This window comes from Pseudomonas sp. WPR_5_2, assembly GCF_003634475.1.
GTDB classification, from domain to species: domain Bacteria; phylum Pseudomonadota; class Gammaproteobacteria; order Pseudomonadales; family Pseudomonadaceae; genus Aquipseudomonas; species Aquipseudomonas izuensis.
In genome coordinates, this window is record NZ_RBLA01000008.1 from 1 (window position 1) to 57,671 (window position 57,671).

50 protein-coding genes, 1 tRNA gene and 1 pseudogene (1 of these 52 running past the window's edge) are annotated in these 57,671 nt (G+C 61.3%); 28 read left to right on the plus strand and 24 right to left on the minus strand.

What is annotated here, in order from left to right:
- Nucleotides 1–1,271: 1,271 nt before the first annotated feature.
- Together BJ917_RS25455 and BJ917_RS25460 are read right to left on the minus strand one after the other, a co-directional pair.
- Entirely contained in the window at nt 1,272–2,450 is a 1,179-nt protein-coding gene (locus tag BJ917_RS25455; protein WP_121105143.1) for a GGDEF domain-containing protein, read from the minus strand.
- A 248-nt stretch (nt 2,451–2,698) separates the two neighbouring features.
- Entirely contained in the window at nt 2,699–3,373 is a 675-nt protein-coding gene (locus BJ917_RS25460) for a bifunctional 2-polyprenyl-6-hydroxyphenol methylase/3-demethylubiquinol 3-O-methyltransferase UbiG (protein ID WP_121105452.1), read from the minus strand.
- 111 nt (nt 3,374–3,484) lie between these two features.
- Between BJ917_RS25460 and BJ917_RS25465 the strand changes: the two genes are divergently transcribed.
- On the plus strand, nt 3,485–3,877 hold the full coding sequence (locus BJ917_RS25465; RefSeq protein ID WP_121105145.1) for a GFA family protein: 393 nt from the start codon (nt 3,485–3,487) through the stop codon (nt 3,875–3,877).
- Nucleotides 3,878–4,019: 142 nt separating this feature from the next.
- On the opposite strand, the gene BJ917_RS25470 is transcribed toward BJ917_RS25465, so the two are convergent.
- From BJ917_RS25470 to BJ917_RS25485, 4 genes are all read right to left on the minus strand, one after another.
- Nucleotides 4,020–5,198 (minus strand): PLP-dependent aspartate aminotransferase family protein, encoded by a 1,179-nt coding sequence (locus BJ917_RS25470; protein ID WP_121105147.1) that lies wholly within the window; start codon nt 5,196–5,198, stop codon nt 4,020–4,022.
- Entirely contained in the window at nt 5,195–6,571 is a 1,377-nt protein-coding gene (locus tag BJ917_RS25475) for a pyridoxal-phosphate dependent enzyme (protein WP_096515452.1), read from the minus strand. The genes BJ917_RS25470 and BJ917_RS25475 overlap by 4 nt, the downstream gene beginning before the upstream one ends.
- 201 nt (nt 6,572–6,772) lie before the next feature.
- Nucleotides 6,773–7,027, minus strand: coding sequence for a hypothetical protein (locus BJ917_RS25480; RefSeq protein ID WP_158602491.1), 255 nt, complete (start codon nt 7,025–7,027; stop codon nt 6,773–6,775).
- 125 nt (nt 7,028–7,152) lie between these two features.
- Nucleotides 7,153–7,815 carry a glutathione S-transferase family protein gene (locus BJ917_RS25485; protein ID WP_121105151.1) on the minus strand — a complete coding sequence of 221 codons (663 nt, stop codon included), beginning with the start codon at nt 7,813–7,815 and terminating at the stop codon, nt 7,153–7,155.
- A 471-nt stretch (nt 7,816–8,286) separates the two neighbouring features.
- Here BJ917_RS25485 and BJ917_RS25490 point away from each other — a divergent pair, with 471 nt between their 5' ends.
- Entirely contained in the window at nt 8,287–9,612 is a 1,326-nt protein-coding gene (locus BJ917_RS25490; protein ID WP_121105153.1) for an OprD family porin, read from the plus strand.
- Nucleotides 9,613–9,794: 182 nt separating this feature from the next.
- Here the strand turns inward: BJ917_RS25490 and BJ917_RS25495 are convergent, their stop codons facing one another.
- The gene (locus tag BJ917_RS25495; RefSeq protein WP_096512135.1) at nt 9,795–11,486 is read right to left on the minus strand and encodes a sigma-54-dependent Fis family transcriptional regulator; all 1,692 of its coding nucleotides are present in this window, start codon (nt 11,484–11,486) and stop codon (nt 9,795–9,797) included.
- Between the two features lie 383 nt (nt 11,487–11,869).
- Here BJ917_RS25495 and BJ917_RS25500 point away from each other — a divergent pair, with 383 nt between their 5' ends.
- The 7 genes from BJ917_RS25500 (at nt 11,870) to BJ917_RS25530 (ending at nt 17,641) form a co-directional block, all read left to right on the plus strand.
- Complete coding sequence (locus tag BJ917_RS25500; RefSeq protein ID WP_096512134.1) at nt 11,870–12,124, plus strand: phenol hydroxylase subunit; 255 nt, start codon at nt 11,870–11,872, stop codon at nt 12,122–12,124.
- A 54-nt stretch (nt 12,125–12,178) separates the two neighbouring features.
- Nucleotides 12,179–13,174 (plus strand): aromatic/alkene monooxygenase hydroxylase subunit beta, encoded by a 996-nt coding sequence (locus BJ917_RS25505; RefSeq protein ID WP_096512133.1) that lies wholly within the window; start codon nt 12,179–12,181, stop codon nt 13,172–13,174.
- Nucleotides 13,171–13,443 carry an MmoB/DmpM family protein gene (locus tag BJ917_RS25510; RefSeq protein WP_096512132.1) on the plus strand — a complete coding sequence of 91 codons (273 nt, stop codon included), beginning with the start codon at nt 13,171–13,173 and terminating at the stop codon, nt 13,441–13,443. Before BJ917_RS25505 ends, BJ917_RS25510 begins: the two co-directional genes overlap by 4 nt.
- A gap of 47 nt (nt 13,444–13,490) precedes the next feature.
- On the plus strand, nt 13,491–15,047 hold the full coding sequence (locus tag BJ917_RS25515; protein ID WP_121105155.1) for an aromatic/alkene/methane monooxygenase hydroxylase/oxygenase subunit alpha: 1,557 nt from the start codon (nt 13,491–13,493) through the stop codon (nt 15,045–15,047).
- A gap of 131 nt (nt 15,048–15,178) precedes the next feature.
- The gene (locus tag BJ917_RS25520; RefSeq protein WP_121105157.1) at nt 15,179–15,538 is read left to right on the plus strand and encodes a phenol hydroxylase subunit P4; all 360 of its coding nucleotides are present in this window, start codon (nt 15,179–15,181) and stop codon (nt 15,536–15,538) included.
- A 10-nt stretch (nt 15,539–15,548) separates the two neighbouring features.
- Nucleotides 15,549–16,610, plus strand: coding sequence for an NADH:ubiquinone reductase (Na(+)-transporting) subunit F (locus BJ917_RS25525; RefSeq protein ID WP_096512129.1), 1,062 nt, complete (start codon nt 15,549–15,551; stop codon nt 16,608–16,610).
- 140 nt (nt 16,611–16,750) lie between these two features.
- Nucleotides 16,751–17,641, plus strand: a complete 891-nt coding sequence (locus tag BJ917_RS25530) for a transporter (protein WP_121105158.1) — start codon at nt 16,751–16,753, stop codon at nt 17,639–17,641.
- A gap of 140 nt (nt 17,642–17,781) precedes the next feature.
- On the opposite strand, the gene BJ917_RS25535 is transcribed toward BJ917_RS25530, so the two are convergent.
- Nucleotides 17,782–19,494, minus strand: coding sequence for an amidase (locus tag BJ917_RS25535; RefSeq protein WP_121105160.1), 1,713 nt, complete (start codon nt 19,492–19,494; stop codon nt 17,782–17,784).
- A 377-nt stretch (nt 19,495–19,871) separates the two neighbouring features.
- On the opposite strand from BJ917_RS25535, the gene BJ917_RS25540 reads away from it, so the two are divergent.
- The 12 genes from BJ917_RS25540 to BJ917_RS25600 all read left to right on the plus strand — a co-directional run bounded on the left by BJ917_RS25540 (nt 19,872) and on the right by BJ917_RS25600 (nt 31,244).
- Entirely contained in the window at nt 19,872–20,714 is an 843-nt protein-coding gene (locus tag BJ917_RS25540; protein ID WP_096515450.1) for a transporter substrate-binding domain-containing protein, read from the plus strand.
- A 52-nt stretch (nt 20,715–20,766) separates the two neighbouring features.
- Nucleotides 20,767–21,588 (plus strand): amino acid ABC transporter ATP-binding protein, encoded by an 822-nt coding sequence (locus BJ917_RS25545; RefSeq protein ID WP_096512126.1) that lies wholly within the window; start codon nt 20,767–20,769, stop codon nt 21,586–21,588.
- A 10-nt stretch (nt 21,589–21,598) separates the two neighbouring features.
- Complete coding sequence (locus BJ917_RS25550; protein WP_096512125.1) at nt 21,599–22,270, plus strand: amino acid ABC transporter permease; 672 nt, start codon at nt 21,599–21,601, stop codon at nt 22,268–22,270.
- Between the two features lie 10 nt (nt 22,271–22,280).
- Nucleotides 22,281–22,946, plus strand: a complete 666-nt coding sequence (locus tag BJ917_RS25555; protein WP_121105162.1) for an amino acid ABC transporter permease — start codon at nt 22,281–22,283, stop codon at nt 22,944–22,946.
- A 37-nt stretch (nt 22,947–22,983) separates the two neighbouring features.
- The gene (locus tag BJ917_RS25560; RefSeq protein WP_121105164.1) at nt 22,984–23,865 is read left to right on the plus strand and encodes a dihydrodipicolinate synthase family protein; all 882 of its coding nucleotides are present in this window, start codon (nt 22,984–22,986) and stop codon (nt 23,863–23,865) included.
- Nucleotides 23,866–23,928: 63 nt separating this feature from the next.
- Complete coding sequence (locus tag BJ917_RS25565) at nt 23,929–24,972, plus strand: 4-hydroxyproline epimerase (RefSeq protein ID WP_121105166.1); 1,044 nt, start codon at nt 23,929–23,931, stop codon at nt 24,970–24,972.
- The gene (locus tag BJ917_RS25570) at nt 24,969–26,267 is read left to right on the plus strand and encodes an FAD-binding oxidoreductase (RefSeq protein WP_096512121.1); all 1,299 of its coding nucleotides are present in this window, start codon (nt 24,969–24,971) and stop codon (nt 26,265–26,267) included. Before BJ917_RS25565 ends, BJ917_RS25570 begins: the two co-directional genes overlap by 4 nt.
- Nucleotides 26,264–27,745, plus strand: a complete 1,482-nt coding sequence (locus tag BJ917_RS25575; protein WP_121105168.1) for an aldehyde dehydrogenase family protein — start codon at nt 26,264–26,266, stop codon at nt 27,743–27,745. The genes BJ917_RS25570 and BJ917_RS25575 overlap by 4 nt, the downstream gene beginning before the upstream one ends.
- A gap of 11 nt (nt 27,746–27,756) precedes the next feature.
- A complete protein-coding gene (locus BJ917_RS25580; RefSeq protein WP_121105170.1) occupies nt 27,757–28,779 on the plus strand; it encodes a proline racemase family protein in 1,023 nt (340 codons plus the stop codon).
- Nucleotides 28,780–28,862: 83 nt separating this feature from the next.
- On the plus strand, nt 28,863–29,564 hold the full coding sequence (locus tag BJ917_RS25585; RefSeq protein WP_246218998.1) for a GntR family transcriptional regulator: 702 nt from the start codon (nt 28,863–28,865) through the stop codon (nt 29,562–29,564).
- A gap of 201 nt (nt 29,565–29,765) precedes the next feature.
- Nucleotides 29,766–29,840: transfer RNA gene (locus BJ917_RS25590), tRNA-Gln, on the plus strand.
- Nucleotides 29,841–30,143: 303 nt separating this feature from the next.
- Entirely contained in the window at nt 30,144–31,244 is a 1,101-nt protein-coding gene (locus tag BJ917_RS25600; protein WP_121105174.1) for a polyamine ABC transporter substrate-binding protein, read from the plus strand.
- 123 nt (nt 31,245–31,367) lie between these two features.
- On the opposite strand, the gene BJ917_RS25610 is transcribed toward BJ917_RS25600, so the two are convergent.
- From BJ917_RS25610 to BJ917_RS25620, 3 genes are all read right to left on the minus strand, one after another.
- Entirely contained in the window at nt 31,368–31,826 is a 459-nt protein-coding gene (locus tag BJ917_RS25610) for a MarR family winged helix-turn-helix transcriptional regulator (RefSeq protein ID WP_096512115.1), read from the minus strand.
- 153 nt (nt 31,827–31,979) lie between these two features.
- Nucleotides 31,980–32,432, minus strand: a complete 453-nt coding sequence (locus tag BJ917_RS25615; RefSeq protein ID WP_096512114.1) for an Ohr family peroxiredoxin — start codon at nt 32,430–32,432, stop codon at nt 31,980–31,982.
- Between the two features lie 78 nt (nt 32,433–32,510).
- A complete protein-coding gene (locus BJ917_RS25620; RefSeq protein WP_096512113.1) occupies nt 32,511–32,963 on the minus strand; it encodes an Ohr family peroxiredoxin in 453 nt (150 codons plus the stop codon).
- Between the two features lie 280 nt (nt 32,964–33,243).
- Between BJ917_RS25620 and BJ917_RS25625 the strand changes: the two genes are divergently transcribed.
- Together BJ917_RS25625 and BJ917_RS25630 are read left to right on the plus strand one after the other, a co-directional pair.
- Nucleotides 33,244–34,464 (plus strand): helix-turn-helix domain-containing protein, encoded by a 1,221-nt coding sequence (locus BJ917_RS25625; protein ID WP_121105176.1) that lies wholly within the window; start codon nt 33,244–33,246, stop codon nt 34,462–34,464.
- A gap of 36 nt (nt 34,465–34,500) precedes the next feature.
- Nucleotides 34,501–35,142 carry a PQQ-binding-like beta-propeller repeat protein gene (locus tag BJ917_RS25630; protein ID WP_121105178.1) on the plus strand — a complete coding sequence of 214 codons (642 nt, stop codon included), beginning with the start codon at nt 34,501–34,503 and terminating at the stop codon, nt 35,140–35,142.
- A gap of 8 nt (nt 35,143–35,150) precedes the next feature.
- On the opposite strand, the pseudogene BJ917_RS25635 reads toward BJ917_RS25630, so the two are convergent.
- Nucleotides 35,151–35,588 (minus strand): annotated as a pseudogene (locus BJ917_RS25635) (GFA family protein).
- A 377-nt stretch (nt 35,589–35,965) separates the two neighbouring features.
- On the opposite strand from BJ917_RS25635, the gene BJ917_RS25640 reads away from it, so the two are divergent.
- Entirely contained in the window at nt 35,966–36,976 is a 1,011-nt protein-coding gene (locus BJ917_RS25640; RefSeq protein ID WP_172901616.1) for a GlxA family transcriptional regulator, read from the plus strand.
- A 196-nt stretch (nt 36,977–37,172) separates the two neighbouring features.
- Here BJ917_RS25640 and BJ917_RS25645 read toward each other — a convergent pair whose 3' ends face one another.
- The 5 genes from BJ917_RS25645 to BJ917_RS25665 form a co-directional block, all read right to left on the minus strand.
- Entirely contained in the window at nt 37,173–38,033 is an 861-nt protein-coding gene (locus BJ917_RS25645; protein WP_121105179.1) for a CAP domain-containing protein, read from the minus strand.
- Nucleotides 38,034–38,180: 147 nt separating this feature from the next.
- Nucleotides 38,181–38,819, minus strand: coding sequence for a metalloregulator ArsR/SmtB family transcription factor (locus BJ917_RS25650; protein ID WP_121105181.1), 639 nt, complete (start codon nt 38,817–38,819; stop codon nt 38,181–38,183).
- A gap of 22 nt (nt 38,820–38,841) precedes the next feature.
- The gene (locus tag BJ917_RS25655; RefSeq protein ID WP_121105183.1) at nt 38,842–39,468 is read right to left on the minus strand and encodes a hypothetical protein; all 627 of its coding nucleotides are present in this window, start codon (nt 39,466–39,468) and stop codon (nt 38,842–38,844) included.
- Nucleotides 39,469–39,627: 159 nt separating this feature from the next.
- Complete coding sequence (locus BJ917_RS25660; protein ID WP_121105185.1) at nt 39,628–43,725, minus strand: bifunctional nitrate reductase/sulfite reductase flavoprotein subunit alpha; 4,098 nt, start codon at nt 43,723–43,725, stop codon at nt 39,628–39,630.
- 450 nt (nt 43,726–44,175) lie between these two features.
- Nucleotides 44,176–45,078, minus strand: a complete 903-nt coding sequence (locus BJ917_RS25665; RefSeq protein WP_096512104.1) for a LysR family transcriptional regulator — start codon at nt 45,076–45,078, stop codon at nt 44,176–44,178.
- Between the two features lie 129 nt (nt 45,079–45,207).
- Here BJ917_RS25665 and BJ917_RS25670 point away from each other — a divergent pair, with 129 nt between their 5' ends.
- Nucleotides 45,208–46,563, plus strand: a complete 1,356-nt coding sequence (locus tag BJ917_RS25670; protein WP_121105187.1) for an MFS transporter — start codon at nt 45,208–45,210, stop codon at nt 46,561–46,563.
- Entirely contained in the window at nt 46,560–47,834 is a 1,275-nt protein-coding gene (locus BJ917_RS25675) for a glucarate dehydratase family protein (protein WP_121105189.1), read from the plus strand. Before BJ917_RS25670 ends, BJ917_RS25675 begins: the two co-directional genes overlap by 4 nt.
- Before the next feature lie 186 nt (nt 47,835–48,020).
- On the opposite strand, the gene BJ917_RS25680 is transcribed toward BJ917_RS25675, so the two are convergent.
- Entirely contained in the window at nt 48,021–48,809 is a 789-nt protein-coding gene (locus BJ917_RS25680; RefSeq protein WP_121105191.1) for an alpha/beta hydrolase, read from the minus strand.
- 138 nt (nt 48,810–48,947) lie between these two features.
- On the opposite strand from BJ917_RS25680, the gene BJ917_RS25685 reads away from it, so the two are divergent.
- Nucleotides 48,948–49,892 carry an aldo/keto reductase gene (locus tag BJ917_RS25685; RefSeq protein WP_177435612.1) on the plus strand — a complete coding sequence of 315 codons (945 nt, stop codon included), beginning with the start codon at nt 48,948–48,950 and terminating at the stop codon, nt 49,890–49,892.
- A 154-nt stretch (nt 49,893–50,046) separates the two neighbouring features.
- Nucleotides 50,047–50,700 carry a peroxiredoxin gene (locus BJ917_RS25690; RefSeq protein ID WP_096512099.1) on the plus strand — a complete coding sequence of 218 codons (654 nt, stop codon included), beginning with the start codon at nt 50,047–50,049 and terminating at the stop codon, nt 50,698–50,700.
- A 124-nt stretch (nt 50,701–50,824) separates the two neighbouring features.
- Here BJ917_RS25690 and yghX read toward each other — a convergent pair whose 3' ends face one another.
- From yghX to BJ917_RS25720, 6 genes are all read right to left on the minus strand, one after another.
- The gene (yghX, locus tag BJ917_RS25695) at nt 50,825–51,712 is read right to left on the minus strand and encodes a YghX family hydrolase (RefSeq protein ID WP_121105193.1); all 888 of its coding nucleotides are present in this window, start codon (nt 51,710–51,712) and stop codon (nt 50,825–50,827) included.
- Between the two features lie 168 nt (nt 51,713–51,880).
- The gene (locus BJ917_RS25700; protein ID WP_096512097.1) at nt 51,881–52,282 is read right to left on the minus strand and encodes a heme-binding protein; all 402 of its coding nucleotides are present in this window, start codon (nt 52,280–52,282) and stop codon (nt 51,881–51,883) included.
- 20 nt (nt 52,283–52,302) lie between these two features.
- Entirely contained in the window at nt 52,303–53,520 is a 1,218-nt protein-coding gene (gene glcF, locus BJ917_RS25705; RefSeq protein ID WP_121105195.1) for a glycolate oxidase subunit GlcF, read from the minus strand.
- Nucleotides 53,521–53,523: 3 nt separating this feature from the next.
- A complete protein-coding gene (glcE, locus tag BJ917_RS25710; protein ID WP_121105197.1) occupies nt 53,524–54,588 on the minus strand; it encodes a glycolate oxidase subunit GlcE in 1,065 nt (354 codons plus the stop codon).
- Nucleotides 54,588–56,087, minus strand: a complete 1,500-nt coding sequence (gene glcD / locus BJ917_RS25715; RefSeq protein WP_121105199.1) for a glycolate oxidase subunit GlcD — start codon at nt 56,085–56,087, stop codon at nt 54,588–54,590. Before glcD ends, glcE begins: the two co-directional genes overlap by 1 nt.
- 190 nt (nt 56,088–56,277) lie before the next feature.
- On the minus strand, nt 56,278–57,671 hold the 3' portion of the coding sequence (locus BJ917_RS25720) for an L-lactate permease (RefSeq protein WP_121105201.1). The gene runs 370 nt beyond the window's last position; the window shows 1,394 of its 1,764 coding nt (coding positions 371–1,764); its start codon lies off the right edge, out of view; its stop codon occupies nt 56,278–56,280.

The following is a 57,671-nucleotide window of genomic DNA, read 5'->3' on the forward strand; positions in this document are numbered from 1 at the left end:
AGGCTCGCTCCCACAGTGTTGCGCTTCAGTGAACGCCAATGTTGTGGTCGCCAGAAATCCCTTGTGGGAGCGAGCCTGCTCGCGAAGAGGGCGGCACATCCAATAGAGATGTCCTCAGACCCACCGCTTTCGCGAGCAGGCTCGCTCCCACAGTGTTGCGCTTCAGTGAACGCCAATGTTGTGGTCGCCAGAAATCCCTTGTGGGAGTGAGCCTGCTCGCGAATACGGTTTCTCATTCAACATTGAAGTCGACTGATCTACCGCTTTCGCGAGCAGGCTCGCTCCCACAGTGTTGAGCTTCAGCGAACGCCAATGTTGTGGTCGCCAGAAATCCCTTGTGGGAGCGAGCCTGCTCGCGAAGAGGGCGGCACATCCAATAGAAATGTCCTCAGACCCACCGCTTTCGCGAGCAGGCTCGCTCCCACAGTGTTGCGCTTCAGTGAAGGCCAATGTTGTGGTCGCCAGAAATCCCTTGTGGGAGCGAGCCTGCTCGCGAAGAGGGCGGCACCTCCAATAGAGATGTCCTCAGACCCACCGCTTTCGCGAGCAGGCTCGCTCCCACAGTGTTGAGCTTCAGTGAAGGCCAATGTTGTGGTCGCCAGAAATCCCTTGTGGGAGCGAGCCTGCTCGCGAAGAGGGCGGCACATCCAATAGAGATGTCCTCAGACCCACCGCTTTCGCGAGCAGGCTCGCTCCCACAGTTTTGCGCTTCAGTGAACGCCAATGTTGTGGTCGCCAGAAATCCCTTGTGGGAGTGAGCCTGCTCGCGAAGAGGGCGGCACATCCAAAAGAGATGTCCTCAGACCCACCGCTTTCGCGAGCAGGCTCGCTCCCACAGTGTTGAGCTTCAGTGAACGCCAATGTTGTGGTCGCCAGAAATCCCTTGTGGGAGCGAGCCTGCTCGCGAAGAGGGCGGCACATCCAAAAGAGATGTCCTCAGACCCTCCGCTTTCGCGAGCAGGCTCGCTCCCACAGTGTTGAGCTTCAGCGAACGCCAATGTTGTGGTCGCCAGAAATCCCTTGTGGGAGCGAGCCTGCTCGCGAAGAGGGCGGCACATCCAATAGAGATGTCCTCAGCCCCACCGCTTTCGCGAGCAGGCTCGCTCCCACAGTGTTGAGCTTCAGTGAACGCCAATGTTTCGGTCGCCAGAAATCCCTTGTGGGAGCGAGCCTGCTCGCGAAGAGGGCGGCACATCCAATAGAGATGTCCTCAGCCCCACCGCTTTCGCGAGCAAGCCCGCTCCCGCCCAACACCCACCACCAACAGCGAATCAACGGGCCCGCAAAGCTTCACCGCGCGCAAGGGTCCCATCGACCAGGCGGATACGGTTGCGTCCACCGCGTTTGGACTCGTAAAGCGCCACGTCGCCTTGCTCGATCAAGGCTGCCAGGCTGGCCGGCGGCTGGTCGAACAGGTTGGCGCCGATGCTCAGGGTCACTGCTTCGGGCGTGGCGAATGTCTGTGAGGCGGTGCTGTGAAACTGGTCACGCAGTGCGTTGCCCAGCGCCACGATTCGCTCGCTCGAAGCGTGACTGAGCAGGATGACAAACTCGTCACCGCCCAGCCGGGCGGCCAACGCGCCTTCGGGCACCACTGAACGAATCATCTCGCTCAGCGCCACCAGCAGCCGGTCGCCCGCAGTGTGGCCGTACAGGTCGTTGACCAGCTTGAAGTTGTCGATATCGATCAGCAGCAACGCACCCGGTCGAGCGGTCGAGACTTCACCCAACAAACGCACGGCCCGCTGCTCCAGGGCTCGGCGGTTGTACAGGGCGGTCAACGGATCACGTTCGGCCAGATGTGCGATGCGTCTCTCCCGCTGGTAGCGCTCGGTTCCGGTCATCGACAGGGCGATCAACATGATCGCCATCACGCCCTCGACCAGAGATATCTGAATGATCTCGCCACGCAGGGAGGCCAGATCGATCAGGGTGCCCGGAACCACTGCCGTGATCGCCTTGACGAGATAGAACAGACCGTGGACCAGCAGCACATAACGCAGTTGTACCGCCCCCACGCTCAACGACTTGCCATGGGGACGCAGGAGCAGGCTGGCCCTGAACGACAACAGGGCAATCAGCAACGAATTGGCCAGCAACATGATCTTCGACCATGACGGTTCGTCCGGCAGTAACAGCAAGGCAAGCCAGGCGACGAAAATCAGGTACCAGGCACGAGACAGACGCGCCTGGGTGAAGCGGGCGACACCGAGCAGGAAAAACCAGTGGGCCATGACCAGCAGGCCGTTGGCGAACCAGATGCCGATCAGCAACAGGCCGCTCATGCGCAGCAAGGCGAGTGTGGAACCCACGGTAATCGTTGCAAAACCCGCGCTCCAGATCAGAAGTGAGGATTCACGAATGCTGCGCCACTCGACCGCCAGATACAGCGCGGCGGCCGCGGCGAGGGCGGTCGAGATTGCCAACATCGTGGGAGGGTCAAGCGCCATGTCTTTACTGCCTGTCGGGTTCGCGATGAAAAGGCTGGATTGTAAGCGTTTAAGCGGATTTTTCGCAGACTGTGTCGACCCTTTGCAGGCGCTGGCTTGTCGGAACGCCGCACGGCAGCGAAGGACCCAGGAGCGACATGGTTTGCCAATCCATACGCGTTATCGTTAGCGACCGTCGCTGGCAAGCCGGCTCTTACAGTCGACTGTATTTGCTTAACGCTGTCGAGGCGTTAAAGGGATTGTAGTAATCATTCGTCGCAAGGCGTGGCCACCAGCAGCAGCGACTGCGGCACAGGGCTTTGCGGGTGCTGCGGCTCTCGCAGTTCGCTCAGCCGAAAGCCGCCCATGTCCAATGCATTGAGCCAACTGGACAAGGTACGGAAATACCACGGCATGGGTTGCCACTGCCCCTTGAACCCGGTGAAGGTCTCCTGGCGCCAGCCATCCTGATAGTCGCCCGCCGCCACGCTCCATGGATGCAGGGTCTGGATCACCAGCGCACCACCAGGGGAGAGCAGGGTTTTCATGGCAGCGAGCAACGGGATGATGTCCTGGTGCAGCAGGGCGAAGTTGGCACAGATCAGGTCGTAGTCACGGCCGATGTCCACTGTCGCGTCCACCAACGCTTCATAGCTCGCCAGATGCACCGGCGAAGCGCCCGACGCCCGCGCCGCCTCGACGAGCGTCGCATCGCCATCCACACCGACCGCCTCGATGGCCCGTTCCGCCAGCGCCCGCAACAGCCAGCCTTCGCCACAGCCCAGGTCGAGCACGCGCCGGGGCTGGCGACCCTGCACCGCCAGCAGGATGGCCTGGTCGGTGACCTTCAGGCGGCTTTCGATACTGCCCGTGCGGATGGCTTCGATCCAGGCGGGGGCATTGTGGTGCCAGCTTTGCAGGAGGGTGGATTCGGGGGCGGGCATGTCGGTGACCGGTGTTGTGGGTTGGATCAAAGCATAGGCCAATGGCCTGATGTGGGCCTTCATCGAACTGCTATTTTTAAACCGACCTTTTGTTTGCAGAGGAGACGCAGAATGGACCGATTCACCGGCGGCTGCCTGTGCGGCGATGTTCGAATAGTGGCGTCGGGACGTCCCTACCGGGTCGGCCTTTGTCACTGTCTCGATTGCCGCAAACACCATGGGGCACTGTTTCACGCCTCCGCGATTTTCCCGGGGGATGCGGTCACCATCGACGGTGAAACCAGGGACTACGCCGGACGGTTCTTCTGTCCGCGCTGCGGTTCCTCCGTATTTGCCCGCACCGGCGATGAAGTCGAAGTGAACCTCGGATCCCTGGATGCACCTGACCAACTGACGCCCACCTACGAAAGCTGGACGGTTCGTCGGGAGTCCTGGCTGCCGGCGTTTCCACTGGCCAGACGTTACGCGCATGACCGAGACGGCGTGGGGCGCTTTGAGGATTAGGGGGCGCCGTGGAGAACATGCGTACCTGTAGGAGCTGGCTTGTCGGGTCGCCGCATCGCAGCGAAGACGGCGGCACAGTCAACATCAATATCGACTGACAATACGCGTTCGCTGGCAAGCCAGCTCCTACAGTGCAGCCCCGTTAAATCCGCGCCAGTGCCTGAGCCAGGTCCGCCCGCAGGTCTTCGACATCCTCGACCCCCACGGACAACCGCACCAGCGCATCGCCGATACCCAGTTGTGCGCGGGTGGCGGCGGGCATGGTGGCGTGGGTCATGATGGCCGGGTGTTCGATCAGGCTTTCCACGCCGCCCAGGCTCTCGGCCAGGGCGAAGATCTGCACGTTTTCCAGGAAGCGTTTCGAGCCGGCCAGGTCAGTGTTCAGGTCCAGGGAGATCATCCCGCCGAAGCCGCGCATTTGCTTGCGCGCCAGTTCGTGCTGCGGGTGCGAGGGCAGGCCGGGGTAGTAGACCCGTGCCACCTGCGGTTGCCGTTCCAGCCATTGCGCCAGCTCCAGCGCGTTGCTGCAGTGACGTTCCATGCGCAGCGCCAGGGTCTTCACGCCCCGCAGGGTGAGAAAGGCATCGAACGGTCCGGCGATGGCCCCCACCGCGTTCTGCAGGAAGCCCAGGCGCTCGGCCAGTTCGGCGTTCTGCCCGACCACGGCGATGCCGCCGATCACGTCGGAGTGGCCATTGAGGTACTTGGTCGTCGAGTGCAGCACGATGTCGAAACCCAGCTCCAGCGGACGCTGGATCCAGGGGCTGGCAAAGGTGTTGTCGGCCACGCAGATGATGCCGCGGTCACGGCAGGTGCGGGCGATGGCGGCCAGGTCGGTGAGGCGCAGCAGGGGATTGCTCGGTGTCTCGACCATCACCATGCGCGTGTCGTCCTGCAACGCCGCTTCGAAGGCGCCCGGTACGGTCAGGTCGACATAACTGAAACGATGCCCGGCGCTGCGTTGGCGCACCTTGTCGAACAGGCGGAACGTCCCACCATACAAATCGTTGCCGGAGACAATGTGCGAGCCGGCATCGAGCAGTTCAAGTACGGCAGAGATCGTCGCCAGCCCGGAGGCGAAGGCGAAGCCTCGGGTGCCGCCTTCGAGATCCGCCACACAGCGTTCCAGTGCAAAACGTGTCGGGTTGTGCGACCGCCCGTAGTCGAAGCCTTTGTGCACGCCGGGACTGTCTTGCAGGTAGGTGGAGTTGGCATAGATCGGCGGCATCAGCGCCCCGGTGGTGGGGTCCGGCGTTTGTCCGGCGTGGATCACCCGGGTGGCGAAGCCACGTGGCGCGGCGTTTTTGTCGTGCTGAGTCATGCAAGGGTTCTCCGTAAGTGATTGAGCATGTCGACCCGGGTGATCAGGCCGTGGAAACCCGAGGCGTCGGCGATGATTGCCACCAGCCCGCGGTCGAGCACTTCTTGCAGTTGCGCCCGGCTGGCGTCGGGAGCCAGGGTTTGCAGTTTGTCGGTCATGGCGCTGGTCACGGTCATGCGAAAGTGCGCGTCACCGTTCTGAACGTTCAACAGAATGTCGGACTCATCGATCACCCCGACCAGTTGCTTGCCACCCACCAGCACCGGCAATTGCGAGACATCCGCCAGGCGCATGCGCTGGAACGCGGTGAGCAGGGTGTCATCCGGTCCCACGCTGATCACCCGGCCATCCTCGAAGCGCCGGGCGATAAGGTCGCGCAGGTCGCCGTAGTGTTTGCTCTGCAGCAGGCCCTGATCGGACATCCACTGATCGTTGTAGACCTTTGACAGGTAACGGGTGCCGGTGTCGCAGACGAAGCTGACCACCCGTTTCGGCTCGGTTTGTTCACGGCAATAACGCAGTGCCGCCGCGAGCAGGGTGCCGGTCGACGAACCGCCGAGGATGCCTTCGGCACGCAGGAGCTGACGGGCGTGATCGAAGCTTTCCTCGTCGCTGATCGAGTAGGCGTGGCGCACGCTCGACAGGTCGGCAATCGACGGAATGAAGTCTTCGCCAATGCCTTCCACGGCCCAGGAGCCGGGTGTGCCGAGGGTGCCGCTGCGGCTGTATTCGGCCATCACCGAACCGACGGGGTCGGCCAGAACCATTTCCAGGTCCGGCTGCACGCGATTAAAGAAGCGGGTCAGCCCGGTCAGGGTGCCGGCGGAACCGACGCCGACGACGATGGCATCAACATCATGTTGGGTCTGCGCCCAGATCTCGGGCGCCGTGCTGTATTCGTGGGCCAGCGGGTTGGCCGGGTTGTTGAACTGATCGGCGAAGAAGGCGTCGGGAATTTCCTCGGCCAGCCGCGCGGCAACGTCTTGATAGTAGTCGGGGTGACCCTTGCCGACATCGGAGCGGGTGATGTGCACTTCGGCGCCCATCGCCTTGAGGTGCAGCACCTTCTCGGTGGACATCTTGTCCGGCACCACCAGTACCACCCGGTAACCCTTGGCACGGCCGACCAGGGCCAGGCCCAGGCCAGTGTTGCCGGCGGTGGCTTCGACGATGGTGCCACCGGGCTTGAGACGGCCATCACGCTCGGCGGCATCGATCATCGCCAGGCCGATGCGGTCCTTGATCGAGCCGCCGGGATTTTGTGATTCGAGCTTGAGAAACAGGGTACAGGGACCGGTATCGAAACGGCTGACACGCACCAGCGGCGTGTTGCCGATGAGTTCGAGCACGGCAGGGCGGGAGTCGTTCGGCATGGCGTCACCTCGCTGCATGGATCCTCGATGGAAGGCCAGCGATCGGCGGCGAGTCATCGCGCCGATCGCGGCAATGCTTCGTCTGGACCATAGGCCCGGATCGTCATACGCGCAACCGGCCGGGCGAAGGTACCCCCGACATTGGGGAAATTCCCTGTGATTGGTTGGCTTTATGGGGAGTGTTGCCGGTGAACGACGTGCCTATAGCGTGGCCGTGATCATCAGCAGATTGACCTGTTGCATCAGCTCGGTGACCGTCGCCAGGCTCCCGGTTTGCAGGGTCGCCATGATCAATACCTGGTTCGACGTGAGGGCCAGCGCTGCGAGGGGCTGGATGGGCGGCATGTTCCTTTGCGCCAGGCCAATGGCCGTGAAAGCGGCCGCCAAGACCCGCGCCGCCGCGGCGGCCACGCAGACCGTCACCATGACGATCACGATGGCTGCGAGCGCAGCCATCCATACCGCCAGCGTTGTTTCCCCCGCCATGAGTACCTCCGCGATTGCGCCAGTGTGGGCGTTTACCCCTGGGCGGAATCAGCCAAAGCAAGGCGCGGGCCAGCTTTGATGACGGTGTACGACGGCTAGCGAAACTGTTCTGGCAGGGCCTCGGCAAACGGATAAAAAGAGAACCACGGCCTGGCTTCGTCAATGACCCGCTGGAACGAAGGTCGCTGGATCAAACGCTCGAAGTAAGCATTCAAGTGCGGGCAGTCGTCGGGAAGCGGCACGAGGGTGCTGGCATAGAACAGGGCCGGGGCGGCAGAGCAATCGGCCAGGCTGAAGTCAGGGCTGGCCACCCAGGTGTTTTGCGACAACTGGCGTTCGAGCATGCCGTAGGCGGTCCGCAGGGTGGCCCGTTGTTTCGTCAGGTCGCCGTGGGTGGCGTACAGGCGATCGGCGACGATCTGTTGCAGCGGCCCCTGGATGTATTGGTCGAAAAAACGATCCCACAGCCGCACTTGCAACGCGGTGTCAAAATCCTCGGGAATCAACGGATGTCGACCGGCATACAAACGGTCCAGGTACTCGATGATGACACTCGATTCCGGCACGACGCGCTGCCGGTCGTGGTCGCGGATCACCGGGAATTTAATGAGTGGCCACAGCGCTTCGAGCTCTGCCCGGTCGGCCGGGCTCGAGAGGTCGATGAGGCGCTTTTCGAATTCGACTTCATGTTCGTAGAGCGCGATCAGCACTTTGTGACAGAACGATGAAAGAGGGTGGTAGTACAGAGTCAGGGCCATCTTGCGTCTCCTCGGTACGGGGGTGAAAAAGCAGTATCGACCATCACTCGACAGGGCGCGAGGTTCGATGTGGGCCGGGGAAATCGATGAAAACCGGTGGGGTGGATTTTCAGATACGACGCCTGGCCGTGCCTGTGTACGACAGGCCTTATCCCTCCACGAAAACTACTTTCACCTTGTTTGATAATTGCGTCTCGAAATGTTTTAAGAGTTTCACCAACGCTTGACTTGTAGGAGCTGGCTTGCCAGCGAATGCAGTCTTTCAGGCGATAAATATGTCGTCTGAACCAGCGCATTCGCTGGCAAGCCAGCTCCTACACAGGGATGCGTGCGCCTAATCCATCAGTGTGTCAGCCGCCAAAAAACTCGAAAGCTTTAAGCCCATGCTCACCCATCGGGCGCGTCATCTTGCGCGCCGGAATTGATAACGAAACACCCCAATAACGATAAGAAAACACCCAGGAGCCCCGTATGTTCAACCGAGTAATCCCCACCGCCATACTCCTAGCCATCGGCTCGATGTGCGTCCAGGCCGCAGACACCAACGCCCACGGTTTTCTCGAAGACAGCAAGGCCACGCTGTCGATGCGAACCCTGTATTTCAACAGCGACAACCGCGACGGCAGTGCCGCCCCTTCGAAAACCGAAGAAGCCGCCCAGGGTTTCGTGCTGCGCTACGAGTCTGGTTTCACCCAGGGCACAGTCGGTTTCGGCCTCGATGCCCAGGCCCTGCTCGGCGTGACGCTCGACAGCGGAACGGGGCGACACATCGGCAGCGGCATGATCCCGACCGACGGTGACGGGGCTGCCGACACCTGGAGTAGCTTTGGCCCGACGGCAAAGATGCGCATCAGCAAAACCGAGTTGCGCTACGGCACGCTGCTGCCAAAACTGCCGATTCTGATCTCCAACGATGCCCGTGTATTGCCGCAGTCGTTCACCGGCACCCAGATCACCTCGAAAGACATCGATGGCCTGACCCTGACCGGCGGTGTGCTGGAGCACGCCGTGGGACGTGCCTCGACGGATCGCACCGGTCTGTCGGTCGCCGGCGCCACTCGGGACAGCAACAAATTCTCCTTCGCCGGTGGCGACTACGAGGTCACCAAAACCCTCAAGGCCCAGTATTACGTCGCACAGCTGGAGGATTTCTATAACCAGAACTTCTTCGGGCTGACCCATCTCCTGCCGTTCGACGACGGCAGTTCGATCACCACTGACCTGCGCTACTTCCGCACTACGTCGAGCGGTGCCAACAGCTCGGCCGCGGGCCGGGCGCAGGGCTATCGGGTGTCGGGTTACACCCGGGACAACGACGGTGAAATCGACAACAGCACCTGGGCCGCGATGATCACTTATGCCAATGGCGGCCACGCGGTGGCGTTGGGGTATCAGCGGGTAGGGGACGGCAGCAACTTCGTGCAGCCGAACCAGGGCAGCCTGCCGGACAAAGGCGCCGGTGGCGGCAGCGTCTACCTGCCCACCGACCGCATGATCCAGAGCTTTACCCGCGCAGGCGAGCAGACCGGTTTCGGTCAGTACACCTACGACTTCGTGGCGCTGGGCGTGCCGGGGCTGAAAGCATCGATCGTGTATCTGAAGGGGACCGGCATCAAGACGCAAGATGCCGGGGATCAATCGGAATGGGAACGCGACATGACCCTGGACTACGTGATTCAGTCGGGTACGTTCAAAAACGTCAGCTTCTCGTTGCGCAACGGCCAGTCGAACACTGACGCGGGCCGCGACGTCAATCAGAGTCGCTTCATCATCAACTACGCGATTCCGTTGTTGTAGTCCGTCCGCAAAGCGGCCCGGCTTGCGCGGGTGTACGCCCCCCCTGTAGGAGCTGGCTTGCCAGCGAAAGCGTATTGTCAGTCGATATTGATGTTGACTGTGCCGCCGTCTTCGCTGCGATGCGGCGACCCGACAAGCCAGCTCCTACAGGAGGTCTCGTATGTCCGGTTTTGCGCGACGGATCAACCCTTGTCCGCGGGTGTTTTTTTCAGGCGATAGGCCAGCGCCGGACGCGTCAGGCCCAGCAAACGTGCCGCTTCCGAGACGTTTTGCTGGCTGCGTTCCATGGCCGCGTGAATCAGTGCGTCCTCCACCGAGTCCAGCGCAATACCGCTGTCGATGATCTTGTCGATCCAGTCCTGGCCGGGGGGCGCAGTGGCCTTGACCAGCCGACCGTCACTGGCCAGGCCTATGCTTTCGGCCAGTTGCGGCGAGTGCGGGAAGAGGGCATCGACGGTGATGCTCTGGTTCTCATCGGTAATGATCACGCCCCGTTCCATCAGGTTTTCCAGCTCGCGGATGTTGCCGGGCCAGTCGTACTGAAGGCACATCTGCAAGGCCCGGTCGGACAGACCCAAGGTCTTTTTCTTGTAGCTGGCGTGGAGTTTTTCCAGGAAGTGTTCGATCAACAGCGGGATGTCTTCGCGACGGTCACGCAAGGCCGGGATACGCACCGGGAACACGTTCAGGCGGTAGAACAGGTCAGCCCGAAAACGCCCTTGCTTGACTGCACTTTCGAGGTCCTCATGGGTGGCGGTGATGACACGTACATCGACCTTGCGGGTCTGCGAGTCACCGACCCGTTCCAGTTCCTGCTCCTGCAACACCCGCAGCAAAGTGGCCTGCGCCCGTGGGCTCAATTCGACGATCTCATCGAGAAACAGCGTACCGCCATTGGCTCGTTCGAAGCGGCCCATGCGCGATTGCTGGGCGCCGGTGTAAGCGCCTTTCTCCACGCCGAACAGCTCGGCCTCGATCAGGTCCGGCGGGATCGCGGCGCAGTTCAGCGCGATGAACGGCCCGCCGGCGCGCTCGCTGCGCAAGTGCAGGCTGCGGGCGATGACTTCCTTGCCCACGCCGGTTTCGCCCAGCAGTAACACCGACGCCTTGCCCAGGGCCACCTTGTCGATCAGTGAACAGGTGCGGCGATAGATCGCCGATTGGCCGATGCCATAAAACTTGCCGGCCTCGATCTGCAAGCGCTGGCGCATGTTCGCCACTTGCACCTGCAACGCTTGCAGTTCATCGATGATCGGATCGCTCTGGAAGTAACGCATGATCTCCTCGGCATCGTCCCATTGCTCGGCCGGTTTGCCGATGATCCGGCACTGGGCGTCACCGCAACCGCGGCAGCTGACCTCCTTGTAGATGATCTGCCGACCGAGGAAAAACGAGCTGTAGCTGATGGCATAACCGAGCAGCATCCAGCACACCGGCTGCTCGGAGTGCAGGTTTTCGCTCTGGCAGTTTTCCACTTCGAAGGAGTCTTGCCATTCGATGTCCGCATAGAACTGGCCATTCTCCAGGTCGATGTCGATTGCCTGCGGACGGACGTTGACCATGCCCTTGAGCGAGTGCAATTGCGGGCCGGTAAAGAACATTTCGATATCGCTGCCCTGGGGCCGCAGCTTGCGCGCCAGCTCGGCGTCCTTGAGCCCGGATTGATAGCCCAGGCGCAGGAAAAATCCCTTGGCGCGTTCGACGCCGAGCATTTCAATCAGCTCGCGTCTGCACGACGCCATCATCGACACCTGGATCAACAACATGCGCTGTTCGTCCAGCCAGATTTTTCCCTCACGCCCGTGAAAGCGAACCTGATCGCTCAGGTCCTTGAGCGGTGGCGGGAGCTGGGAAGCCTTGTACGTGGTGATCATTCACTGCGCCCCTGGGGTTGTAGTTATTGGGGTGGTGACGCGTTCCGCTCAGGCCATGGCGGTTTTTTTACGCATCGATAGCGACCGGTATTTTTCAGGCAAGGCAGGTCGGTTTCTCTTTTTCTAAGCGGCCTGAAAGCGAGTGAAAAGTCAATCGCCACGTGATTGGTTCATTTGATCGAAGGCACCGCAGACGATTGAGCAAATGATCAATTTGACAGTCCGTGGCGTGGGCTACTGACTTGGCTTTGATCGCTCGTTTGTTGCGGGTACGTTCCGTAACTATCTGTATTTAAACGAATAAAAAATCAATTTTAGGCGATTTTGCAGCGCTGGCACCCTTGTTGCTCCGTACCCCGAACATAACAAGGGAGTACCCGAGCATGAACTTACCCGCCAGCACTTTCGATCAGATGCCGCGCTACATCCGCGTGCGCAGCGGCCCTGACGACACCTTCGTCGAATTCGATTTCGCCATCGGCTTTCCCGACCTCTTCGTCGAGCTGGTGCTGCCGCGTCAGGCGTTTCGCCTGTTCTGCGAAAACAACCGGGTGCAGCACATGGACACGCAGATGTCCGAGGCCCTCGACGCCGATGCGCGCAAGTGGCGCTACGGCGAAACCCGCGACGCGGACTGAGCCGACCCTATCCCGAGACATCCCTAAAGAACAATAACCACAGGAGTCCACTCCATGAGTGTCGAGATCAAGACGACCACCGTCGAGACGATCCGCAACACCTTCAGCCACACCCGTCGCCGGTTTGGCGACAAGGTCGCCAGCCGTTATCAGGAAGCCAGTTTCGACCTGGAGTCGGCGACCAATTTCCACTACCGGCCGCTGTGGCAACCGGACAAGCTGCTCAACGATGCCACCCGCACCGCGGTGGTCATGGCCGACTGGTACGCGGTCAGCGACCCGCGCCAGTACTACTACGGCGCCTATGTCCAGGCCCGGGCGAAGATGCAGGAAAACGCCGAGCACGATTACGCCTTCTGCGAAAAGCGCGACATGCTCGCCGGACTGTCCGGCACCAATGTCCAGTTGATCAGCAAGCTGCTGTTGCCGCTGCGTCACGCCGAGATGGGCGCCAATATGAACAACAGCAACATCGCCGCCGATGGCTTCGGCACCAGCGTCACGCAGATGCACATGTTCCAGGCCATGGACCGTTTGGGCATCGCCCAGTACCTGTCGCGGATCGGCCTGATGCTCGATGACGGCGACGTGTTGCTGCTGGCCCAGGCCAAGCAACAGTGGCTCAACGATCCGGCGTGGCAGGGCATGCGCCGCTACGTCGAGGACACCCTGGTGGTTCGCGACTGGTTCGAACTGACCGTGGCGCAAAACCTGGTCAGTGACGGTCTGGTGTACCCGCTGCTGTTCCACAAACTCGACGAACAACTGTCGGCCAACGGCGCCGGCCAGGTCGGCATGCTCACCGAATTCATGCGCCTGTGGTTCGCCGAAAGCCAGCGCTGGGTCGATGGCCTGCTCAAGACTGTGGTCAACGAAAGTGCGGTCAACAAGACGCTCGTGCAGGGTTGGATCGATCACTGGAGCCTTCGCTCGGTGGAGGCACTGCAACCGCTGGCTGGCCTGGGTCTGGATGTATCGGCACTCGATGCGGTGTGCAGCGAATTCAGCGCTCGCCTGAAAAAAATCGGCCTCTCAGGAGCCCAATCATGACTTCCCTCGTCTACATGAACCTGCAGGACACAGATTACGCCCGATCGATCGTCGACGCCATCGTGCAGGACAACCCCCACGCCGAGATCCAGCACCAGCCATCGATGATCCGCATCGAGGCCGAAGGCCGCCTGGATATCCGTCGCGACACGGTGGAAGAGCTCACCGGCAGTCCCTGGGACATCCAGGAAATGCTGATGTACGTGATCACCCTGGGCGGCAACGTCGTGGAAGAGGACGACAGCTTTTCTCTGTACTGGAACCGCTGATCGAGCTTGCCGCCACTGATCCATAACAAGAATTCGGGAGCGCCATCATGGCCGTGAAAAAACGCCTCAATGCCAAAGAAAAATACCGCTGCATGACCCGTGACCTGGACTGGGAGCCGAGCTACCAGACCCACGAAGACATCTACCCTCACGAGCGCTTCGAAGGGATCAAGATCACCGACTGGGACAAGTGGGAAGACCCGTTCCGCCTGACCATGGACACCTACTGGAAATACCAGGCCGAGAAAGAGAAAAAGCTCTACGCGATCTTCGATGCGTTCTCGCAAAACAACGGCCATACCACGCTGTCGGACGCTCGTTATGTCAACGCGCTGAAGCTGTTTCTGTCGGGTGTCACGCCGCTGGAATACCAGGCCTATCAGGGCTTCGCGAGGGTCGGTCGGCAGTTCAGCGGCGCCGGTGCGCGTATCGCCTGCCAGATGCAGGCCATCGACGAACTGCGCCACGTGCAGACCCAGATCCATGCCATGAGTCACTACAACAAGCACTTCAACGGCCTGCATGATTTCGCCCATATGCACGACCGGGTGTGGTTCCTCTCGGTGCCCAAGTCGTTCTTCGAAGATGCGCGCACAGCGGGCCCGTTCGAATTCCTGACGGCGATTTCGTTTTCGTTCGAATACGTGCTGACCAACTTGCTATTCGTGCCCTTCATGTCGGGCGCGGCGTTCAACGGCGACATGGCCACCGTCACCTTCGGCTTCTCCGCGCAGTCCGACGAAGCCCGGCACATGACCCTGGGCCTGGAAGTCATCAAGTTCCTGCTGGAGCAGCACGAAGACAACGTGCCGATCATCCAGCGCTGGATCGACAAGTGGTTCTGGCGCGGCTACCGCCTGCTGACGCTGGTGGGGATGATGATGGACTACATGCTGCCCAACAAAGTCATGTCCTGGTCTGAAGCCTGGGGCGTTTACTTCGAAGAGGCGGGCGGGGCGCTGTTCAAGGACCTGGAGCGCTACGGCATCCGCCCGCCCAAGCACGTCGAAGAGGCGAACATCGGCAAGGACCACGTCAGTCATCAGGCCTGGTCGATCTTCTACCAGTACAGCCAGGCGACCAACTTCCATACCTGGATGCCCACTGACGAAGAGTTGGATTGGTTGTCCTCCAAGTACCCGGACACCTTCGACAAGATCTACCGCCCACGCTTTGAACACTGGCGTGCGCTGCAAGAGAAGGGCGAGCGCTTCTACAACCCGACGCTGCCGATGCTCTGCCAGATTTGTCAGATCCCGCTGTCATTCGGCGAGCCGGACGACCCGACGACCCTCAGCCATCGCAGCGCCGAGCACGAAGGCGAGCGCTATCACTTCTGCTCCCAGGGTTGCTGCGACATCTTCGAATACGAGCCGACCAAATACATCCAGGCCTGGCTGCCGGTACACCAGATCCTGCAGGGCAACTGCGGTGGCGGCGATGTCGAGTCGGTGGTGCGCGACTACTACAACATCAACCCCGGCCAGGACAACTTCGAATACCTGGACTCCACCGAGCATCGACGCTGGCAGGACTGGCACCCGAAGGAGCGCAACTCCGCGCCGGCCAACCCCGTCGACCCGGACCGGCTCAAGACTGGTTAAACACCGATCCACTGTGGGAGCGAGCCTGCTCGCGAAGAGGCCAGAACATTCACCCGCTTCAGTGCCTGTTGCACCGCCTTCGCGAGCAGGCTCGCTCCCACAGTTCAACTGACAATAAAAAGGAAACGATCATGCCCATGACAGCCATCGGCGCCTACAACGCCCAACCCCTGGACCGCCAGGAAAACTTCCACGGCCTGCAACTGGTGTACCTGTGCTGGGAAAAACACCTGATGTTCTGCGCGCCCTTTACCTTTCCACTGCCACCGGCGATGCCGTTCGGCGACTTCATCGAGCAGGTGGTCAAGCCCTCGATTGCCCAACACCCGGATGCGGCGCGGGTCGATTTCAGTCAGGCGCTGTGGCGCCTCAACGACCGGCCGCTCACCCCGGACAACGCAGCGAGCCTGATTGCCAACGGCATCGACCACAAGAGCCTGCTGCACCTCAATACCCCCGGCTTGAACGGCATTGCCGGCAGCTTCAACTGAGGACACGGCCATGAGTTACCAAGTCACCATCGAACCCACTGGCGAACAGATCGAAGTGGAAGAAGGGCAGACCATTCTCCAGGCCGCGTTGCGCCAGGGCGTCTGGTTGCCGTTTGCCTGCGGCCATGGCACCTGCGCCACCTGCAAGGTCCAGGTGCTGGAAGGGGAAGCGGACCTGGGCGCGGCCTCGTCCTTTGCACTGATGGACATGGAGCGTGATGAAGGCAAGGTATTGGCGTGCTGCGCGATCCCGCAGAGCGACATGGTGATTGAGGCCGACATCGATGCCGACCCGGATTTCCTCGGGCATCCGATCGAGGACTATCGCGCGGTGGTCAGCGCGCTGGTTGACCTGTCACCGACCATCAAGGGCGTGCACCTCAAGCTTGATCGGCCCATGTCCTTTCAGGCAGGGCAATACATCAACCTGCAATTGCCCGGCATCGAAGGTACGCGGGCCTTCTCGCTGGCCAATCCGCCGAGCCGTGCCGATGAAGTCGAACTGCATGTACGGAGGGTCGAAAGTGGGCTGGCCACCGGCATGATTCATGACGAGTTGAAGGTCGGCGATACGGTGGATCTCTCGGGACCCTACGGACAGTTCTTCGTCCGTGGCTCGCAAAGCGGTGACCTGATTTTCATCGCCGGCGGTTCGGGTTTGTCGAGCCCGCAGTCAATGATTCTCGACCTGCTGGAAGCGGGCGACAGTCGGCAGATCGTGTTGTTCCAGGGCGCGCGCAATCGCGCCGAACTGTACAACCGCGAGCTGTTCGAGGCACTGGCCCGGGATCACGCCAACTTCACCTACGTGCCGGCGCTCAGCCAAGCGGTGGAAGATACCGAATGGACCGGCTTCAAGGGCTATGTGCATGACGCGGCCAAGCAGCATTTCGACGGCCGTTTCAGCAGTCGCAAGGCCTACCTGTGTGGACCGCCGGTGATGATCGACTCGGCCATCACCTGCCTGATGCAAGGGCGCTTGTTCGAGCGCGACATCTTCATGGAACGCTTCTACAGCGCCGCTGACGGGGGCGAGTCGACCCAGCGTTCCGCGCTGTTCAAAAGAATCTGAAGCTCGCCACAAATCCACTGTGGGAGCGAGCCTGCTCGCGAAGGAGGCGTGTCAGTCGACATTTTTGCCAGCTGACACACCGTTTTCGCGAGCAGGCTCGCTCCCACAGGGGCCAATAACAATAAGAAAGGTTGAACTGCATGACTCCCACCACAAAACAACTGATCGTGACCGCTGCTTTGACCGCCTTGCCTCTGGTGGCCCATGCCACCGAAGGCGGAGGTACTTCCTACCCGCTGGGGGCGGAAAACTACATGTCCGGGGCGATGCCGCCACCGGGTTTCTACGGGCAACTGTTTGTCACTCACTATGAAGCCGACAACCTGCGCGGCAACGATGGCCGCAAACTCCCGGTGGATTTTCACGTGCGTGCCAATGCCGTCACCCCGCGACTGATCTGGGTCAGCGACTACACCCTGTTCGGTGCCAGCGTGGCGTTGCACGCCATCGTGCCGCTGGTAGATCTCAAGGTTGAACTCAATGGCCAGTCACAAAGCAAACAAGGCCTGGGCGACGTGATCTTCGGTCCGGCGCTGGGCTTTCACCACAGCGAAAAATTCCACAGCATCCTCGCCCTGGACATGATCGCCCCGACCGGTCGCTACGACCGTGGCGACCTGGCCAACACCGGGCGCAATTACTGGGTGATCGAACCGGTCTACGCCATGTCGTACATCGACCCGGACGGGCTCAACCTCGATGCCAAGATCATGTACGACTTCAACCGCGAAAATCCGGCGACCGACTACCGTTCGGGCCAGGAGTTTCATGTCGACTATGCCGTCGGCTGGGGCCTGGGTAACGGCTGGGTATTGGGCGTTGGCGGCTACTACTACCGACAGACCACCGACGACCGCCAGAATGGCGAGACGATTGAAAACAACAAGGGGCGTGCGCTGGCCATCGGGCCTTCGATCAAATACACCAGCAAGGCGGGATGGTTCGTCACGGGGAAATGGGAGCAGGAAACCGAAGTGCGCAACCGCGCGCAGGGCAATGCCTATTGGATGAAATTGACCGTGCCGTTCTGACACGGTCAATGCAAAACCCCATTTAGGGGAACACTGCGAAACCCTGTGGGGGCGAGCCTGCTCGCGAAAGCGATGTATCAGTCGCTATTTATGTCGCCTGACACTCCGCATTCGCGAGCAGGCTCGCTCCCACAGTTAATTTATTGACCGGTAGGCAGCGGCGGGGTACGCGGCGGGATCAGGCGTTTGCTCCCGGTCGATTCGAACGCCGCTGCAAAACGCAGCAGCGCCGAGTCGTCATAGGCTCGGCCGGCAAAGGTCAGGCCGACCGGCATGCCGATATCCGGCATGACACCCATGGGCACCGTAACGGTCGGAACGCCCAGATGGCGGATCGCGAGGTTGCCGTTGGCCACCCAGATACCGTTGCTCCAGGCGATGTCCGCCGACGCCGGATTGACATCGGCATCCGCCGGGCCAACGTCGGCGACAGTGGGGAACAACACCGCATCCAGGCCCAGCCGATCCATCCAGTCCTCGAGATCGATCTTGCGGGTCTTCTCAAGCCCGCGCAGGCCGTCTGGCACCGTGCTGATCTGGTCCCAGGGCGTGATGCCGCGCTCGGCCATCTTCACGTATTCGTCCATGCCGGCGGCCAGGTCGCCCTCGCGATTGGGCAGGGTCCCAGGGTCATGGGGGAAAATCTGCGGGCCGTCGACGTCCACCAGGCGGTTCAATTTCGGGTCGCCGTTGGCTTGCAGGAAGTCATCGAACGCCCACGCCGTCAGGTCCCACAGTTCATGATGCAGGAACTCCTTGGACACGATCCCGCGATTGAACACGGTCGGCGCGCCAGGACGATCGCCTTCGCAATTGGAGACCAGCGGGAAATCCACTTCGAGCACTTCGGCACCGGCGGCTTCGAGGGCCTTGCGGGCTTGCTCCCAAAGACCGATCACTGAAGGACGGGTGTTGATGCGCTGCCCGGTCGGGCCACCGATACCGGGTGCTTCGCTGGTGCCCGCTTCGGGGTCGGCGTTGATGTACATCTTCGGAATGCCAAAGCGTTTGCCCGCGAGCGAATCGGCTTTTGCCGCAAGTTCCAGATAGGAAGCAGGACGCACCGAGGCCACGCTCGGAATCGGCACCCAGGGTTGCAGGCGCCACAGGTCGCCACGGGTATCGGTATCTTCGGCCACTACCACATCGAGCACTTCGAGCAGGTCGGCCATGGTCCGGGCGAACGGCACGACCACGTCCATGGTCGGCGTCAGCGGCCAGTTGCCGCGCACCGAGATCACCCCGCGCGAAGGCGTGTAGGCGCACAAGCCGTTGTTCGACGCCGGGCCACGACCGCTCGACCAGGTTTCCTCAGCCAGGCCGAAGGCGGCGAAACTGGCGGCGGTGGCGGTGCCGGCGCCGTTCGATGAACCCGAGGCGAACGGGGCGGTGAGGTAGTCAGCGTTGTACGGGCTCTCGGCACGGCCATAGACCCCGCGCTGCATGCCGCCATTGGCCATCGGTGGCATGTTGGTCTTGCCCAGGCAGATCGCCCCGGCGGCGCGCAGGCGCTCGATGGTGAACGCATCGCGGTAGGCAATCAGGTCCTTGAAGGCCGGGCTGCCCGACGCGGCGGTCAGGCCCTTGACCAGATAACTGTCCTTGGCCGTGTAGGGAATACCATCCAGCGGGCCGAGGGTCTGGCCCTTGGCGCGACGCTCGTCGCTGGCTTGCGCTTCCTTGAGCGCATCGGGGTTGCGCACCACCACGGCATTGAGCGCGGTAGGGGTGTCGGGGCCGTCGTAGGCGTCGATCCGGGCGAGGTAGGCCTGCACTAATTCGACCGACGTGGTCTGGCCGGATTCGAGCGCAGTGCGCAGTTGGGCAATGGAAACTTCAGTGACTTGGATCATGCGGTCAGTACCGGCAGTAGAGGGGGAATATGGTGAGTGTTTGCCTGGCGGGGATCTTGAGCACAGGAGCTTCACTTCTCTTTAAAGGTTTTTCATAACGTTACTGGTTGCACAGCCTTACGCGACAGAGCCGGGATTTCAACCTTGGTGTTGATTTTTTTTAACTAAGGCGGGGCAAGTCGTCACCGTCACCTGCATTTCCTTGAAAAAGCGCTCGTCCGACCGCTCGGTCACTTTCCCGATATTTTTTTCGAAGCGTGTTGACAGCCCGATTCGTTCAAAACTAATCTGCATACAGCGCTGCACACATGACAGCGCACAGAGATGTTGATTTGTACCTTCCTGCCTACAAGAACGAAATTATCGGAGAGGTCAAAATGGCTCGGTTCCTTCCTCGCACCATCCGCAACATGCTCGTTTGTGCATCCGCCATTGGCGCGCTGCTCACTCAGGTCCCAGCCCAGGCGGCTGATGTTTCACTCTGGAAAGACATACAGAAAGCCGGCGTCCTGCGCTGCGGAGCGGCGGTTGCCGCGCCTTACGTCATGCGCGATGCCCGCTCTGGTGAATACAGCGGCTACTTCGTGGACCTGTGCCGGGACTTCGGCGAGAAGGTGTTGAAGGTGAAGGTCGAGTTCGTCGACACCAACTGGGACAACCTGGTGGCCGGGCTGCAAGGTGGCAAATGGGACATGGCCATGGCGCTTAACCAGACCCCGGAACGCGCACTCGCCGTAGGCTTTTCGGTGCCAGCCACTGACTATCAGGTGTCGTTTCTGATCAACAAGGACAACCCGAAACTGGCCAATGCGGGCAACACCCTCGCCGATTTCGACAAACCTGAAGTGACCTTCGCGGTCATGTCCGGGACCGCCCAGGACAAGGCCATTTCCGGATCGATCAAGCAGGGCAAGATCATGCGCCTGCCGGGCATGGACGAGGTGCGGCTGGCGGTCATGTCCAAGCGCGCTGACGTGCTGGTCGATGCCAGCGACACCAACCACCTGTTTGCGGTAGCGAACCCCGGCTGGTCGAAGGAAGTGCTGCCCAAACCCGCGCTGGCCAAGCAGGGCGTAGCGTTTGGTGTCCGCCGTGATGTCAGCCCCGCTGACTTGCAGACGCTGAACATCTACATCTCCCAGCGACGCGAGACCGGTGAGATCGACGCCCTGGTCGACAAGGCTTCGCAACTGGCCAACGCCGACAAAACCCCTCAGTAAACCCTGCCGATGTCGAGCGCGCGGCGGGCTGCGCGCTCCCGGAGAATGATCAATGAAAGCTTCCAATCTGGCAGCGGTGCCGGCACGGCCTCTGCACGTGCGCGAAACGTCGAGCGGCGAGTTCATTCAGCTGCGTGACGTGTACAAATCCTACGGCGAAAACCTGGTGGTGATGGACCACCTGGACCTGGATATGCGCGCCGACGATCGACTGGTCATCATCGGTCCCAGCGGCAGCGGCAAAAGCTCTCTGCTGCGGGTAATGATGGGCCTCGAAAGCATTCAGGGCGGCACCATCCGTTTCCAGGGCAAGCCCTACATCGATGGCAATGCCCGAGGTAAAGGCAAGCCCATGGATTGCTCGCTGCAAACCCAGGTGGGCATGGTGTTTCAGCACTACACCCTGTTTCCGCACCTGTCTGTGCTGGGCAACCTGATCCTGGCCCCGATGAAAGTGCATGGCCTGTCGAAAACCCAGGCCACCGAGAAAGCCAGGGCGTTGCTTGCCCGGTTGGGTCTGGAGAGCAAACTCAACGTTTACCCCAGCCAACTGTCCGGCGGCCAGAAACAGCGTGTGGCCATTGCCCGTGCCCTGATGCTCGAACCCAAGTTGATGCTGTTCGACGAGGTCACCTCGGCGCTCGATCCGGAAATGGTCATCGAAGTGCAGAACGTGATGCTGCAACTGGCTGAGCAGAAGATGGCGATGATCATCGTCACCCACGACATGCATTTCGCCCGGCATATCGCCACCCGCGTGGTGTTTTGCGCCAACGGCAAAGTGGTCGAGCAAGGCCATCCCGATCAGTTGTTCACCCAGCCCAGGGAACCGCGCACCCGCGAGTTCCTGGAAAAAGTGTTGCACCTGGATTGAGGATCAATTCATGAACTATCAATTTGACTTCAACTTTCTCCAGGGCAACTTCGGCCTGCTGTGGGATGGCCTGAAAGTCACACTGCAATTGGCTTTGGTGTCGAACATCGTCGGGCTGGTGCTGGGTTTCGGCCTGTGTCTGCTGACCTTGAGCCGCTGGTTTTTCCTGCGCTGGCCGGCCCAGCTGTTCATCGAGTTTTTCCGCTGCACGCCGGTCCTGTTGCAGATCGTCTGGTTCTTCTACTGCGTGCCGATGCTCTTCGATGTGTTCATCGACCCGATCACCATGGGCGTGCTTGCCCTGGGGTTGAACCTGACCGCATTCAATGCCGAAGCCTATCGGGCTGGCGTTCAGGCCGTACCCCGTGAACACCTGGATGCCTGCGTCGCCCTGGGACTGAGGCCCTGGCAGCGCACCCTCTACGTGATCCTTCCCCAGGCATTGCGCAGTGCCGTGCCGGTGCTGATGACCAACGGCATCTCGATCCTGCAGCAGAGTGCACTGGTGGCGATCGTGGCGGTAGGGGACTTGATGTACGTCGGCAAAAGCATCGCCACCGAAGCCTATCGCCCGCTGGAAACCTATTCGCTGATCGCGCTCATCTACTTCGCCCTGTCGCTGCCCATTGCTCAGTTCGTGCAGTGGCTGGAGCGGCGTCAGGACGCTGCGCTCGCGCGCTGAGGAGACTGTCATGAACCTTGATTTCACCGTGGTGTTTTCTTACTGGCAAGCCTTGTTGCAGGGGCTGGCGCTGACGCTGGCGTTCACCGTCGGCTGCGCGATCCTGGGCAGTTTGTGCGGGTTCTTCCTGAGCCTGTTGCGTGCAAGCCACCATCGCTGGTTGAGCGTACCGGCCGGGCTCTATGTGGAACTGTTTCGCGGCACGCCGTTGTTGATTCAGCTGTTCTGGGTGTTTTTCTGTTTCCCCGTGGTATTCGGCGTCGATATCCCGCCCTACCTGTCGGTGCTTCTGGCGCTGACCCTGTACATGACCGCGATCACCAGCGAGACCTTCCGTGGCGCGCTCAAATCCATTCCGGGCGAGCAGTACGACGCGTGCGTCGCGCTGGGCCTGGCCTCGTGGAACAAAACCATTTTCGTCGTGTTTCCCCAGGCCCTGCTGCGGGGCATTCCGCCGCTGCTCTCCAACGTGGTTTCGCTGTTCAAGGAGAGCGCGCTGATTTCCTCGGTGGGCATCGCCGACCTGATGTTCGTCGGCCAGAACATCTCCAACAGCACGGCCCGCCCGGTCGAGTTTCTCTCGGCGGTGGCAGTCATCTATTTCCTCGTGGCGTTCCCGCTGACCCGTCTGGTCGGCGTGGTCGAGACGCGGATGCTGCGTCGTTATGCGTACTAACCCCAACCCTCGTATCCAAATCCGTGGAGTGTCTGCAATGACTCAACTCAAAGGCATCCTGCCTGCTCTGGTCACACCGTTCGACAAGGCCGGCAAGGTCAATTACGACATGCTCTCCAACATCATCGAGCATCAACTCAAGGCAGGCGTCACCGGCTTCGTGCCGCTGGGGTCCACCGGTGAGTACTACGCGCTGACCAATGAAGAGCGTCGGCAGATCCTGGCCACCGTGCGTGAAGTGGTGGGTGACCGTGGTGTGCTGATTGCCGGTGCCAATGGCTCCTGCACCCGCGAGGTGATCGAGCAGGTCAAACAGACCCGTGACGCGGGTTACACCAACCTGCTGATCGCGCCGCCTTACTACGCATTGCCTTCACAGGATGAGCTGATCGGTCACTACCAGGCCATTCTCGATGCGGCACCGGACATCAATGTGGTGCTGTACAACTACCCGGTCCGCACCAACGTTGAAGTCGGCTTCGGCGTGCTGGAAGCATTCAAGGACAACAAACGCGTGATCGCGATCAAGGAAAGCAGCGGCAACCTGCTGCGGGCCATCGAAATCGGCAACACGTACAAGGACCACTATCAGTTGTCCTGCGGGTCCGATGACCAGGCGCTGGACTTCTTCCTGTGGGGCGCGACCAGCTGGATCTGCGGCCCGGCCAACTGCCTGACCCAACAGGTTTGTGATTTCTACAGCAAATACACGACGGGCGATCAGGACGGTGCCCAGGCCATCGTGCGCTCGCTGTTCCCGGTTCTGGCCGACATGGAGTCCGGCAAGTTCATTCAGAAGGTCAAGTACGGCTGTGAGTTGGCCGGCTTCGATGCCGGCAATGCGCGGATGCCGCTGCAACCGCTGACCAGCGAAGAGAAGGCCGGTTTCCGCAAGGCTTTCGAACTGGCATTGGGCTGATATTGGCTGGCTGCCGCATCGGTCGCCACGCCCGGTCGATGCGGCGCTACGGAGTGAGATGAGATGACCCGACACGTATTCAACTGTATCGAAGGCCACACCGAGGGTATGCCGGTACGCATGGTGATCGCCGGGGCCCCGTCGCTCAAAGGCGAAACCATGAGCGAGCGGCGTGCGCATTTCGTGGCGCAGTACGACTGGATCCGCCGCACCCTGATGCTCGAACCGCGAGGTCATTCGCACATGTCGGGCACGATCTTCTATCCGCCGATGCGCGAGGACAGTGACTTCAGTCTGTTGTTCATCGAGACCTCGGGCTGCCTGCCGATGTGCGGGCATGCCACCCTGGGTTCGATTACCTTTGCGCTGGAGGCCGGCCTGATCGAGCCAAAGGTGCCAGGTGTGGTCGTGGTGGATGTACCGGCGGGACAGATTCACGCCACTTACACCCGCAACGGCGACAAAGTCAGTTCGGTGTGTTTCACCAACGTCCCGTCGTTCCTGTTGCACCGTGACTTGACCATCGACTTTCCACCCTTGGGATCGTTGAACGTCGACATTGCCTACGGCGGCAATTTCTATCCGATTATCGAGGTGCAACCCAACTTTCTGGGTTGCGAGCATTTCAGCCCGCAGCAACTGCTGGAATGGGGGCGCGACATACAGGGTCTGATCAACCGGACAGTGGAGGTGGTTCATCCGCAAAACCCGGCGATCAGGGGCGTCAACCATTGCATGTGGACCGGTTCGCCGCTGTCGGGCGAGTCTCAGGGAAGGGCCGTGGTGATTGCCGGCTCGAGTCTGATCGATCGCTCCCCATGCGGGACCGGCAGCTCGGCCCGGGTCGCCCAGCGCTTCGCCCGCGGCTGGCTGGCGCAAGGCGCGGCCTATCGCCACGAAAGCCTGATCGGCAGTTATTTCATCGGCCGTGTGGCGCAGCAGCTTGAATTGGAGGACGGCCGCAAGGCGATTCGCCCCAGTATCGAAGGACGGGCGTGGATTACCGGGCGCGCGGAGTTTATGGTCGACGATACCCAACCCTGGTGGGACGGCTTCAGTCTGGAGGACTTTGCCGCTCCAGCCTCTACTCAAGAGACTTCCCTATGACACCGCTGCAGTCCGTTGCACAAGCCCCCGTCCCGCTGGAAAAGGCCGTCGTGGTCGGCGGGGGGATCGTTGGCGTTTGCTGTGCCCTCTATCTGCAACGGGAAGGCTATGCGGTCACCTTGATCGATCCCGCTGCGGCAGGCGACAGCACGGCCAAGTGGAGTTGCGGGCAGATGGCGGTCGGCGAAGTCATTCCGCTGTCCAAACCGGGGATCCTGAAAAAAATACCGGGCTGGCTGCTCGATCAGAAAGGCCCGCTGGCGCTCCGGCCCAGCGCCTTGCCAGGCATATTGCCGTGGTTCCTGCGTTTTCTGGCCTGTGCCCGGCACTCGAAGATTGCCGAAATTGCCCAGGACATGGCGACCCTCACACACCATGTCTATGACGACTATGCGCCTTTGCTGGCGGCTTGCCCGGACAAGACGTTGATGGGCGAACGCCCGGTCATTGAGGTGTTCGATACGCCCTCGGGCATCGAACACGAGCGTGAGCATCTGGAGCTGCGCAAGGCGCTGGGCTTCAAGTCACAGGTGCTGGACGCTGGCGCCATCGCCGATCTTGAACCGGCGTTGGCCGGCAAATTCAGCCATGGCCTGCTGTTTTCGGACTGGCGCGCGGTCAGCGATACCCAAGGGTTTATCGCCGCGCTGACCCAGAGCTTCATCGAGCAGGGCGGGGCGAGGGTACGCGGGCAGGTCAAACGGATCGATGAAGTGGCCGATCGCGCCAGCGGCGTCACGCTCGCCAACGGTGAACGTTTCGCCGCCGATCATGTGGTGATCGCAGCGGGGACCGGCTCGCGGCAGTTTTTCGAGCAGCTCGGTGAGCAGGTTCCACTGGCCGGGATTGCCGGCTACCAGGTGCTGTTGCCCAATCCGGGCGTGGAGTTTCGTCACTCGGTGATTTATGCCGATGGCGGTTTTTGCTTCAGTCCGATGACCCGCGGCTTGCAGATCGGCGGCACCATCGAGTTCGCCGGCCGGAATGCCGAACCCAACTTCAAGCGCGCCGAGATCATTCTGGAAAAGGCCCGCAAGATCCTTCCCCGGCTGCAACTGGACAGCAGTGAATACGGCGTCGGCTACCGTCCGTTTCTGCCCGATACCAAACCCGTTATCGATCGCAGCGCCCGTTTTTCAAATGTGTTCCTAGCGTTCGGCCACGGTCAGCTCGGCCTGACCCTGGGCGCCACCACCGGACGCCTCATTACCGACATGGTCGCCGGGCGCACACCCGCCCAGGACCTCACCCCTTTTAGCGCCAAGCGTTTTGCCCTTGTTGGAGGCCATGCATGAAATCCCGTGACCAGCTCTATATCGACGGCCAGTGGGTTCGCCCCAAGCTCGGCGGCACCTTTGACACCCTTGATCCGAGCGACGAATCGGTCATCGCCCAGGTGGCTGCGGCCACCTCGGAAGATATTGACCTGGCAGTGAACGCCGCACGCCGGGCGTTTGATGAGGGCACCTGGCCGCAAATGACTGGCGCCGAACGGGCGACGATTCTGCGGGCCATCGCCAATGGCATTCGCGAGCGTCAACAGGAATTGGCCGAACTTGAAGTGCGGGATAACGGTAAACCTCTGCCCGAAGCGCTGTGGGACATTGGTGATACGGCCGGGTGCTTTGACTTTTATGCGGGCCTGGCCGAAGACCTTGATGGTCGTCGCGAGCAGAATATTTCGCTGGCCGACGAGCGTTTCAGTTCAATCGCTCGCAAAGAACCGGTGGGTGTCGCCGGGGCGATCATCCCCTGGAATTTCCCCATGCTGATGGCAGCCTGGAAAGTTGCCCCGGCCCTGGCCGCCGGCTGCTGCATGGTGCTCAAGCCGTCGGAGCTGACGCCGCTGACTGCTCTGGAACTGGCGGACATTGCCCATCAGGCCGGTTTGCCGGCGGGCGTGCTCAATGTCGTGACCGGTCTCGGTCCGGATGCCGGCGCACCGCTCAGCGAGCATCCGGGTATCGACAAACTGGCGTTTACCGGCAGCGTTCCGACCGGCACGCGGATCATGCAGGCCGCTGCTCGGGATATCAAAAACATCAGCCTGGAACTGGGCGGCAAGTCCCCGTTCATCATCTTCGATGACAGCGATATCGAAGCGGCGGTCGAATGGATCATGTTCGGGATTTTCTGGAATCAGGGCGAGGTGTGTTCGGCCACCTCAAGGGTGCTGGTCCAGCGGGATTTGTATGAGCCGCTGCTCAAGCGGCTGGTCGAGCAGACTCAGCGCCTGAGCATCGGCAACGGCATGCACGACGGCGTCTTGCTCGGGCCGCTGGTCAATCGCGGCCAGTATGACAAGGTGCTGGCGGCTATCGCCCGCGGCAAGGAGGAGGGGGCCACGCTGCTCACCGGCGGCACCCGTCCGGCGCACTGCGAAAAGGGCTATTTCCTGACGCCGGCGATTTTCGCCGACGTGCCAGAGGACAGCTGGATCTGGAACGAGGAGATCTTCGGCCCCGTGGTGTGCGTGCGTCCATTCGACGATGAAGCCCAGGCGTTGCGCAGTGCCAACGACTCGCGTTTTGGTCTGGCCGCCGCAGTGATGTCCCGCGATTTGGTGCGTGCCGAACGCGTCGCCCGCCGGCTGCGCGCGGGTATCGTCTGGATCAACTGCTCGCAACCGACCTTTACCGAAGCCCCGTGGGGCGGCTACAAGCAAAGCGGCATTGGCCGCGAACTGGGGGAGTGGGGCTTGAACAACTACCTGGAAACCAAGCAGATCACCCGCTATGACAGTGAGCAGCCGTGGGGCTGGTACATCAAGTAAAGGAACCCGCCATGCGCTGGAAAAAGACGCTGCAAATGGCCGACGTGCATTGCGAAGGCGAAATCGGCAAGGTCATCACCGGCGGGGTTATCGATATCCCCGGCAAGACCATGCTCGACAAGATGAACTACCTCAACGAAGTCGACGATAGCCTCAGAAGGCTGGTGATTCTCGAGCCGCGCGGTTGCCTGCAAATGTCGGTGAACCTGCTGTTGCCACCGACCCGACCCGAGGCCCAGGCGGGTTTCATCGTGCTGCAGGCGGACAAGGCACACCCGATGTCCGGCAGTAATTGCATCTGCGTGGTGACGGCCTTGCTGGAGCTGGGCATGGTGCCGATGCAAGAACCCATGACCACCGTGGTGCTGGATACGCCGGCCGGTCTGGTGACGGCACATGCTCTGTGCGAGGACGGGCGCTGCCGCAGTGTCTCACTCGACATGGTTCCGTCCTTTGTCGAGCAACTGGACGTGTCGATCCAGACGCCCGAGTTCGGTTTGATCAAGGCCGACATCGCTTTCGGCGGCGTTTACTACGCCTTGATTGATGTTGATCAAGTCGGTCTGACCATCTCCCCCGAGAACGCCCGCGCACTGGCAACGCAGGGTGTGCGCTTGAAAGGGCTGATCAATGAACAAGTGAATGTCAGACACCCGTTGTTCAAGGAACTCAACGAGGTGGCCTATGTAATGTTCCGTCATCGACTCGACGCGAAGACGTACCAGACCTGTACCACGTTACCTCCGGGGCGGGTTGACCGTTCGCCCTGCGGGACCGGCAGTTCAGCCAACCTGGCAACCCTCAGTGCACGGGGCCTGGTGGCGGTGGGGGACATGCTCACTTCGCGATCCACCATCGGCGGTGAATTCGCCGTCGAACTGCTCGGCCTGACGGAAGTCGGCGGTAAGCCCGCAGTGCTGCCGAGAGTCACCGGGCGTGCCTGGATTTACGGGCTGCACCAGATCGGCGTCGACCCGGATGATCCGCTGGCGGCAGGCTTCATGCTGAGCGATACCTGGGGTGAGGGTTTTTAACTATCCCCGGGCCAATGTTAAAGTTGCGGGCTGGTCGGATGACTGGCCTGTACCCCTGAGAACAAGATCCTATGAGCAAAGACATGCACGAAGTCGCCAGTGGTGCGAAACGCCATGGCGGTCGCTATATCTACGAAGAACTGCGCAAGCAGATTCTGACGCTCAAGCTCAAGCCCGGCACGCCGCTGGATGAAGTGTCGTTGGCCGCGCAATTCGGCCTTTCCCGCTCGCCGGTACGCGATGCGCTGGCGCGTTTGATCAGTGAGGGGCTGGTCACCATCCTGCCTAACCGCACGACCCTGGTGACGCCTTTCGAAATCGAAGAATTCCCCAACTACATTTCCGCGCTCGATCTGATCCAGCGCGCAGTGACCCGCCTGGCGGCACTGCAACGTACCGATGAAGACCTGCAGCGCATTCGCGACGCTGACGCGGCGTATCACGAAGCGGTCGATACCGGCGATTTCCAGGCCATGTCCGAGGCCAACAAGGCCTTTCACATGGCGATTGCCGAGGCGGGGAAAAATCCGTATTTCATCAGTTACTACGAAAAGCTCCTGGGTGAAGGCCAGCGTCTGCTGCATTTGCACTTCGACTACATCGTTAGCGCCGCCGCCAGGAGCAATACCCGCCTGGGTCGCGACCACGATGAAATGGTCAACGCCATCGCCGCCGGCAAGCCAGACGAAGCCGAGCAGGCGGCGCACGAGCATACGATGCTGTTCCAGCGCCGTTTCCTGGCGTATTTGCAGCAAAACCTCACCGAAAAAATGTCGGTTGTTTAAGCGACGCTAATAATGAAATTGTCTGCTTTAACCGCGGTTTTCAGTTTCGAATACAACAAGTCGCTGTTTTAAAAGAAAAATTGTGATCGAGGGGCTTCCCAGGCGAAACAAAAGTTGGTAAATTTCCGCGCATTCCAACACAGCCCCTTAAACAGGTTGTGAATCAGGAATCGAGTGCCAGGCACTCATCGCAACTTTTGCAGGGGCGTCGCCAAGCGGTAAGGCAGCAGGTTTTGATCCTGCCATGCGTTGGTTCGAATCCAGCCGCCCCTGCCATCTTCAAGAAACGCCAGTTCCGATCGGGACTGGCGTTTTTTTATGCCCGCAGATTATCCCCCCAGCTAAGGATCCATCCTGATCCATCGGGACACGGATATTGGCCATATCGATCTCCTTTTGGCCTGCCTCACGCTGTGAACCGTCCGGGCTGTCAGCAAGAATCGGAACCGGGTCGCTTCTTGGCCGTACCCATCGAATCCATAACCTGAATCCTGATTTTCCTTGCCCTTGGCCTTTTTGCAGGCCGCTGCCGTGAATAGAACATAAAAAATCAACGAGCTGACATTGGGGAACTGATCCATGGAAACCATGAAACGCATCCTGGGCGCCACGGTTTGCGGGCTGACGCTGCTGGCCAGCGCGGTGCACGCCGAACAGCGCGAGTTGAGGGTCTATAACTGGGCGGATTACATCCTGCCGTCCGTGCCCAAGGACTTTGCCACGCAAACCGGCATCAAAGTGACCTGGGACACCTTCGACACCAACGAGTCCCTGGAAGCCAAGCTGCTGACCGGCAACTCCGGATACGACCTGGTGGTGCCATCGAACCAGTTCATCGAAACCCAGATCAAGGCCGGGGTGTTCCAGAAACTCGACAAGTCCAAGTTGCCCAACTGGAAGCATCAGGACCCGGCACTGCTCAAGTTGCTCGACGCCAACGATCCCGGCAACCAGTACGGCGTACCTTATATGTACGGCACTGTGCTGATCGGCTTCAACCCGGCCAAGGTCAAGGCGGTGCTGGGCGAGCATGCGCCGGTGGACAGTTGGGACCTGGTGTTCAAACCCGAGAACATGGAAAAGCTCAAGGCCTGTGGCGTGGCCATGCTCGACTCGCCTTCGGAAATCCTGCCGCTGGCCCTGCATTACCTGGGACTGGACCCGAACAGCCAGAACCCGGATGACTACGAAAAAGCCAAGGCGTTGATGCTGAAGGTTCGTCCCTACGTCACCTACTTCAACTCGGCCAAGTACATGACCGACATCGCCAACGGCGACATTTGCGTGGCCATCGGTTACTCCGGCAGCTTCTACCAGTTCGGCAACCGGGCCAAGGAAGCGGGCAATGGTGTGGTGGTCGACTGGCGCTTGCCGAAGGAGGGCGCACCGATCTGGTTTGACACCTTCGCCATTCCGAAAAGCGCGAAGGACGTCGACGAGGCCCACGAGTTTCTCAACACCTTGCTCGAGCCGAAAGTCATCGCGCCCATCAGCGACTTCCTCGGCTATCCCAACGCCAACAAAGACTCGCTGGCGCTGATCAACAAAGACATTACCGGTAACCCGAACCTGACGCCGACCAGCGAAGCACTGAAAACCTTGTATGTCGTGCAGCCGTTGCCGCAGAAACTGGAGCGGGTGCGCACGCGGGTGTGGACCGCGATCAAGTCCGACAAATAATCTTTAAACACCACTAAAACCTGTGGGAGCGGGCTCGCCCGCGAAAGCGGAGTGTCAATCAATACATGTGTCGACTGACACTCCGCTTTCGCGAGCAGGCTCGCTCCCACACTGGATCAGCGCTTACTTGTCTGCGTTGGTCGTGCGAATCAGGTTATTGCGCAACGCCACGATTGCTTTCTGCATCTGCACAAAATCATCCGGATCAAGGCCGGTTTGCGGAAAGCCGTCTTCTGTCAGTTCTTCGCGAAGTTTGCGACCTTGCGGGGTCAGGCTGATCCGCACCTGACGCTCATCTTCCGGGTCACGCTGGCGAAGCAGATACCCCATCGCCTCAAGCTTTTTAAGGATTGGCGTCAGGGTGTTGGATTCGAGAAACAGCTTTTCACCGAGGCTGCCCACGGTCTGGTTGTCGACCTCCCACAGCGCCACCAGGGTGATGTATTGCGTGTAGGTCAGGCCGAGTCGTTCGAGCATCGGCTTGTAGGCCTTGCCGAAGGCCAGGTTGGTGGAATAGACCGCAAAGCACAGGAAGTCGGAGAGCTTCAGATCCAGTGCGGATGGCTTGTCGGTGGTTTTCATGGGCGATCTCTATGGCCAGTCTTGACAGGCTGAAACTATACGTCGGATGCGATGGTGTCGGAAGTGCTTGAATCCTTCAGTCAGCTCAAGTTGTGTAAAGGCCGACGGCCGGTTCACCCGGTGGAATGCCTGGTGAACCGGCCGTGGGTTGCGTTACGCGGTGACGACATTCAGGGTGACGTCAATGTTGTTGCGGGTGGCCTTGGAGTACGGGCAGATGGAGTGCGCGATGTGCGCCAGTTCAGTGGCGATGCCCTGTTCCAGGCCCGGTGCACGCAGGGTCAGGCGAGCCTGGAGGAAATACTCCGCACCGGTCTGGCCAAGGTCGACTTCGATGTCGACGGCTGTATCGGCCGGCAGTGTCACCTTCAACTGTTGGGCTGCCAGGCCGACCGCTGCGATGTAGCAGGCCGACCAGGCCCCGGCGAACAGTTGCTCGGCTTTCGGGTGCGGCTGGACACCGGTGAACACGTGGGCCGGTGTGGCGCTGCCAGGCGACGACAGTTCGATGTCGAGGCTGCCGTTGTGGCCGCGCGAGGTGTAGCCGGCACTGTTGTGGGTGGTGTGGGTTTTGCCGCTGGCCAGTACTTTTTCGATCTTGCTCATGATGATTTCCTCGGATTTACAGTATGGTGTGATCGCATGCGCTTGTAACGCATGCGATATTAGTGATTCGCTAAAAGATCACGCCGTGATTACGGTCAGGGCAACGTCGATATTGCCGCGTGTGGCTTTGGAGTAGGGGCAGATGGAATCTGCGATGTGCGCCAGTTCGGTCGCAACATCTTGGGCCAGCCCCGGAACGCGCAGGGTCAGTCGGGCCTGAAGGAAGTAGGCCGGACCAGTCTGGCCCAGGTCGACTTCGATGTCGACGGCCATGTCCGCTGGCAGCACGATGTTGCGTTCCTGGGCCACCAGACCGACGGCGGCGGTGTAGCAGGCCGACCAGGCGCCGGCGAACAATTGCTCGGCTTTCGGGTGGGGCTGGGTGGCGGTGAACACGTGGGCCGGCTGGGCGGAACCGGGCGACGACAGTTCGATATCGAGGTTGCCGTTATGGCCGCGCGAGGTGTAGCCGGCGCTGTTCAAGATGGTGTGGGTTTTGCCGGTGGCCAGTACTTTTTCGATCTTGCTCATGGGTGAATCCTCGGTGGTACATTTTGGTTTGATTTAGTGTCGTGTGCGTTTAGATCGCATCCGATGGAAGTGATAGTCCCGCAGAACCCAATCGGCGTCAACGGGTATTTTTGTACCTGGCGACGAGCGGTTGGAGTGCGCATTCCCCGGTAGGAGCTGGCTTGCCAGCGAAGACGTCGGAACAGTCGCAGAAAATCCCGCGGCGTCCTGCGCAGAGAACTCTCTGAGATAGACTCAAGCGACTATCCACCGCTGGAGTGATTCCCATGGCAGGACTGCAATGGACTCGCTGATCACAGCCGCCGCCCAGGCACTGGCGGCCGGTGATCCGCTCGGCGCACTGGACCGGGTTGCGTTGCGCGAGGATGCACCCGCGCTGGCGCTGCGCGGGATTGCCATGGCGCAACTGGGCGATCTGCTGCGGGCCAAGGCGCTGGTACGTCGGGCGGCGCGGGCGTTCGGGCCGAAGGAGGTGGTAGCCAGGGCGCGGTGCATCGTCGCCGAAGCCGAGATCGCACTGGCTTCACGGTACCTCGGTTGGCCGGTGAAAGCACTCTACGCGGCACAACACACGCTGGAGACTCACGGGGATTGGGTAAATGCCGCCCATGCGCGGTATCTGGATATCCGCCGCCTGTTGCTGATCGGCCAGCTCGAGGAGGCACAGGAAAAACTCGCCCGACTTGACCCGGCAACCCTGCCGCCGCCATTGCGGGCGACCCATGAGCTGGTGTCGGCGGGGATCGCCATGCGGCACCTGCAATCACAAACCGCCCGCGCGGCTCTCGCCAGAGCCGAACTCGCCGCCCGGCAATCCGCCATTCCCGCGCTGGTGGCGGAAGTCGACAGTGCCGTTCGCATACTCGACAGTCCCGCCGCGTATTGGCTGACCCTGGGTGAAGAGCGACCGTTGCTGCTCGACGAGGTGGAGGCGTTGCTGGCCTCGACCTCGCTGGTGGTGGACGCCTGTCGTTACCTCGTGCGCGGTGCGGGCATGTCGGTGTCGCTGTCGACGCGGCCGATCCTCTTCACGCTCGTGCGATCACTGGCCGAAGCCTGGCCGCACGATGTGCCACGGGAAACACTCATCGCCAGGGCCTTTCGCCTGAAGCTCAGCGATGAATCCCATCGTGCCCGGCTGCGGGTCGAAATCGGCCGGTTACGGGCGGCACTCAAACCCTTGGCCGGTGTGAGCGCTACCCAACGCGGCTATGCACTGGTCTTGCAGGTTTCACCCGACGTTGTCCTGCTCACCCCACCGGTTGAAGAAAAACATGCAGCGGTGTTCGCCTTGCTCAGCGACGGCGAGGCATGGTCGAGTTCGGCCTTGGCGCTGGCATTGGGGAGCAGCCAGCGCACCGTCCAGCGGACCCTCGATACGCTGGCCGAATCGGGCAAGGTGCAGTCGTTCGGACAGGGGCGGGCACGGCGTTGGCTGACCCCGCCGGTCCCCGGTTTCGCGACGACCTTGTTACTCCCGGTTCCGTTGCCCGGTGGCTAGGATGAACGCCACCAACCCCTGAAGAGGAACACCCACATGAAACAGTCAGCCGCCGAAATCCTCCGTGACTATGGCCCCATCGAAGGTGTCGACGCCGTACACGGCGTCACCTGGGACGGCAAGCAAGTGTGGTTTGCAACCACCGACAAGCTAAACGCCCTGGACCCCGAGAGCGGCCGGATCCTGCGCTCGATCGACGTCGCCGCCCATGCCGGCACCGCCTTCGATGGCAAGCATCTGTTCCAGATCGCCGAGGACCGCATCCAGAAAATCGACCCTCAGACCGGTCGCGTACTTTCCACCATCCCGGCACCCGGTGGCGGCAACGACTCAGGGCTGACCTGGGCCGAAGGCACGCTGTGGGTGGGCCAGTACCGCGAACGCAAAATCCATCAGATCGACCCCGAAAGCGGAGCGATCCTGCGCACCCTGGAATCCAACCGCTTTGTCACCGGCGTGACCTGGGTCGAGGGTGCGTTGTGGCATGGCACGTGGGAGGGAGATGAAAGCGAATTGCGCCGCGTCGATTCGAACACCGGCGAGGTGCTTGAGAGCCTGAAGATGCCGGCAGGCATCGGGGTCTCCGGACTTGAGTCCGATGGTGGCGAGCGGTTTTTCTGTGGCGGTGGCAGCAGTGGGCGGGTGAGGGCGGTTCGTCGTCCTTCATCGGGCGTCTGATTTGACGCTCAACTCGTTTGTGGGTGCCGATCTGCTATCTCATACCAACTCGTTTGTGGGTGCCGATCTGCTATCTCATACCAACTCGCTTTCGAATCGACGCAGCTGTGTTTCTGCTTGCGTACCTGGAACGGCGTATCCAGCGTAGCGATGGCAATCGACATCCACTGTGAAAACGATCCCTTCGAATCACACCAGAACAGCGAAGAGCCGCAGTTGGAGCAGAACTGGCGAGTGACGCCTTCGGATGACTCATAGCCCTTGAGCGACTCACTGCCAGTCAGAATTGATACCGCCGACGCAGGAGCGCTTGCATAAGTGGCGAAGGCTGCGCCATGTCCCTTTTGGCACTTGTTGCAATGGCAATGGGTGACGGCTTACAGCTCGGTCGATACGCCGTATTTGACTGCGCCACACAGGCAGCTGCCCCGATGTAGTTCTTCCATGCAAGATGATTCCCTGAAGTATGTCGCGCTACTTTAACTGGACAGGGTCAGGTTTGCTGTTACAGCGGAGGCGGCAGGGCCACTTTTCCAGGGCAGCAGCGAGCCACAGCAAAATGGGCAGCACGGTCCTGCGCATGGGCGGGCCTCCGCGGATATCGCTTCGGCAAGCGTAGGCAGGGGCAATCGATAGAGCCAGTGATGTCGATGGCGTTTGTTGCGGTTTTGTAGTGATTCGCTTGCTCACGGGTCTCAACTTGAGTAAACAGAGCACGCAGCGAGCAAATTCGGGTTCGCCGGCTTCGTTTTTTGCGGTCAGGAGCGACAGATATCAAGGCGTTGAATCACATGGTCGTCAACACGACGAAGCGAGGCGTGCGTTGGTAGAGCGACGTCAGTTCAGCGGTGGCATGAAGGGTAAAAACCTGCGCTACCTCAATGAGCACGAAGGCCAGTCAGTCCGGGCCCGGGCGGGCTTTCTGTTGCTGGAGCATTTTTCGTTGCCGGCGTTCACCCAGGCGCTCGACACGATCGTCACCGCCAACCTGTTGCGCCCCGAGCTGTTTTCAACGAAAACCTTTGGATTGAGCGAAGGGGAAGTGATCAGCGATCTGGGGTTGGTGATCCGACCCGATGCCAGCCTCAGTCACGCCGAGATCCAGGAACTGGATTTGCTGGTGGTGTGCGGCGGTTACCGCACCGCGCTCAAGGCCGACGAGGCGTTGATCAACCTCCTGCATGATGCCGCCGAGCAGGGGGTTACGCTGGCGGGTGTGTGGAACGGCGCCTGGTTTCTCGGGCGGGCCGGTTTGCTTGACGGCTATCGCTGTGCGATTCACCCCGAACATCGCCCGGCGCTGGCAGAAATCGCCAAGCTGACCCAAGTCACCAGCGAAGCCTATGTGGTGGACCGCGACCGCCTGACCGCCTCCAGTCCAAACGGTACGTTCTACATGGCACTCGAGTGGATCAGGGGATTGCACGACAAGGCGTTGACCGACGGCATTGAAGATATCCTGGCGTTCGAGGCTTCGCGTTACCGGCGCATAAAGCCGTCGCTGAATGCCTCGGTCTGTGGCCCGCTGCGGGAGGTGGTCAACCTGATGGACGCCAACCTCGAAGAGCCGCTGGAGATGGAAGCGCTTTGCGAATATGCGGGGCGCTCCCGGCGGCAGATCGAGCGGCTGTTCAAGGAGCAACTGGGCACCACGCCCCAGCGCTACTACATGGATTTGCGGATCACTGAAGCACGGCGTTTGCTACAGCACACCACGTTGAGCATTGTTGAGGTGTCGGTGGCCTGTGGTTTCGTGTCGCCCAGCCACTTCAGCAAGTGCTACAGCGCTTATTTCGGCTATCGGCCATCAAAGGAAACACGGCTGGTCAAGTAAAGGCCGGATGGGTTCTGCAATGAAGAGGCCCGCCATCCCGGAGATTTTTGGTGGGGCAGCGATCGCCTTCGCGAGCAGGCTCGCTCCCACAATGGACCGGTGTGTACACAGATTTTGTGTTCACCAAAGTTCCCTGTGGGAGCGAGCCTGCTCGCGAAAGCGGCATCACAGTCAATAGAAATTCAAGCAGTCACCCTCAAGGCGCCCCAAACAACATCGTCCAGTAAACCCCTTCATCACTGCGCGCTTGCGTCGCGAAGCCCGCACCCACCTGGGTAAACATCGGGTTCATCAAGTTGGCGCAATGCCCGGGGCTGGCCAGCCAGCCGGCCATGGCCTGGCTCGGTGAGCCCTGGCCGGCGGCGATGTTTTCGCCAATCTGCCGACCACGGTAACCCGCGGCTCTGGCCCGGTCGGCGGGCATCTCACCATCGGGATCGCGGTGAGCGAAGTAGTTGCCGTAGGCCATTGCCTTGCTGTGCCCCTGTGCTGCAGCGCCGAGGTTGGGGTTCCAGGCCAGTGGCCGGGCGGCGGCGAAGCGCTGGCGACCGCACAGGCGTGGTTTTGCGCGGGCCGCGTTTACCTGCGCCAGCAAGGTTTTGCCGACGCTGCGCGTATCGTTCAATTGACTGCTCATGACCGGCTGCGCCAGCACCACTTGCCATTCACCCCGGCTGCGGCTGACCCCGACATCGGCATATTGGCTGTCGAGCAAGGCGGAGCAGTGTTCGCTCTGCATCAGATCGAACGCCTCATCGGCATCGCGCGCGCCCACCACACGAATGCTGCGCACCGCCACCGCCTGATACCCGGAATCCTTCAGTCTTTCCCGCAAACCACCGCCATAACCCACCGGCAACGCCAGGCTGGATTTCAGTGCCAGCGGTGCCAGGCGTTGGCCGGGACGGCGTTCGCAGCCCTGGGGATGGGCGCGGTAATCATTGATGGCGTCCACCAGCTCTCGCTCCGCACCGGCGTGGGCGGGGTTGGTGATCAGGGGCAGGGAGAACAGCAGGCACAGCGAAGTGAAGCGCAAGGCGAGGGCGGTTTGGCGCATGGGGCGGACAACTCTGATGAGATGACGACGGTTGGGAGGAAGATCAATCGCCGGTTTTAGACTGGCGCCCCGAAACTAGTTCAAGGGGCAGGAGGGGATATTTTCTGATGCGCTCGAGTGTCCGACGAACGTAGCGGGAGGACGGGCCTATTCGGTTTCATCCTTCCGGGCAGGTTCGATCGGCCGCAGTTTGAAACGGCAGACGTGACCGCCGCGAACCATGCATTCGGTGTGCTCGACTTCACCGCCGCCCAGGGTGCCGATCAACGCCAGGTCCAGCTCGCAGACCACCGGGTGGGCCGCGGCCAGGCGATGGAACACGCAGTTGTGGGCGACGATTTGCGCATCGTCGGATGAGCGAAAGAACACCTCGGCCTCATAACCGGCCTGATTCATGTGCTCCACGATCTTCGCTTCATCGACAACGCCCTGCTCGCGGTCCAGGGCCAGTTTGCGGCCCAGGCTGCGCATCAGCGTCGCCAGGGCCTCGGGGCCGATGATGTCGGCCACTTCATTGATCAGCGCGTTGGCCAGCAGCTGATACTGGCGAGGGAATTGTTCCCTGGCATGGTCGGTGAGCCGATACAGCTGCTCCGGTCGCCGTCCCGTCGGGCGGGTTTCGCCGCGCAGCACCAGGCCGTCACGCTCCAGCGCCGCCAGGTGTTGGCGAATCGCCGTGCGCGTGACGGACAGATGGTCAGCCAACTCGTCGATGCTCATGCCGCCCGCATGGTGCAGCAACGCATTGAGCAAGTCTTGCTGCGTCCGGCCCAGTCCTTCCAGCATGGTAGGTATGCCCCGCGTGGTGTCAGAACTTGTCCGGGAATTGCTTGACCAGTGCCGCGGTCAACGCGTCGGCCAGCGCCAGGATATGCGTGCGCATCATCGACCAGGTGCGCGCTTCACCGGCGTAATCGTGGGCGGCGAACTCATCGATCTGGGCCACGTGATGGCCGCCATGGGCCGACAACATATTCACCAGCGTCGCCTCCGGCAGGTTCGGGTTGGCACCGGCCAGGAACGCTGCAATCGCCTTGGCATTGCTGGTCAACTCAGTGACGGCGGCCTGTTTGCCCTTGGCGTCCTTGGCCACCGTGGCGTCGCTGTAGTGTTTCACCGCGCCCCAGTGACCGGCAAGCAACTTGAGCAGCTGATCCGCCGCCGGCTGGCCGTAGAGCGGGGCGATGCTGTTGGCGATTTTGGTGGCGTTGTCGACCACTTGGTCCGCGGCGACCTTGGCTTGCTTTTGGTCGGCGGATTGATTGGCCTGTGCGTAGGTCCTGATCCAGAAGATGTGCTCGACCCACAAGTCACGCAGCGCCAGGCGCGTGGTCAGTGCCGGGCTGTCGGCGGTGGGGGAGGCGGCGGGCGTTGCGCTCCAGGCCGGTTGCGCGCAGAAAGCCAGCAGGATCAGAGCCAATACCTTGATATTCATGACGGCACCCTCGTGTTGGTGGGAACGACAATATCAATTTAAGCATACAAATATGTTTTTATTGGCTGAAAGCGAAATCTCGGATCAACGGTCGTGAGTGCTGGCAGCCGCACATCAATGTGGGAGCAAGCCCGCTCCCACAGGTTTGTCGGCAACCCATCAATAAACATCCCGCAAATACCGTTTCTGCTCGCTCAACTGGCGCCAGTAATCCGCAGCGCCTTCGGTGCACAATCCGCCATGATCCTGGGCGATCCGGCGCAGTGCCTGGTCGACATCCCTGGCCATGTAGCTTGCATCCCCGCAGACGTATAACTGCGCACCTTCCTGTAGCCAGCGCCACAGTTCGGCACCCTGTTCGCGGATGCGATCCTGCACGTAGATTTTCTGTGCCTGATCCCGGGAGAACGCCAGGCTGAGTTCAGTCAGCAGGCCATCGCGGTGCATGCCTTGCAGTTCATCGCGGTAGTAAAAATCAGTGGCGGCGTGTTGTTCACCGAAGAACAGCCAGTTCTTGCCCTTGTCGCCCCGGGCGCGACGTTCTTGCAGGAAAGCACGAAACGGCGCCACGCCGGTTCCGGGGCCGATCATGATCATTGGCGAGTCGCCATCGGTTGGCGCGCGGAAGTGCTTCGACGGTTGCAGGAACACAGGGACGGTCGTGTTTTCGGCGCGGTCGGCGAGGAAGGTCGAGGACACGCCTTTGCGCTTGCCGTAGCGCACGGCAGCCACTGTCAGATGAACTTCCTGCGGGTGCGCCTTGGGGCTGGAGGAAATGGAATACAGCCGGGGTTGCAGACGCTTGAGGGTGCCCAGCAGCTCACTGGCCGTGCAGTCGACAGGGTACTCCTGCAACACGTCTGCCAGTTGTCGGCCCCACAACCAGTCTTTCAGTTCGGCCTTGCGCTCGCTGCCCAGCAGTTGTTTCAACCCCGGATTGCGGCTGCGTTCGGCGATGAAGGCGAGGGTGTCGCTGTTGGGCCGGGCGATTTCAAAGTGCTCGCTCAGGGCCTGAAGCAATGGCCGTTCACCGACCTTGTCGATGTTGACCAATGTGTCGGCGTTCAACCCCGTCAATTGCAGCATTTCACCGACCAGTTCCGGGCAGTTGCGCGGCAAAACCCCCAAGGCATCGCCGGCCTGGTATTGCAGCCCGGAATCGTCCAGCGCCAGGGAAAACATTCGGGTTTCCTTGTTGAGGCTCTGCTGGTTCAGGTGCAGGTTGCTCAACAAGCGTGAGGCATAGGGGGTGGCCTTGCAGGGCGTTGCGAGGGGGCGGGTGACAGCGGCCGGTGATGGCTCCACTGTTATCGGTTGCAGCGATTGTTGGAATTGCGCCAGCCACTGATCCGCCCGCGCCTCGAATTCCGTGTCGCAATCGACCCGGTCCAGCAGCCGTGTGGCGCCCAGTTCCTGCAGACGCTGATCCAGTTTTTTGCCGTGCTGGCAGAACTGGTCATAGTTGCGATCACCCAACGCCAGAACCGCGAAACGCAAGGACTTCAGAGGTGTCTGGGCACTGCAGAGGCTATTCCAGAAACCTTCTCCATTGTCCGGCGCATCGCCGTCACCAAAGGTACTGCTGATAATGGCCAGGGTTTGTGTATTTGCCAGTTTGCTGGCGGGAAAATCGGCCATCGCGCTCAGTTCGACGGCGATACCCTTGTCCCGCAACCGTGAAGCAAAACGTTCGGCCAAGCCTTCGGCATTCCCCGTTTGCGAGGCCCACAGCAGCGTCACCGCAGGCGGGGGCGTGGTTGATTCGCCGCTGTCGGCCAGTGCTGGCGAGGCGCAATCGACCCGGCTGAACAACCCACCCAACACACCGTCCAGCCACAGTCGGGTGTCGCTGGCCAGGGGCGCGTTGGCGGGCAGGGCCGGTACGCCACCCGCCTGACGGCCTGCCGTGGATTGCAGGCCACTGAGAAAACCGGCGAGATACAGGCGTTCCTGTTCATTGAGCTTCGGTGAGGGCAGGCGACTGATACCGGCGATATCGGCAAAGGCCTCGATAGACGACATGGCAGGTTCCTCTGGCAAGGGGGAAACGGGGGACGGTTTGTCGAAAGCCGGCGCGGGCACTTCGAGGAACTGGTGCTCGATCAGTTCGACCCGTTGCAGGGCGACCGCGCAGAACTTGAATTCAGGCTGCTGTGAGATTGGATCGACCGCGTCGTGGGTGACGGCATTGATCGCCAGGTTTTCTCCGAACACATCGTTCCAGTGAAACGGCGCAAAGCAATTGCCCTGGCGCACCCGGTCGGTCACCACCGCCGGCAGCACGGCCCGGCCACGCACGGAGCGCACTTCGACCGGGTCCTTGTCGCGTATGCCGAAGCGGGCGGCATCTTCCGGATGGATCTCGATGAAGGGCCCGGGGTTGAGCTTGTTCAGGGTCGCCACCTTGCCGGTCTTGGTCAGGGTGTGCCACTGGTGTTGCAAGCGCCCGGTGTTGAGCACGAAAGGGAAATGTTCATCCGGCATCTCGGCGGGCGACATGTGCGGGCGGGGGAGGAAAATCCCCTTGCCGCGCTCGGTGGCGAACACGATCGCCGGCCGGCTGCCATCGGCGTCGGTCTTGAGTGTCTGGCTCACGCCGGTGTTGAGGTAGCGGATCGGATTGCGATCTTCGGCGTCATCCGAAGCGCACGGCCATTGCAACGGTTTTTCCCGCAGGCGCGCATGGCTCGCCCCCCGAATGTCATAACCGGTCTTGGGGTTCCAGGCGCGCTTGATCTCTTCGAATACTTCAGCGCAAGAGGCATAGGTGAAGGCTTCGGCAAAGCCCATTTCACACGCGACCCGGGCGATGATCTGCCAGTCGGCCAGCGCTTCGCCGGGGGGCTCCACGGCTTGTTGCATCAGCGTCAGGTTGCGTTCGGAGTTGATCATCACGCCTTCGGCCTCGGCCCAGAGTGCACCGGGCAGGAGGATGTCGGCGTAGCGGTTGGTCTCGGTGTCGAGGAAGGCATCCTGGGTGATGACCAGTTCGGCGGCCTGCAAGCCCTCGATCACGTTTCGGCGGTTGGGCACCGACGCCACGGGGTTGGTGCAGATGATCCAGCAAGCCTTGATCCGGCCCGCGCTCATGTCCTCGAACATCGCCACGGTGCCACCGCCGACGGTGCGGGGCAGGCTGCCGCGGGGGATGCTCCACAAATCCTCGATGAACCCCCGGTCCGCCTCGACCAGCACCGAACGCTGGCCCGGCAGGCCGGGGCCCATGTAGCCCATCTCCCGACCGCCCATGGCGTTGGGTTGCCCGGTCAGGGAAAACGGCCCGCTGCCGGGGCGGCAGATTGCACCCGTGGCCAGGTGCAGGTTGCACAGGGCATTGGTGTTCCAGGTGCCGTGGGTACTTTGGTTCAGGCCCATGGTCCAGCAGCTCATCCAGTTGGCCGCCTGGCCAATGGATTCGGCAGCCAGGCGAATATCCGCCTCGGCAAGGCCGGTGAGTGCCGCGACTTTTTCTGGTGGGTAATCCTCGAGGAATGCCGGCATGACCTCCCAGCCTTCGGTGAACGAGGCGATGAAGTCCGGGTCGGTGTGGCCGTTTTTCACCAGCAGGTGCAGCAGGCCATTGAGCAATGCCAGGTCGGTGCCGGGGCGGATTTGCAGGAACAGGCCGGCCTTGTCCGCCGTGGCGCTGCGCCGTGGATCGACCACGATCAATTTTGCCCCGGTCTTGACCCGGTCCATCATGCGCAGGAACAGAATCGGGTGACAGTCGGCCATGTTGGCGCCGATCACGAAGAACAGGTCCGCCTTGTCGAAATCCTCATAGGAACCGGGCGGCCCGTCGGAACCGAGCGAGAGCTTGTAGCCGCTGCCGGCGCTGGCCATGCACAGGCGCGAGTTGGATTCGATGTTGTGGGTGCGGACAAATCCCTTGGCCAGTTTGTTGATCAGGTATTGGGCTTCCAGCGACATCTGCCCCGACACATAGAACGCCAATGCATCGGGCCCGTGGGTATCCAGAATATTGCGCAGCCGGCTGGCCGTCTCGCTGATGGCCTTGTCCATGGTGACCCGCACCGGGTCCCGGTCACGGGCCTGGCGCAGGTAGGCATTTTCCATCCGGCCCGACTCGGCGATCGCCTGCCCGCAGGTCGTGCCCTTGGTGCAGAGCCGGCCAAAATTGGTCGGGTGGGCCTTGTCGCCGACGACCTTGACCACCCGATTGCCCTCGACCTGCATGACGATGCCGCAGCCCACGCCACAATAGGGGCACACGCTACGCACGGTTTTGTCTGCCATCTTCAAACCCTGCCAACACTTGATCCATCCAGAAACGCAAAAGGCGCCATGCGACCCTCCATCGAAACGGGGGTTACACGGCGCCTTTGTCGTATAAGTGCAATCTGCGTTGACTGCGTATCGGGTATTGCAAGTGGCGGGCCAGAACAGGCATTTAAATCTGTAGGAGCCGGCTTGCTGGCGATGGCGGCGTATCTGGCACCGCATTGTTGACTGGGCTGCCGTATTCGCCAGCAAGCCGGCTCCTACAGAAACTACCGTTTTCATGCACTTTTTTATTGCGATGTTCGTTCGGGATGCACCAGCTCATGGCGAGCGACACCGAACCCTGTGGGAGCGAGCCTGCTCGCGAAAGCGGTGTATCAGGTACAGATGATGTGACTGACACTCCCTCTTCGCGAGCAGGCTCGCTCCCACAGTGGAGGCTGTGTTGTCGATGAGATCACGGATCTAGGAGCCCCACCCCTCACGCACCGCCCGCCGAATCCCCTCCAGCAACATCGCGAACGCCGGGTTGTCGTTGTTCTCGCGCCAGATCAGGTGCAATTCGCTTTGCACCCCCTCGCCCAGGTCGATGTCGCGGAACACCACGTTCTTGAACACCACGCTGGTGGCGCAGCGGGGCACCAGGGCCAGGCCCATGGCGGCGTTGACCAGGGCGAGGATGGTCAGGGACGAGCCGAGCCATTGCACATAATCCGGAGCGACGCGGGCCGAGCGCAGCGTGCCGGTCAGCAGTTCGTTGAAGGGCGGGTAGGCGGCGTGGGAATACATCAGGAACGGTTGGGCGTCGAGGTCCTTGACCGATACGGTGGCAGCCGTGGCCAATGGATGGGTGCTCGGCACCGCCAGCACAAAGGGCTCGCGTACCAGGCATTCGGTGGAGTAACCGGGTTCCAGCAACGGCGCGCGGGCGATGCCCAGGTCGATGCGGCGGGCGCGCAAGGCTTCGTGTTGCTGGTAGGTGTTCATTTCCGACAAGTCGATTTTGACGTGGGGCTGTGTGAGCCGTGCTTCGGCAATGACCTTGGGCAGGAACTCGTACACCGCGCTGCCAACGAAACTTATGTTAACGGTGCCGATGTCGCCCTCGGCAAAGCGCCGGGCGGTCACCGCCGCTTGCTGGGCGCGCTCCAGCAGGTTCTGCGCTTCGATGAAGAACGCGCGGCCGGCGGCGGTGAGGGCGACGCTGCGGGTGCTGCGGGTGAACAGCTCAACCCCCAGGTGATGCTCCAACAACTGAATCTGCCGGCTGAGCGGCGGTTGGGTCATGTTCAGTCGCTCGGCGGCGCGGCGGAAATTCAATTCGGTGGCCACGGTGGTAAAGCAACGCAGCTGAGTCAGTTCGAACATTGATCTAATCCAGGTATCAATCGAATGCCAAGTTAGATTAGACGGGATCAATACCCGCGTCCATGATCGGCCCAGGCCTGAAGCCATCCCAAGCTATCCCTAAAAAGAACAATGACCGGGAGTCGCCCCTTGAAAACCCTCCAGAGTCCACCCGACCCGAATGTGCTCGCCCGCGCTGCCGCCAGGGTCAAGCGCCACGTGTTGCCGCTGTTCGTGATCATGTTCATCGTCAACTACATCGATCGGGTCAACATCGGCTTCGTGCGCAGCCACATGGAAACCGACCTGGGCATTGGCGCTGCGGCCTATGGCCTGGGTGCCGGGTTGTTCTTCGTCGGTTACGCAATCTTCGAAGTGCCGTCCAACATGTTGCTGCAACGCTACGGCGCCCGCGCCTGGCTGACACGCATCATGTTCACCTGGGGCTTTGCCGCGATGGCGATGGCCTTCGTGCGGGGAGAAACCAGTTTCTATGTGCTGCGCTTCATCCTCGGCGCCGCTGAAGCGGGCTTCTTCCCCGGCATCATTTACTACTTCACCCAGTGGCTGCCCTCGTCCGAGCGCGGCAAGGCCATGGCGATTTTTCTCAGTGGTTCGGCCATCGCTTCGGTGATTTCCGGCCCGGTGTCCGGCGCGCTGCTGCACATCAACGGCTTGAGCCTGCACGGTTGGCAGTGGATGTTCCTGATTGAAGGCTTCGCGTCTATCGTCCTTTGCGCTTTTGTCTGGTTCTGGCTGCAATCCCATCCACGGGAAGCGAAGTGGCTGAGCGAGGAAGAAAAGACCGCCCTGACTGCCGCCATCGACCAGGAACAACAGGCCCGGGAAGCCGCGCAGACGGTCAAACCGTCGATGTTCAAGTTGCTGGCCGACCGGCAGATCGCGCTGTTCTGCTTCATCTACTTCTCCATCGCCCTGACCATTTACGGCGCCACGTTCTGGCTGCCGAGCATGATCAAGAAAATGGGCAACCTCGGTGACTTCCAGGTCGGCCTGTTCAACTCGATTCCGTGGATCATCTCCATCGTCGCGATGTACGGCTTCGCCGCCATGGCCAGCAAGTGGAAATACCAGCAGGCCTGGGTCGCGGTGACGCTGGTGATCGCCGCGTTCGGCATGTTCATGTCCACCACCGGCGGGCCGGTGTTCGCCTTCGTGGCCATCTGTTTCGCCGCCATCGGCTTCAAGGCGGCCTCGGCGCTGTTCTGGCCGATTCCGCAAGGCTATCTGGATGCCCGCATCGCCGCGGCGGTGATCGCCCTGATCAACTCCATCGGCAACCTCGGCGGCTTCGTCGCCCCGACCGCGTTCGGCTTTCTGGAGCAGACCACCGGTTCCATCGAGGGCGGCCTGTATGGCCTGGCCGCCACATCGCTGATCGCGGCGGTGGTGATCTTTTTCGCCCGCACCGCACCACGGGGCAACGCAAAACAACCCATCAATCATCAAGCCCTGAAATCTGATCCAACGGGAGCAGCCTCTTGAAAATCAAACGAGTCACCGTCACCCCCATCGCCTTCCGTGATCCGCCATTGCTCAATGCCAGTGGCATTCACGAACCCTTCGCGCTGCGCTCGATCATCGAGATCGAAAGCGACAATGGCTATATCGGTCTGGGTGAAAGCTACGGCGACGCTCCCGCGCTGGCGATCCAGCAGCAACTGCAAAGCCAGTTGATCGGCCTTGATCCGTTCAACCTCAATCAACTGCGTGCGATCGTGAAGGCCACGGTGGCAGCGAACAAACCGGCAAGCCTGGCCGGCGCAGAGCTGGCCCCCGGTTCCCACGCCAGCAAAGCGGTGAGCAATGCCTATTCGGCGTTCGAAGTGGCGTTCCTCGATTTGCAGGCGCATTCGTTGAACGTGCCGCTGGTGGACTTGCTGGGCGGGGCGATCCGCGACGAGATTCCGTTCAGTGCCTATCTGTTTTTCAAATACGCCCGGCACGTCGATTCACCCTACAAGCCCGACAATTGGGGCGAGGCGCTGAACGAAGAGCAGATCGTCGCCCAGGCACGGCGCATGATCGAGGCCTATGGCTTCAAGAGCATCAAGCTCAAGGCCGGCACGCTGCCGCCGGAGCATGAAGTGTCGTGCATCAAGGCGCTGAAAAAAGCTTTTCCCGGTTATCCGCTGCGCATCGACCCGAACGGCAACTGGTCGTTGGAAACTTCGATCCGCATGGCCGAACTGCTCGGCGATGACCTGCAATATTACGAAGACCCGACGCCAGGCCTGGATGGCATGGCCGAGCTGCACAAGCGCACCGGCCTGCCGCTGGCGACCAACATGGTGGTCACCGATTTCGACGAGTTCCGCCGCAGCGTGGCGCAGAACAGCGTGCAGATCGTCCTCGCCGACCACCATTACTGGGGCGGCCTGCGCGACACCCAGGCGTTGGCGAAAATGTGCGAAACCTTCGGCCTTGGCGTGTCCATGCACTCCAATTCGCACCTGGGCATCAGCCTGATGGCCATGGCCCACGTCGCCGCTTCGGTGCCGAACCTCGATTACGCCTGTGACACCCATTACCCGTGGCAGGAGCCGGACGAAGAAGTGATCAAGGGCGGCAAGCTGCCGATCGTCGACGGCTGCGTGAAAATTACCCGCGCGCCGGGGTTGGGCCTGGAGCTGGATCATGATCAGTTGGGCAAGCTGCATGACCAGTACCTGAGCTGCGGGATTCGTCAGCGCGATGATGTGAAGCAGATGCAGCGGTACAAGCCGGAGTGGAAGGCGGTTAAACCGCGGTTTTGATTGCATGTGGCAACTTTTGGTCCGGGAAGCGTGGTCGCGCTTGCCCGGACTTTTTTTGCCAGGCGAACCACTTTTTGCGCGGGGACAGGATTTGGCAGTCTTATCTCGATTTTGTGGGAGCTGGCTTGCCAGCGATGGCGGCCTCGAGATCGCTATCGCTGGCAAGCCAGCTCCCACAGGTCCGCGTTACAGTCCATCCGCCAGCAATCTGAGGTATTCAGGGCTTTCACTGATCGAATTGTGCCCCGTGCCCGCAATCACCTGCAGCGTCGCCACCCCAGCAGGGAAATGGCTAAGGAGCCGCTGGGTGCTGGAAGGCGGAATGACTTCATCAAGCCCGGCGGCGATCAGTTTTGTCGGCACCGCGATGTGTTCGGCATAACGCCAGGATTCGTATTGATCCTGCAACAACCACTGCACGGGCAACCAGCGGAACTGGCGGACGGCGAGTTCCTCCAGGCTGTTGTAAGGCGTAATCAGCAACAGCTTCTGCGCCGGGCGAACACTGGCCAGGCGCACGGCGACGCCCGAGCCCAGGCTGCGACCGACCACGGCAATCTGCGGATGCTCGGCGTAGACCTTGTCGAACAAAGCCATGGCATCGCGGGCAATCGCTTCTTCGGAGGGCGAGCCGCTGCTGCCGCCGTAGCCTCGGTAATGCATCAAATACAGGGCATGTTCAGGGAAAGCCTGGGAAAAACCAGGCAAGTTGCGCGAAACGTCCTCGGCGTTGCCACCGAAATAAATCAGCGCCTTGGGACCCCGGTGCGGTCGTATCGAGACCTGTACCTGCACGTCGTCGACGGGCAACGTCAGCAGCGTTTCGGCTGAGCCGACGGCGCGGGGTTGCGGGTAGTAGATGAGCGTGCGCTGGAATACGAACAGCGCGGCACAGAGCGCCAGGTACAGCGCGGCGGGGATGACGACGAGTAACACCAGGGTTCGGGACATTCGGCTAACGTTAGTGGGCGGCATTGACGGCTCCGGGGTGCCGTCAGAGTGTAGCTGGCGGTAAAGGAGGGCACCGATGCCCGGTATTGGTCGCTGGCAGCTACGCTGATACTGGCAGCAAACGCAGCGCGCCACACCTGATCAAGGGGTGAGGGACATGCCATGAGCCATCCGGATGGTTTCACCCGCAGGAAACTACTCACGCTGGCTGCCGGTGTTTCGGCGGCCTTCACGTTCGGTCCGGCGGTCGCGCAAGCCACGCTGTCGACGGGAACAGGAGGCAAGACCATGCAGACCCGGGCCATTCCTTCCACCAACGAGCCACTGCCGATCGTCGGGCTGGGCACCTACCGCGGGTTTGATGTCTCGCCCCAGGATCAGGCCTATAAGCAGCTGCCCGCCGTGCTGCGTGCGTTGTTCGAGAAGGGTGGGACGCTGATCGACTGCTCGCCGATGTACGGTCGTGCCGAAGAGAACACCGGTGAATTGCTGTCGATCCACGAACCGCGCTCGCCGGCGTTTCTGGCAACCAAGGTGTGGACCCGGGGCCGCGAGGAAGGCATCGCCCAGATGGAACAGTCGTTCCAGCTGTTGCAAACCGACCGTATCGACCTGATGCAGATTCACAATCTGCTCGACTGGCAAACCCATTTGCCGACCTTGCGCCAATGGAAGGAGCAAGGGCGCATTCGCTACATCGGCATCACCCATTACACCGCTTCGGCTTATGAGGAGGTGGAGGCGGTGCTCAAGGCCGAGCCGCTGGATTTCCTGCAAATCAACTATGCCCTGGATGATCGTGGCGTCGAGAAACGCATCCTGCCGCTGTGCCGGGAGCGGGGCGTGGCGGTGATCTGCAACCGGCCGTTCGGTGGCGGCGGCCTGATCACTCGGCTCAAGGACAAGCCGCTGCCCGGATGGGCCGCGCAAGTCGGGGTCAAGAGCTGGCCGCAACTGGCACTCAAATTCCTGTTGTCACATTCAGCCGTGACCTGCGTCATCCCCGGCACCGGCAACCCGCGCTACATGGCGGAAAATGCCGGGGCGGGATTCGGCCCGATGCTCACCGATGCCCAGCGTCATCAGCTGATAGCGTTGGTGGAGTAGGTACTGATGCAAGGCGTTACAAGTGACTGAGCAGGTTTGCGGCGTGCCGTGGAACCTCTCCTATACTGTTTCGCGTCAACCGTTCCCCATGCCGTTGGAGCAGCGTTCGAGCTTCCGGCGGCGCCCCCTGTCCATTACTGCAAGGAGATCGATCATGGCAATCCGTATTGGCGACGAAGCACCGGACTTCACCGCCGAAACCACCGAAGGCACGCTCAATTTTCACGAGTGGATTGGCGACAAGTGGGCCATCCTGTTTTCCCACCCAAAGGACTTCACCCCGGTCTGCACCACTGAGCTGGGCTACCTGGCCAAGCTCAAGCCTGAGTTCGACAAACGCAACACCAAGATTCTGGGCTTGAGCATTGACCCGGTCAGTGACCACAACAGATGGGTCGGTGACATCGCCGAAACCCAGGGCAATGCCGTCAACTATCCGCTGATCGGCGACGAAAACCTGGTGGTGGCCAAGCTCTACGACATGATCCACCCAAATGCCAGCGGCGGTTCGCGCACGGCGGTGGACAACGCCACGGTGCGTTCGGTGTTCCTGGTCGGCCCGGACAAGAAGATCAAGGCGATGCTGATCTACCCGATGAGCGCCGGGCGCAATTTCGATGAAGTGCTGCGATTGCTCGATTCGTTGCAACTCAACGCCAAACACACTGTGGCGACCCCGGTGAACTGGCGTCCGGGTGAAGATGTGATCATCCCGACTTCAGTGTCCGATGAAGATGCGAGGAAGAAATACCCGGATGGCTTCAAGACTCTGAAGCCTTACTTGCGGACCGTCGCACAGCCCAAATAACCATCACCTTTAGATCGCCATCGCGAGCAGGCTCGCTCCCACAGTGGATCTTCAGTGGACGCGGAATTTTTGTCCGACAAAGAATCACTGTGGGAGCGAGCCTGCTCGCGACGAGGCCCTCCCATCACACTAGATACTTTCGAAACCACCCCAACGTCCGGTCCCACGCCAGTTTCGCCGCCGCCTCGTCGTAACGCGGCGTCGAATCGTTGTGAAAACCGTGGTTCACGCCGGGGTAGATGTAAGCCTCATAGGTCTTGCCCCCAGCCTTCAACGCCTGCTCAAAGGCGGGCCACCCCTCGTTGATCCGCGTGTCCAGTTCACCGTAGTGCAGCATCAGCGGTGCCTTGATCCGCGGGACATCCTTGGCGTCCGGTTGCCGACCATAAAATGACACGGCGGCACCCAGTTCCGGATAGGCCACCGCCGCCGCATTCGCGACGCCACCGCCGTAGCAGAAGCCGGTGATGCCGACCTTGCCGCTGCCGGCCTCATGGTTCATCAGCCATTCCACGGCGGCGAAAAAGTCATTCATGAGTTTTTCGGGATCGATGCTGGCCTGCAGTTCCTTGCCCTTTTCATCGTTGCCGGGATAACCACCGACCGAGCTCAGTCCGTCCGGGGCGAGGGCAATGAAACCGGCCTTGGCCACACGCCGGGCGACATCTTCGATGTAAGGGTTGAGCCCCCGATTTTCATGCACGACCACCACCGACGCGAGTTTGCCGCTGGCCTTGGCCGGGCGCACCCGATAGCCGCGAACCTGCCCATGGCCCTTGGGGGAAGGGTAGGTGACGTACTCGGCGAGGATGTCCGGGTCGGTGAATTCGACCTGTTCGGCGAGGGCGTAATTCGGGCTCAGGGAGGCCAGCAGCGCGCTGGCGGTCAAACCGCCGAAAGCGAACAACGCCGCCCGGTCGAGAAACTCGCGCCGGTTGATCAGGCCGTGGGCGTAGTAGTCGTAGAGTTCCAGCAGTTCCGGGGCAAAGTCTTTCGCGGTGAGACGGGGCATCTGTGCGCTTCCTCTTATTCGGCTGGATGTCTGGGCTGAATGGGCTCTATTGATGAAATGCGTTCCTTGTGGGAGCGAGCCTGCTCGCGAAAGCGGTGTATCAGGCACATGGATGCTGGATGTGCCGCCGCATTCGCGAGCAGGCTCGCTCCCACAGTGGATATCCATTTACTTCAAACATTGCGCACCAGCTTTCGCCACCTGCGCATCCTGCTCGGCCTTGACCCCGGACACACCGACCGCGCCGATCACCTGGCCGTCGACGATGATCGGCACGCCACCTTCCAGGGAGGTCAGCAGTGGCGCCGACAGGAAGGCCGTGCGCCCGCCATTGACCATCTCTTCATAGCCTTTGGATTCACGGCGGCCAAGGGCTGACGTGCGCGCCTTTTCCGTGGCGATGTAGGCACTGATGGGCGCGGCGCCGTCGAGACGTTCGAGGGCCAGCGGGTGGCCGCCGTCATCGACCACCACAATGGTCACCGGCCATTGGTTGGTTTGGGCTTCGGTCCGCGCCGCAGCGAGGATCCGGCCGACTTCGGCCTGGCTCAGCATGGCTTTGCTTTTCATGGGCGATCTCCGGGATTCGTCTAAGGCAAGGCGTCTTCCACCAGTTCGATCCAGTGTCGGACCGGCGTGCGACCCGCGCCGTCGAGGTGTGACTGACAGCCGATATTGGCCGTGACTATGACTTCGGGGTAGCCGCTTTCCAGCGCATTCATCTTGTTGTCGCGCAGTTGCCGGGATAGTTCGGGCTGGGTCAGCGAATAGGTGCCCGCCGAGCCGCAGCACAGGTGGCCGTCGGGCACGAAGGTCAGGTTGAAGCCCAGGCGTTCGAGCAGCGTTTCCACGGCACCGCCGAGTTTTTGCGCGTGCTGCAGGGTGCAAGGGCAATGGAAGGCCACGCGCCGGGCATTGTGTATGCCGAGTTTTTCCAGCGGCTCGGCACGCAATACTTCGACCAGATCTTTGGCCAGCGCACTGACGGTTCGGGCCTTGTCGGCATAGGCCGGATCGTTGCCGAGCAGGTGGCCATAGTCCTTGATGAAAGCGCCGCAACCGCTGGCGGTCTGCACGATGGCCTCGGCACCTTGTTCGATCATGGGCCACCACGCATCGATGTTATGGCGGGCACGGTCAAGACCGGCAGCCTGGGCGTCCAGGTGATAATCCACGGCGCCGCAACAACCGGCCTCGCGACACGGCGTGACGCTGATCCCCAATCGATCCAGCACCCTCGCGGCGGCTGCGTTGGTATTGGGCGACAGGCCCGGTTGCACGCAACCTTCGAGCATCAACACTTGCCGCGCATGGCGCGTGGTGGGGCGCGGTTTGCCCGGCGCTACGCTGCGCGGCAATTTGCTTTGCAGCGCATCGGGCAGCAGCGCCCGGAACACCTGGCCGCTGTTGACCAGGCCCTTGAACAGGTCCGGGTGCGGCACGACCTTGCGCAAGCCCTCACGCAACAGACGCTGGCCGAGCGGGCGCGGCACCGCCGCATCGACCACGGCACGGCCGATGTCCAGCAGGTTGTGGTAGTCCACGCCCGACGGGCAGGTGGTTTCGCAGTTTCGGCACGACAGGCAGCGATCAAGGTGCAATTGGGTTTTTTGCGTGACCTCGTTGCCTTCCAGCACTTGTTTGATCAGGTAAATGCGCCCTCGCGGGCCATCCAGCTCATCGCCCAGCAATTGATAGGTCGGGCAGGTGGCGTTGCAGAAACCGCAGTGCACACAGGTGCGCAGGATGCTGTCGGCCTCTTCGGCGCGGGGCAGTCGGCGGGCCTTTTCGCTCAAGGTGGTCTGCATGGTTCAAAGCTCCGCGTACAGGCGACCGGGGTTGAAGATGCCCTGGGGATCGAGTTGCTGCTTGAGGCTCTGGTGGTAGCGCATCAGGGCGGCCGGCAGGGGCTGGAACGGGCTGTCGATCAAGCCGTGGCTGTAGCAGGTCACGTGGCCGCCAACCTCATCGACCACTTTGCGAATGAAGGGCGCTTGGGCGTCGGATTTGAGCCAGCGCTGGGCACCACCCCAGTCGATCAATTGCCGACCGGGCAGGGACAGTTTTGCCGTGTTGTTGGGTAGTGACAGGCGCCAGAGCGGCTGATCCTCATCGAAGAAAGGCAAGCGTTGCTCGTTGAGGTCGGCCCAGTACGCACTGTCCAGCCGTTCGCCACCCAGGCGGTCATGGGCCGCCGCCACCGAGCCTTCGCCGCCCTCGAGCCGCAGGTTCAGGCGCTCACCGTCATGGCACGCGGCGCTGATCGGCAGCGGTTGCTGGCCCCATTGGGCGAGGTACTGCAAGGCGCGATCGCTGTTCATTTCCAGGCTGATGCTCAAGCATTGCCGGGGCTTGGGCAGCACCTTCAACGAGACTTCCGTGATCAGGCCCAGGGTGCCGTAACTGCCGGCCATCAACCGCGACAGATCGTAGCCGGCGACGTTCTTCATCACTTCGCCACCGAAGCGCAGATGCTTGCCCAGCCCGGTGATGACCCGAGTACCCAGGACAAAGTCCCGCACCGAACCCGACCACGGGCGCCGTGGCCCGGACAGCCCGCAGGCGATCATGCCGCCCACGGTGGCGCCGTCGCCGAAGGCGGGTGGTTCGCAGGGCAGCATCTGTTGCGCAGCGTCGAGCACTTGCATCAGTTCAGCCAGCGGCGTGCCGCAGCGCACGGTGACCACCAGCTCAGTCGGGTCATAGCTGACGATGCCGCGGTGGGAGCGGGTGTCGAGTATCTCGCCGGCAACGATACGCCCAAGGAACGCCTTGCTGTTGGAACCTTGAATGCGCAATGGCGTGGCGTTTTCCAGCGCCTGGTTGACCTGTTCCAGCAATACTTTGCTGTCATCGACATCGCCTGTAACGTGCATCAGAAACGCTCCAGGTCAGGGAAGGGCAACTGCCCGCCATGCACGTGCATCGCGCCGAATTCGGCACAGCGGTGCAGGGTCGGGATGTTCTTGCCGGGGTTGAGCAGACCGCCCGGATCGAACGCTGCCTTGACCGCATGGAACAGGGTCAGCTCATCGCTGTTGAACTGTGCGCACATCTGGTTGATCTTCTCGCGGCCCACACCGTGTTCTCCGGTGATGCTGCCGCCGACCTTCACGCACAACTCCAGAATCTTGCCGCCCAGGGTTTCGGCGCGATCCAGCTCCCCCGGCGTATTGGCATCGAACAGAATCAGCGGGTGCATGTTGCCGTCGCCGGCGTGGAACACATTGGCCACCCGCAGGCCGTATTCGTTTGACAGTTGGGTGATGGCTTTCAAGACGCCGGGCAATTCGCGACGGGGGATCGTGCCGTCCATGCAGTAATAGTCCGGCGACAAGCGGCCCACCGCCGGAAAGGCATTCTTGCGCCCGGCCCAGAAACGCACGCGTTCGGCTTCGTCCCTGGCCAGGCGTACTTCGGTGGCACCGGCCTGTTCCAGCACCTGGCGCACACGGTTGCAATCGTCGTGGACGTCGGCTTCGACGCCATCGAGCTCGCACAGCAAAATGGCCTCGGCCTCTATCGGGTAGCCGGCGTGGATAAAGTCTTCGGCGGCACGGATGGCCAGGTTGTCCATCATCTCCAGGCCTCCCGGGATGATACCGGCGGCAATGATGTCGCCAACGGCTTGGCCGGCCTTTTCCACCGAGTCGAAGGCCGCCAGCAACACCTTGGCGGACTGCGGTTTCGGCAAGAGTTTGACCGTCACTTCGGTGATCACCCCGAGCATGCCTTCGGAACCGTTGAACAAGGCCAGCAGATCCAGCCCCGGCGAGTCGAGGGCGTTGGAGCCCAGGCTCAGGCATTCGCCGTCGACGGTGAGGATGTCGATCTTGAGCACGTTGTGCACGGTCAGGCCGTATTTCAGGCAATGCACGCCGCCGGCGTTTTCGGCGACGTTGCCGCCGATGGAGCAGGCGATTTGCGATGACGGGTCCGGCGCGTAGTACAGGCCGTACTGCGCGGCGGCTTGGGAAATGGCCAGGTTGCGAACCCCAGGCTGAACCCGCGCGGTGCGGGCGTCGGGGTCGATGTGCAGAATCTGGTTGAAGCGTGCCATCACCAGCAGCACGCCTTTTTCCAGGGGCAAGGCGCCGCCGGACAGACCGGTCCCGGCCCCCCGGGCAACCACCGGCACCTGCATTTCATGGCAAAGCTTGAGCACGCCCTGAACCTGCGCAATATCACGGGGCAGTACCACCAGCATCGGCGTGGTGCGGTAAGCCGAGAGGCCGTCGCATTCGTATGGCTTGAGTTCTTCGCGCTGATGCAGGATCTCAAGCGCCGGCAACCGCGTTTGCAGGGCCTGCAATAACGCGTTCCTGTCGACGTCGGGCAGGGCGCCGTCCACGCGTTCGTCGTAAAGAATGTTCATCGGCGTACGACACTCGTTTTGTTGTTATGTGAGGTCTGTTTCCGGAAACCAATATCTATCCTATCCCTGTGGGAACGAGCCTGCTCGCGAAAGCGTCAGGTCAGTCGCCATTGATGTTGAATGTGCTGACCCCTTCGCGAGCAGGCTCGCTCCCACAGGGGAGGGGTGAAAGGTCTGGATACGGGTCGATTCAATGCCCACCCACCACCATATGACTGAACGGCGCCACATACGCCTGCAACGTCACCAGGCCGCCCACCAGAATGGCTAGCACAATCGAGTGGAAGAACACGTAACGCAGGATTTCCCCTTCGTGGCCGTACCAGCGGGTGGCGGTGGAGGCGACCACGATCGATTGGGCATCGACCATCTTGCCCATGACCCCGCCGGAACTGTTGGCGGCGGCCATCAACACCGGGCTGAGTCCCAGTTGTTCGGAGGTGACCCGTTGCAAGCCGCCGAACAGCACGTTGGACGCGGTGTCCGAGCCGGTCAGGGCCACGCCGAGCCAGCCGAGCAGGGTGCCGAACATCGGGTAGAAAATCCCCGTCGCGGCAAAGGCCAGGCCCATGGTGGCATCCAGTCCCGAGTAGCGCGTAAGGAAGCCCAGAGCGAGCATCGCGGTGATGGTGATCAACGAGTAGCGCACGACCCAGATCGTTCGCAAATACTGTTTGATCAATTGCGGGATGGAATAGCCCATCAGCAATCCGCCGACAATCGCTGCCAGCAGGATGCCGCTGCCGGTGGCGGTAAACCAGGTGAATTTGTACACCGCGTCTTCGGTTTTAGGCGCGGGCACCACCGGCGGAACCTTCTCGATCTGCTGGTGGATGGTGGTGAACGTCAGGACCGGGGCGAAGACCGGGTTGGCTTCTCGCAGCGGTTTGCCTTGAGGGTCGAGTTTGGCCGAGCTGGTGGCCGGATCGATTGCCGGGCGGGTATCGAAGCTGTTTTTGAAACCCTGGGTACCCCAGGCGAACACGAAGATCGTGAGGATGATCCACGGCATCCAGGCACGCATGACCGCCGGCTTGGCCTCGTTGGCAAACATCCCGCTGGCGACGGGTTTTTCGTCGTGCTCCTGGGCGATTTTTGAGTTGTCGATCCGCCCGGACAGCGCGGCGGAGGTGTGCACGGTGGCCGGCTTCCAGACCTTCAGGAAGCCGGTCAGGCAGGCCATGGAAATCAGTGCGGCGATCACGTCCACCAGCATCGGTCCGTGATAGTTGGAAACGATGAACTGCGGGATGGCAAAACTGACCCCGGCGATGAGGATCGCCGGCCAGATTTCCAGCATCTTGCGCCAACCGGCGAAGGCCCAGATCAACCAGAACGGCACAATGACCGAGAAGAACGGCAATTGCCGGCCAACCATCATCGACAATTCCATTTCATCCAGCCCGGTGACTTTGGCCAGGGTGATGATCGGTGTACCCAGCGCGCCGAACGCCACCGGCGCGGTGTTGGCGATCAACGCCAGGCCTGAGGCCGCCAGCGGCGAAAAACCCAGCCCGATCAGAATCGCCCCGGTTACCGCCACCGGCGTACCGAAGCCGGCGGCGCCCTCAAAAAAGGCGCCGA

Coding starts and splice junctions, on each gene's coding strand:
- BJ917_RS25550 (WP_096512125.1), top strand. CDS start 21,599: ATGAACTATCAATTTGACTTCAACTTTCTCCAGGGCAACTTCGGCCTG.
- BJ917_RS25650 (WP_121105181.1), bottom strand. CDS start 38,819: ATGCTGGAAGGACTGGGCCGGACGCAGCAAGACTTGCTCAATGCGTTG.
- BJ917_RS25615 (WP_096512114.1), bottom strand. CDS start 32,432: ATGAGCAAGATCGAAAAAGTACTGGCCAGCGGCAAAACCCACACCACC.
- BJ917_RS25570 (WP_096512121.1), top strand. CDS start 24,969: ATGACACCGCTGCAGTCCGTTGCACAAGCCCCCGTCCCGCTGGAAAAG.
- BJ917_RS25540 (WP_096515450.1), top strand. CDS start 19,872: ATGGCTCGGTTCCTTCCTCGCACCATCCGCAACATGCTCGTTTGTGCA.
- BJ917_RS25470 (WP_121105147.1), bottom strand. CDS start 5,198: ATGACTCAGCACGACAAAAACGCCGCGCCACGTGGCTTCGCCACCCGG.
- BJ917_RS25560 (WP_121105164.1), top strand. CDS start 22,984: ATGACTCAACTCAAAGGCATCCTGCCTGCTCTGGTCACACCGTTCGAC.
- BJ917_RS25530 (WP_121105158.1), top strand. CDS start 16,751: ATGACTCCCACCACAAAACAACTGATCGTGACCGCTGCTTTGACCGCC.
- BJ917_RS25525 (WP_096512129.1), top strand. CDS start 15,549: ATGAGTTACCAAGTCACCATCGAACCCACTGGCGAACAGATCGAAGTG.
- BJ917_RS25625 (WP_121105176.1), top strand. CDS start 33,244: ATGGACTCGCTGATCACAGCCGCCGCCCAGGCACTGGCGGCCGGTGAT.
- BJ917_RS25460 (WP_121105452.1), bottom strand. CDS start 3,373: ATGCCCGCCCCCGAATCCACCCTCCTGCAAAGCTGGCACCACAATGCC.
- BJ917_RS25500 (WP_096512134.1), top strand. CDS start 11,870: ATGAACTTACCCGCCAGCACTTTCGATCAGATGCCGCGCTACATCCGC.
- BJ917_RS25475 (WP_096515452.1), bottom strand. CDS start 6,571: ATGCCGAACGACTCCCGCCCTGCCGTGCTCGAACTCATCGGCAACACG.
- glcE (WP_121105197.1), bottom strand. CDS start 54,588: ATGCACGTTACAGGCGATGTCGATGACAGCAAAGTATTGCTGGAACAG.
- BJ917_RS25510 (WP_096512132.1), top strand. CDS start 13,171: ATGACTTCCCTCGTCTACATGAACCTGCAGGACACAGATTACGCCCGA.
- BJ917_RS25490 (WP_121105153.1), top strand. CDS start 8,287: ATGTTCAACCGAGTAATCCCCACCGCCATACTCCTAGCCATCGGCTCG.
- BJ917_RS25515 (WP_121105155.1), top strand. CDS start 13,491: ATGGCCGTGAAAAAACGCCTCAATGCCAAAGAAAAATACCGCTGCATG.
- BJ917_RS25580 (WP_121105170.1), top strand. CDS start 27,757: ATGCGCTGGAAAAAGACGCTGCAAATGGCCGACGTGCATTGCGAAGGC.
- yghX (WP_121105193.1), bottom strand. CDS start 51,712: ATGCCCCGTCTCACCGCGAAAGACTTTGCCCCGGAACTGCTGGAACTC.
- BJ917_RS25610 (WP_096512115.1), bottom strand. CDS start 31,826: ATGAAAACCACCGACAAGCCATCCGCACTGGATCTGAAGCTCTCCGAC.
- BJ917_RS25555 (WP_121105162.1), top strand. CDS start 22,281: ATGAACCTTGATTTCACCGTGGTGTTTTCTTACTGGCAAGCCTTGTTG.
- BJ917_RS25575 (WP_121105168.1), top strand. CDS start 26,264: ATGAAATCCCGTGACCAGCTCTATATCGACGGCCAGTGGGTTCGCCCC.
- BJ917_RS25520 (WP_121105157.1), top strand. CDS start 15,179: ATGCCCATGACAGCCATCGGCGCCTACAACGCCCAACCCCTGGACCGC.
- BJ917_RS25620 (WP_096512113.1), bottom strand. CDS start 32,963: ATGAGCAAGATCGAAAAAGTACTGGCCACCGGCAAAACCCACACCATC.
- BJ917_RS25600 (WP_121105174.1), top strand. CDS start 30,144: ATGGAAACCATGAAACGCATCCTGGGCGCCACGGTTTGCGGGCTGACG.
- BJ917_RS25645 (WP_121105179.1), bottom strand. CDS start 38,033: ATGCGCCAAACCGCCCTCGCCTTGCGCTTCACTTCGCTGTGCCTGCTG.
- BJ917_RS25630 (WP_121105178.1), top strand. CDS start 34,501: ATGAAACAGTCAGCCGCCGAAATCCTCCGTGACTATGGCCCCATCGAA.
- BJ917_RS25545 (WP_096512126.1), top strand. CDS start 20,767: ATGAAAGCTTCCAATCTGGCAGCGGTGCCGGCACGGCCTCTGCACGTG.
- BJ917_RS25665 (WP_096512104.1), bottom strand. CDS start 45,078: ATGTTCGAACTGACTCAGCTGCGTTGCTTTACCACCGTGGCCACCGAA.
- BJ917_RS25680 (WP_121105191.1), bottom strand. CDS start 48,809: ATGCCGCCCACTAACGTTAGCCGAATGTCCCGAACCCTGGTGTTACTC.
- glcD (WP_121105199.1), bottom strand. CDS start 56,087: ATGAACATTCTTTACGACGAACGCGTGGACGGCGCCCTGCCCGACGTC.
- BJ917_RS25685 (WP_177435612.1), top strand. CDS start 48,948: ATGAGCCATCCGGATGGTTTCACCCGCAGGAAACTACTCACGCTGGCT.
- glcF (WP_121105195.1), bottom strand. CDS start 53,520: ATGCAGACCACCTTGAGCGAAAAGGCCCGCCGACTGCCCCGCGCCGAA.
- BJ917_RS25585 (WP_246218998.1), top strand. CDS start 28,863: ATGCACGAAGTCGCCAGTGGTGCGAAACGCCATGGCGGTCGCTATATC.
- BJ917_RS25535 (WP_121105160.1), bottom strand. CDS start 19,494: ATGATCCAAGTCACTGAAGTTTCCATTGCCCAACTGCGCACTGCGCTC.
- BJ917_RS25690 (WP_096512099.1), top strand. CDS start 50,047: ATGGCAATCCGTATTGGCGACGAAGCACCGGACTTCACCGCCGAAACC.
- BJ917_RS25480 (WP_158602491.1), bottom strand. CDS start 7,027: ATGGCTGCGCTCGCAGCCATCGTGATCGTCATGGTGACGGTCTGCGTG.
- BJ917_RS25565 (WP_121105166.1), top strand. CDS start 23,929: ATGACCCGACACGTATTCAACTGTATCGAAGGCCACACCGAGGGTATG.
- BJ917_RS25465 (WP_121105145.1), top strand. CDS start 3,485: ATGGACCGATTCACCGGCGGCTGCCTGTGCGGCGATGTTCGAATAGTG.
- BJ917_RS25495 (WP_096512135.1), bottom strand. CDS start 11,486: ATGATCACCACGTACAAGGCTTCCCAGCTCCCGCCACCGCTCAAGGAC.
- BJ917_RS25700 (WP_096512097.1), bottom strand. CDS start 52,282: ATGAAAAGCAAAGCCATGCTGAGCCAGGCCGAAGTCGGCCGGATCCTC.
- BJ917_RS25655 (WP_121105183.1), bottom strand. CDS start 39,468: ATGAATATCAAGGTATTGGCTCTGATCCTGCTGGCTTTCTGCGCGCAA.
- BJ917_RS25505 (WP_096512133.1), top strand. CDS start 12,179: ATGAGTGTCGAGATCAAGACGACCACCGTCGAGACGATCCGCAACACC.
- BJ917_RS25485 (WP_121105151.1), bottom strand. CDS start 7,815: ATGGCCCTGACTCTGTACTACCACCCTCTTTCATCGTTCTGTCACAAA.
- BJ917_RS25660 (WP_121105185.1), bottom strand. CDS start 43,725: ATGGCAGACAAAACCGTGCGTAGCGTGTGCCCCTATTGTGGCGTGGGC.
- BJ917_RS25455 (WP_121105143.1), bottom strand. CDS start 2,450: ATGGCGCTTGACCCTCCCACGATGTTGGCAATCTCGACCGCCCTCGCC.